Below are 44,859 nucleotides of genomic sequence, written 5' to 3' on the forward strand. Positions count from 1 at the left end.
GGCGAAAATGGGAAGATATTGACGATATGGGCGGATGCGTCTTGCCACTCGATCAGGCCCTCGACCACATCGCTGAAAACAGCATCTTCTGGACTTGGACCTGACCAAAAACGTACAAAGTCGAGCTAAGAGCCCGATCCGAAAGTTGTTGAGCAATACCAGCATGTTGTGATTCACGCCTCTTTGCGAAGAGATGGAGTGAATGATGACATGGACTGGTATTGCCCGTCGGGAGCATAGTCGGGAAGGTTTGCGGTATCCATCGGATATGACGGACACGGAGTGGGCGCTGGCAGCGCCTTTCGTTCCACCGGCGAGGCGAGGTGGCCGACGCCGATCTGCCGACATGCGCGAGGTTCTGAACGCGATGCTGTACATCGCGGCGAGCGGGTGCGCGTGGCGGCTTCTGCCGAAGTGTTTTCCTCCAGTATCGACGGTGCGGCGCTATTTCTATGCCTGGCGCGATGCCGGTCTGTTTGACGCGATAAACATGGTGCTGGTCATGAACCTACGGGAGATCGAAGGGCGTGAAGCTTCACCCAGCGCCGGAGTGATCGACAGCCAATCGGTCAAGACCACCGAAAGTGGCGGAATTTCGGGCTATGACGCGGGCAAAAAGGTGAAAGGCCGGAAGCGACATATCCTGACCGACACCTGTGGCTCATCTTCATCCTCGTACACGCCGCCGATATTCAGGATCGAGATGGCGCCGTCGATGTATTGGCAGCCATTCGCAAGCGGTTTCCGTGGCTGCGGAACATCTTTGCGGACGGCGGCTACGCTGGCGACAAGCTACGATCCGCCTTGGTTGGCATGGGCAAATGGACGATCGAAATCATCAAGCGATTGGACAAGGCGAAAGGCTTTCAGGTGCTGCCCCGCAAATGGGTGGTCGAACGGACTTTTGCCTGGCTCGGGCGTTGTCGTCGGCTCGCGAAAGACTGGGAGCGATCCATCGCCTCGTCAACAGCTTGGGCCCTCATCGCCTCAATCCGCATGCTCACACGCCGAACCGCAAGATATTGTCAGAATTGAGAAACTTCCGAATCATCGTGTAATTGCGGCTGCTTCCCTCGGGCCTTGGTTGAGGCGCACACTTCTGGTTGTCGAATCCTGAAGGAAGGAAGCAGCCATGAAGCACTATGCCGGATTGGACCTGTCGATGGAAAGCACGCAGGTCTGCATCGTTAACGAAAATGGTCGGAAGCTGGTCTCGGAGAAGGTCGAGAGTTCCCCCGAGGCGATCGCCGGGATGCTGGAGCGATATGGACCGATCGAGCGGGCCGTGATCGAATCGGGACGAATGTCACCCGCGATCTGCCTTGGCCTTCGCGAACTCAGCGTTCCAGTCGTATGCATTGATGCCCGCCAAGCTCATCAGAGCCTGAAGGCGATGAAAGCGAACAAGACCGACCCACACGACGCAGCAGGGCTGGCGCAGCTGGCTCGCACGGGCTTTTACAAGGAGGTGCATGTCAAATCTTCGGCGGCGCACGGAGTGCGAAGCGTGATCACCGCGCGCAGCCACCTTGTCAAAGCCCGCGTGGGGCTCGACAACACGATCCGAGGCATTTGTGCCACGTTCGGCTACCGCCCTGGCCCTGGGCAAGGAAAGGCATTCCTCGCGCGGATCATGGAAGCCGCGCACATACCGGGGCTGGGTGACGCTATCTCCTCCCTGCTGTGTGTTCGCGCCGAACTGGTCGAGCAGGTCAAGGAGATGGACCGAAGGCTGCGTATCATCGCCAGCCAGTCGCAGGCCTGCGAAATCCTGATGAGCATACCGGGTGTTGGCGTGCAGACATCGGCGGCCTTCGCTGCTGCGGTCGACGATGCGGGGCGCTTCCGCCAATCCCGGAATGCCGGAGCTTACTTCGGGTTGGTACCTCGACGCCATCAATCCGGCGAGATCGATTGGACCGGTAGGATCACCAAGCAGGGCGACGGTACGGTGCGCAAGCTTCTCTACGAGGCAGCCAACTCGATCCTGTCCCGGTGCCAGCAGACATTCGCCCTGAAAACATGGGCCATGAAGATCGCTAAGCGCCGTGGCTTCAAGAAGGCCCGCGTTGCGCTTGCCCGTCGGCTCGCAGTCATCATGCACGCCATGCTGCGCGATGGCACTTTGTTCCAGGCATGAGATGAGGTAAAAGCAGTTTGCCAGCGGTGAGGCACCAAAGCTGATCCGAGGGCGGTGTCCCGCGAGGGAACGCAGGGGCGAACGATCTGCGAAGTAGTCCGATGGGCCCCATAGCCCGCTTCGAATCAATGCAACGTTCGTTCTTGTGAGACCCGATACAGCACGACCGAACTTGTGTTCGGCCAGTGCGGACAGATCCATGAAACCCTCAAGGGATCACACCGCCAGAGCTCTGCAATTACAGATCCGGCTCTAAGATAAATCGGTTGCGTCGGACCAATGCATTTTCTTGGCGTTCAAAAATCCTATCTGGCGCGTTAAATCCCATAATCAAAGATAGACGCGTGACAACTCATCGGACCAAAACCGGAGGCCGGGAGTTATAGGTTGCGCCTCTGTAACGATCGTGGAGATTTGCGTGACGGCCGATGAGCAACTGACTGCGATGGCTTCTACCGGGATTGCCGGGCTCGATGAAATCCTCAACGGCGGCCTTACGCCCGAACGTATGTATCTGGTCGAAGGGACGCCGGGTACCGGCAAGACTACACTTGGCCTCGGCTTCCTGCTGGCGGGTGTCGCCGTCGGCGACGTCGGTCTCTACATCACGCTCGCCGAAACCGAGGTCGAATTGCGCGCGGTCGGCAGATCGCATGGCTGGTCGCTCGATAAGCTGCAGCTTTTCGAAATGGTCCCGGCCGACGGGTTCACCGAAGATCACGAGCAGACACTGCTCCATCCAAGCGAAGTCGAACTCGGCGAAACGGTCCGCAACATCATGGCCAAGGTCGATGAGCTAAGGCCCTCGCGTGTCGTGCTCGACAGCCTCTCGGAGCTGCGGTTACTTTCGCAAAGCCCGATCCGTTACCGCCGCCAGATCCTCGCGCTCAAGCATTTCTTCTCTACCCGGGCTTGCACCGTACTGGTGCTGGACGACAAAGGCGCGAGTGGGAGTGATCTGCAGCTTCACAGTATTGCGCATGGGGTAATCTCGCTCGATCAGGCACTGGCGGGGTTTGGCGGGCAGCGACGGCGAATGCATGTCGTCAAGATGCGCGGCGTGCGGTTCCGGGGCGGCTATCATGATTTCGAGATCATGCGGGGCGGCCTGTGCGTCTACCCGCGTCTGGTCGCCGGAGATCATGACACCATCGACGGCGGCACGGCGATGACGACCGGCTCGGACGAACTCGACACTTTGCTTGGCGGTGGTCTGGTTCCGGGGACCGCGACCTTGCTGACCGGACCAGCCGGGGTCGGCAAGACGACCGCGTCGGTGCAATGCATGGTCGCTGCGCTCGAGCGTGGTGAGCGCGCTGTCTATTTCCTGTTCGACGAACGCGTACCAACGCTGATGACGCGTAGCGCTGCACTCGGCATGGACCTCAAGCCTTTCCTCGACAACGGTCTGCTGACGCTACGGGCGATCGATCCCGCCGAAATGTCGCCAGGCGAATTCGCGGGCTCGGTCCGGTCGGCTGTCGAAAACGATGGCGCCAGGATCGTCGTGATCGACAGCCTCAACGCTTATCTCCAGTCGATGCCGAACGAGCAGTTCCTCGTCCTGCAGATGCATGAGATGCTGAGCTATCTTGGCCAGAAGGGCGTCGTCAGCCTGCTCATTCTTGGCCTGCACGGCATCACCGGCGACATCCGGTCAGATGTCGATCTGAGCTATCTTTCCGATACCGTCGTCCAGCTGCGCTATTTCGAGGCGCATGGCGAGGTCCGCCAGGCAATTTCCGTCATCAAAACGCGGACCGCGCGGCACGAACGAACGATCCGCGAGTTTCAGATCGGCGGCAGCGGGTTGCAGCTCGGCGAACCGCTCAGGCAATTTCAGGGTGTGCTGACAGGCGTGCCAACCTTTTCGGGCGAGGCGAAGACTTTGATGGCGAGCCAGACGGATCCGGATACGACTCGCGGATAGAATGAACGATCTTGTCCTGATCTTTGCGCCGCGCGGCCGCGATGCCGCAATCGCCGCCGGTTTGCTCGGCCGTCACGCCATCGCAGCGCTAATCTGCACGGATGCGCGCGACCTCACTAAGCGCCTGGATGAAGGCGCCGGTGCGGTCCTTCTCACCGAAGAAGCACTTGTCGGGCCAAACGCCTCGGAGATCGCTGGCTGGGTGGCCGGGCAGGAAAGCTGGTCGGACATTCCATTCGTCGTTCTTGCCAACGGGTCGCGCACGCCGCGTACGGTCGCCGCGACGGAGCGGCTTGCCGAGCTGGGCAATGTGGTTCTACTCGAGCGTCCGCTTCACGCCGAAGCGATGCTCGGCGCGATCCGATCGTCGCTCAAAGCGCGCGCGCGGCAGTTCGAAGTGCGCGACACCGCACGCCTGAGCGCGGCGCAGAATCGCATTCTCGCGCTTGCCGTCGAGGCCGCGCCGCTCACCATCACGCTGGACGCCATCGTGCGCGAGGTCGAAGCCCTGTCGACTTCGGGTATGATCGGGTCGATCCTGCTACTAAGTGAAGACGGCCGACAAATGCGTCAGGGTGCCGGGCCCAGCCTGCCAGCCGCTTACAACGACGCGATCGACGGTATCGAGGTTGGGCCGGCGGTCGGTTCCTGCGGCACGGCGGTGTATCGCAGAGAACCGGTGTTCGTTGCCGACATTAGTACCGATCCGCTTTGGGTCGACTTTCGCGATCTGGCGCTGGCGCATGACCTGCGTGCCTGCTGGTCGCTTCCTATCACTTCGGTCGAAGGTGAGATTCTTGGCACATTCGCCATGTACCACTGCGAGCCGCGCGAGCCCGTCGCGACAGACCTCGCCATCGTCGACTTCGTGGTGCGAACCGCCGGCATCGTCATCGCACGTGCACGGGCCGAGGATAATCTTCGCGCGAGCGAGGCCCGCTATCGCCAGATCGTCGAAGGGGCCGAGGATTTCGCCATCGTGTCGCTCGATCCCGCCGGCACGATCACTGGATGGAGTAGCGGCGCCACACGTCTGCTGGGCTATTCGGCAAGCGAGGCGCTCGGCCAGACTGGTGGCCTGTTCTTCACGCCTGAGGATCGGGCCGCGAATGTGCCGGCGCGGGAGATGGCGCGGGCGACCGCCGAGGGCCGCGCGATCAACGAACGCTGGCATGTGTGCAAGGACGGTCACCGCTTCTGGGGCTCGGGCCTCACCATGCCAATCGCCGAACAGGACGGCGGCTACGTCACCATTTTCCGTGACCGGACCGCCGAGCATGAAGCGGAGGCGGCGCTGCGGGAAAGCGAGGCCCGGCTACGCTTCTTTGGAGCGTTGGAAGAGCGACTGTTCGGCGCTGCCACCGCTGACGATGCGATGCTTTCGGCCGCGGAGATGCTGGGCCGACAGATCGATGCCTCCCGCTGTGCCTATGCGAATGTCGACGCCGACAATGACCGGTTCTGGATCCGCAACGACTATACAGCGCCAAGCATCGCGACTTCTGCCGGGACCTATAGCCTCAATCTCTTCGGGCCGCGCGCTGCAGCCGAGCTGCGGCAGGGGCAAACCCTGATCGTTCGCGAAGTGGCGGGTGAGCTCGGACCCGATGAAGGGCGCGCAATGTTCCAGTCGATCGGCATCGAGGCGATCGTCTGTTGCCCGCTTGTAAAACAAGGGCAGCTCGCCGCGATGATGGCGGTGCATCAGGATGTACCCCGCGACTGGAGTGCGAGCGAGATCACCCTGATTCGCGAGGTTGTCGAGCGCTGCTGGGCGCATGTGGAGCGTGTCGGTGCCGAGGCGCGGCTGCGTGAGAGCGAGGAGCGGCTGCGCCTTGCCGTCGAAAACGCCGAGATTGGCTTTTGGGATGTTGATGTCATCAACGATCGGCTAATCTGGCCAGCCCAAACCAAGGCCATGTTCGGGATCTCGGCCGACGTGCCGGTTACCATGGCGGACTTCTACGTTGGCCTGCATCCCGATGACCGTGATGCAACTAGCGCAGCTTATCTGGCCGCAGCCGACCCCACGCAGCGCGCGCTTTACGATGTCGATTATCGCACCATCGGCAAGGAAGACGGCGTTCTGCGCTGGGTTGCTGCAAAAGGGCGAGGCGTGTTCGATGTCTCGGGACGCTGTCTGCGTGTCGCTGGCACCGCGCTCGATATCACCGCGCGCAAGCAAGCCGAGGAGGCGCTGCGCGATCTCAATGCAACGCTTGAAACGCGGGTGGCAGAGGCAATCGCGGAGCGCGAGGCAGCGCATGAGGCACTTCGCCAAAGTCAGAAAATGGAGGCGATGGGCCAGCTCACCGGTGGCGTTGCGCACGACTTCAACAATCTACTTACCCCGATCGTTGGTTCGTTGGACATGCTCCAGCGTAAGGGGGTTGGAACGGAGCGTGAGCAGCGGCTAATCGCGGGCGCGGCGCAGTCCGCCGAACGTGCTCGAGTGTTGGTGCAGCGTCTGCTCGCGTTCGCGCGGCGCCAGCCATTGCAATCGGTCGCCGTCGATATTGCCCAGCTGGTCGCCGGGATGGGCGATCTCGTCGAAAGCACCACCGGGCCTCAGATCAAAGTCGTAGTCGATGCCGCCAGCGACCTGCCATCGGCCAAGGCTGATCCCAACCAGCTCGAAATGGCGCTGCTGAACCTCTCGGTGAACGCGCGCGACGCCATGCCTGATGGCGGAACGCTACGCATTTCGGCGACAGCTAAGCCAGTAGGCGCGAACCACCGCTCCGGCCTTCCCCCGGGTGAATATGTTCGAATCTCTGTTGCCGACACAGGGTCAGGCATGGATGAGGTGACGCTCGCCCGCGCGATCGAGCCGTTCTTCTCGACCAAGGGGATCGGCAAGGGCACTGGCCTTGGCTTATCGATGGTGCATGGCCTGGCCTCACAGCTAGGCGGCGGTCTAACCATCCAAAGCCGACCGGGCATGGGTACCAACATCGAACTCTGGCTCCCCGTCAGCACAACACGTGTCGAGGAGGCACCGGATCATCAGCGTGCAGCAGCCACCGCCGCGCATCAAGGCGTAGCACTACTTGTCGATGATGAGGAACTGGTTCGCATGAGCACAGCCGATATGCTCATAGAGCTCGGCTACGCCATAATTGAAGCCAGTTCAGCGGAGGAGGCGCTACGGCTGCTGGATAGCGGCACCCCCGTTGACATTGTCGTGACCGACCATCTCATGCCCGGCATGACGGGTACCGATCTCGCCCTACGCGTCCAGTTGGCGCGGCCGCAACTGCCGATCCTGCTCGTATCGGGATATGCCGAGCTCGAAGGCATCGATGCCAAACTCCCGCGGCTGACCAAACCATTTCGAAAGGATGAGCTTGCAGCGACGCTCACTTCGCTACTCCATTAGATGTCCGGTCAAACGGCAATAAAGAGTGTCGCCGACGGGCTGGTTTGCATGAGCCAAATGACGGATTTTGGCACGATACGGTATCACTAGAAAGTCGGGAGTTGCTCGAGAGCCGTTGGAATAGCGGACCGTCCGGACCTGGAGAACGAAAATCGGCTCCTGAATGCGGTAAAGGATCGACATCAGTAGACGGAAGTAGGACAATTTTGCCGTTCCCAATCTATATTCTGGTTGGCAGGACCCGCCGACAGTGGTCAGTCAAGCCGTCAGCATTCGAGTGAGGGGCGCTCAGAGCGGCGGCAGTCAGGGCAATCGAGGTCAACTGCGTGATTTTATCTGAATTGCATCCGCAATCGATGCTGCCGTATGCTGGCAAGCCGTTGATGGCTGCATTGCGAATCAGCAACGGGCGGGAGAGCGCGTGCATCCTTCCGCCGCCGTAGCCCCTGGAACAAGCGGAGCGCTCACCATTTCAAGTTAAACCCCGACGGCATAGGCGCCGCCGGGGCACGACAGATCAGCTATGCCGTGACTAGATTGACGGCGGTCGGTTTAGCCGCCGGCAATCCTGACGTCTTGGCCAGGGTAAGGAGCTCCGTCTTCCGCCCGGCCATTTGATCGCGCAATGCAACTAAATCGACATCGGTCTTGCGACATTGGGCAAACATGCCCTCCGACGGCATTTCCTCTTCATGGACATGATGTTTGATTTCTTCGGAGAGAACCTTGACCTTGGCGTCATAGAAATCGTCGTCGGGCGAGCTTGCCTCGATATCGTTGATCAGGACCTTCGCGCCATCATGCTCGACATACGCTTCGTCGAGCGTGTCATCCTCGATCAGACCGCGGAAGGCAGGATAGAAAATCTCTTCCTCGATCAACGTGTGAACCTTGAGCTCGACGCAGATTTCCTGGGCTAGGGTCTGCTTGCGGTTAGCGGACGTGGCTTGCTCGAATTTTTCGAACAGCTCTTCGACCTTTCGGTGGTCTGCCTTCAGCAAGGCGATCGCATCGGTGAACTGGGGCTCTGCCATCTTCGTCCTCCTTGTATGTGAAGTAGGCGTAAAATCCTTCGGGACACGCGTTGGTTCCCCGCGAACGACTCGCGACATGGGCGGTCGCAATCAATAGTTTCTCGGTGTCGCAGGTTATGCCCAGGCGCAGGTCAAGGCGCACGAGAAGACGCTTGGCACCCTTCGCGCATAAGCCACCGATGGCGACGTGCCGGCCCATAAAAGCTTCGCTGCAAGCCTCGTGCCGATCGTTTCAGGGCACCTCAGCATGGCCAATGGTTTGAAGGGCTGAAGCCCGCTCGGGCCGAACGTCAAGCGTCGCTGGCATGCTACGCTGATAACGCGCCATTAATTCCGACCAACTCTTGGAGGCATTTTGTGACATCGACTGATACGCAAAAGACTGCGGACGTGCCTGACGAGAGGAAGTTCAGGAAACATAGAAAAGGGGGAGGATAAGGATCCCAATCCCCTCGCGCCGCCAACAAACACGCAGGGCGGCAGCTAGTCGATAGCCCGAACCTGGCGGCGGCATGCCGCCGCCAGGACACCGCTCAAGCTGGCCTGGCACCTGACCTTCATTCCCCTGTTTGGCGGTGCGGCGCAGAGACGCCCTTTGATTCCGGGGATTCGCGCTGGCGAAGAAAGATCGATAGAAGCACAAGCACTGCAGTCGACAGAAATTCGCTTTGCCAATTCTGGAATGATTCGAACCACAGTTGAGAATCTGTCAAATAGGCCATAGTGGCTACCGGTTTTTCTCCGTGCGCCAAAGCTTCCTGGGCGGCGACACGCGCGCTTTGCGTCCAGTGAATGATGAAGGACAGGATAAAAAGGAGGCCGAGGGCGAACCCCAGGGATCGCGCATACAAAGCGCGCCAGAATGAACCCCAGTTCAGGATAGCCGGCGCACCCGGCTTGTTCGCCTGGATGTCTAGATCAACGTCGCGAGGCGGGGAGTCAGGATCCTTCGATTCAGCAGATCCCCGTTGGACGAGAACCGCCGTCAGGACCACATAAGCGGCCATCTGAAGAAACTCGCTTTCCCAATTTTCGAACACACTGGATAGGAATTGCGGGCTGAGGGTATATGCCCCGAGCGAAAGGACGGCTTGCCCGTGCCGGCGCGCGTCTTCCATCTCGACATGCCAGCCAGCTATCCACTGGCCTACGATGCTTACGGCAAACAAGCCTATCAGGACGATCGTCAGTCCGTTATCGCGAAATACGCGCATCACCCTCTCCGCTTTTTATATGGGAGGAAACGTCGATCAGCCGCGATAGGTCCGAAGGTGTTTTCCATGGGTCAGGCGATGAAAAGCAAGGTTGGTAGTCGCCTGTGCAGATGAAGCCATTTCTACGCAGACAATGGCTGTCCCAACGTCTGCATCAGGCGAGGAATGAAGGGCAGCAATTCGCGCGCGAGGAAGCCGATTTCGCCGATCTTGGTCGCCGCGAGCTGCCCGGCCGCCCCATGCAGGGCAACACCCCAGCCTAAGGCCACAATCGGTGCAGCTCCGCGGGCGAGCAGGCCGCCGATGATGCCGGCAAGGACATCGCCCGATCCACCGACACCAAGCCCCGGACAGCCTCCCGCAAAGTGGAGGATAGGCGTGCCGGGCCCACCGATCCAGGTTTCAGGCCCCTTGAGCGCTATGTAGGCGCCCGTCTGTTCCACGATTTGGCCGACCATATGTGCAGGATTTGCGGCGACGGCCTGCCGATCGCATCCAATCAATCGGGCCATCTCGCCATGATGCGGTGTCAAAATGAGCGGCAGTTTCCTTGCGGCGGTCGCGAGTTCACCTAGACTTGCGCAGGTCAGCGCCGCGGCATCAAGCAGCATGGCAGGTGGGGGCAACGCCAATAGGCCGTGCACGAACAGGCCCGTCTCCGTGGTTGCACTCATGCCAGGTCCGACAAGCAGAAGATCGCATTGCGGCACCAGATCGGCCAACACAGTAACGCCATCCTGCGCGATCTCTCCGTCCTCCCGCATCGGCAGACCGATCATGGCGGCTTCTGGAACCAGCACGCCCAAAGCCGACGCGACCGCATCGACAGTGGCCATCTGCAATTTGCCGGCGCCCGCGCGCAAAACGGCTTCGCCTGTCAGCGCAAGGGCACCTGGAACGAAGCGCGCACCGCCAACCAGAAGGACACGCCCTCTGCTATTCTTATCGCAACCGCTATCGATCTGCGGGAGGCGGTGGGAAGCGCACCACCCTGCATCAAGGGAAATTATCTGGGTCATCCCCGGGCAACAGCAGGTAAATCCGGGGCGTCTGTCACCGGCACAGCCTCCAACTCTTGCGGTGCTACGACATTATAGCGCTGAAGAACCAGATTGCCGCGCCTCCCCGCTTGCGGGTCGAAACGATATTCTGTGACCGAGCAGTTGGCGACGTCAGCCTCTCGATCGATATCCAGGATCTGGGCTTCATCCATATTCTCAATGATGTAGCGCAGACACAGGACCACTACCTGATGCGCGAAGATGATGACCCTTTGCCCCGAATAGTGAAGAGACACTGTGTCCATCAAAGCCCGGAGGCGAAAGATAACATCGCACCAGCTCTCGCCCCCAGGCGGGCGGTGATAGAATTTCCCTAGCGTCTGTCGGAAGGCGGCTTGCTGCGGCTCAAGCTTTGCGACGCCGCCGGTCGTGAGCCCGTCCAGGATGCCGAACTCCTTCTCGCGCAACCGCTCATCAATGCAAACGGGCTCCTCCATCGCAGCGCCCCCCTCGCCCCTGAACAGCTTGGCCGTCTGCACGGCACGGCGATAGGGTGAGGAGAGGATCACATCGGGTAGCGGACCCATTATACCGCCATGAGCGAACCAACGACCAAGCGCTCTGGCTTGCGCCTCACCCAAAGCACTGAGCGGCACATCGACGTCCCTACCCTCCAGCGCGATGCGATCGAGCGCAGCGTCGTGCGCTGCGTCACGGGCGACATTCCCAGCACTTTGTCCATGACGGACGATCCAGAGTTGCGAAGGCCAAGGTGCATGCTCATTATCCATGACGGGATCAATGCCGCTCAGCACCTTGCGGTTCCTGCGATATCACCAGCGCGACAATCGGAACGCGCTACCGCGCAGTCGCGAATAGGCCTTGCGCGAGTGGCCGGGCAAAGAAGGCCACGATCGACAAGGACGACACCACGGTCATCGACGGCGTCGGCACCAAGGCCGATATAGACGCGCACATTGCGCGGATGCGCCAGCAGATCGAGACGACCACCAGCGAATATGACAGTGAAACGCTCCAAGGGCGGCTCGCCAAGCTGGCCGGTGACGTGACGGTGATCCGCGTCGGCGGCGCGACCCAGGTCTCGGTCGAGGTCAGGGAGAAGAAGGACTGGACGGATGATGCGCTGCATGCCGACGTGCCGCAGTCGAAGAGGGCATCTCCTGCCTGGCGACGGTGTGCCGTTCCTGCGCGCGCTCAAAGCGCAGGATGGCATCAAGGCGGCCAACGACGACCAGCAGTCTGGCTTTGACGTCGTCCGCCGCGCGCTTCGCCCCCCCCCCCCCCGGCAGATCGCCGAGAATGTCGGTGAGGACGGTGCCTGGATCGTCTGCAAGCTGGCCGAAGCCGAGGACCATCATTGAGGCTTCAACGCGCCCACCGGCGGATATCAGGACCTTGTCCAGGCAGGCGTGATCGATCCGGCCAAGTTTGTGCGATCGGCGCTCCAAGATGCGGCCTCGGTCGCATCGCTCCTGATCACCACCGAAGCGCCAGTCGCGGAGGTACCGAAGGAGGATAAACCCACGCCCGGACCGGCCCAGCACTGTTGATCTGGAACGGAGGGCTTTCGATCGGGCTCCCCTACTTTCTGATACTGTCTAGACAATTCAGCATGCTGCCGAGATATCACGCTGCATCACATAGCCTATTGAACGTAGACATAATGGCTCTGTTGTTCGCGATGTGATACCAAGGCTGCCGAAAATGCCGCCCGCCCGCCTTGCTCCTATTCAGATCGGAATGCTCTTGCCTCTCAAGACTATTAACGGATGCGGTGACCTTGATGTGGCGTTTTCGTGAGCGCACCGGATGACAACGCCCTCTGATCAGATGACGAATCCTGCGCAATGCGCTTTGCAGAGGCAACGACTACGCAACGTGTTGATACGGTCAAGCCGCCACTCGCCACTCGCTACTATCGTGACGGATGCGAGAGCCGAAAATGTCATCATCGCTGTCAATGATGCTTTCGAAAGGCTGAGCGGCTATGCTGAGTCCGATATGATCGGCCAAAACTGCCGTTTGCTCTCTGGGGCTGCGACTTGCCCAACATCTCAGGCCATGATGCGCCAGGCTATTGAAGCGGGCCGACCGGCATTTGTCACTCTGGTCAACTACCGCAAAGACGGTCAAGCTTTCCACAATGCAGTGATGATTGCGCCTGTCTATGACGAGGTTGGAGTTCTCGCTTTTTTCATCGGAACCCAATTGAGGGTAGATGGCGAAGTTCAAGATGCCGGAACCGCCAAGGCTAAGTTAGCTGTATTGACCCCCCAGCAGTTGAAGGTCCTCGAGCAAATGGCGCGCGGCATGCGCCACGCCGAGATCGCAAAGAATCTTGGCCTTTCCATCAAGACCATCAAGATGCATCGTGGCGCATTGGTGCATCGCCTGGGTGTTCAGACTTCGACTGAGGCGATCAGGATTGCCATAGAGGCGGGCCTTTAACCTAAAGCAAGGCCGCTCTGAATGGCCTTGCCAACCTGTCGCGATGCGATATGGACTTAAGTCCGGGGTAACAGGTCGGGGGGCTTGGTGAGGATGTCGCTTGACGAATTCTGATACGCCCGACGGAGCCGAAGCAAAGTTCAAGCTGCTCGTCGATGCGGTTCTGGACTACGCCCTTTATATGCTGGATCCAGATGGCGCGATCACAACATGGAACAGCGGTGCCCAGAAAGCCAAGGGCTACACCGCTGACGAAATCGTAGGGCGGCATTTTTCTTGCGTCTTTACTCAAGAAGACCGCGATTCCGGTCTACCAGAGCGTGCTTTGCGCGTCGCTGCGCAAGAGGGGCGTTTCGAAGCGGAGGGCTGGAGGATCAGGAAGGACGGCAGCCGCTTTTTCGCCAATTCAGTTATCGATCCTATCAGGAACGATGCCGGAGAACTGATCGGCTTTGCAAAAATCAGCCGCGACATCACCGAACGCCGTGAAAGAGAACTCGCCCTCTTTCAGGCGGAACAGCGCTTTGGGCTCCTCGTCCAGGGGGTCAAGGATTGCGCGATCTACATGCTGGATACCGACGGTATCATCACCAATTGGAACACCGGCGCCGCAGCGATCAAGGGCTACGGTTCCGACGAGGTAGTGGGCAAACATTTCTCCATTTTTTATACCAGCGATGACCGGGACGCAGGCGCACCCGAACGGGCACTGGCGACAGCCCTCGCAGCCGGGAAGTATGAGACAGAGGCTTGGCGCGTTCGCAAGGACGGCACCCTATTTTGGGCGAATGTGTTGATCGATCCGATTCACGATGAAGTTGGAAAGCATGTTGGTTTCGCCAAGATTACCCGTGACGCCACTGACAAACGCAAGGCACAGGAGGAGTTGAAAGAAACCCGCAGCGCGCTGCTTCAGGCACAGAAGCTGCAGGCGATTGGCGAACTGACTGGCGGGGTGGCCCATGATTTCAATAATCTTTTGACGGTCATCGGCGGGGCGGCCGAGATGCTCAGGAAAGTCGATCTGCCGGAGGAGAAGCGGGCGCGCTATATTAACAACATAGCAACAACCGTTGAGCGGGCATCCACGCTCACCGGTCATCTTCTTGCATTCAGCCGGCGTCGCGCCATCCGTCCCGAGGTTATCGACCTCAATATCCATCTCGATGCCTGGGCTGAAATTCTATCTCGGTCCCTTGGAAGCGGCATCGCCCTGTCGGTGAAAGCATCGGCGAAGAACGCCCGCGTGGAAGTGGACCCTACTGAACTAGAAACAGCCGTCTTAAACGCTGCGGTAAATGCCCGGGACGCGATGCCGGAGGGTGGGGACCTCCTCATAGAAACGCGGGACGCCATCCATGGGGGCCATGTTGCGGTAGCCATCGACATCACAGATACCGGGACTGGCATGTCGGAAGAAACACTAGTCCGCGTTTTCGAACCGTTCTTCACTACCAAACCTATCGGCGAGGGAACGGGCCTGGGATTGTCCCAGATCCATGGCTTCGCGGCTCAAGCTGGCGGCATCGCCCAGATAAATTCCCGCGTCGGAATGGGGACCACCCTTACCATCATCCTTCCCAAGGTCGATAAGACGCCAGCGGCGATCCAGCAGAACGGCAAACTGGCCTCCATACCGCCGGGGATCAGGGTCCTCCTGGTCGAAGATAATATCCAGGTTCTCCATTTCGCCGAGCAATTGCTGGACGATCTGGGTTGCCGGACGGAGTGTGCGGGTGACGCGGCTGAAGCACTTGCCCTTCTCCAGGAGCAATCGTTCGATCTTGTCTTCACCGACATTGTCATGCCAGGATTGAGCGGCATCGAACTTGCGCGACAATTGCACATTCGGGTGCCTGGGCTGCCGGTGCTCCTCGCAACAGGGCATAGTGATCAACTTGTCGGGGAAGGAGAAGCGCATCTGCGTGTTTTGTCAAAACCCTATGGCGCCAAGACGCTGAGCGCAGCGATCGGTGAGCTTATCGCTGCATCCGTTATCTCGTCAGGATCGAATGTTGGAGTCAGCACCTGCGACCAGTGAGGTGAGGGTTTCGCCGCCCGGGGGATACGGTTTTAGGGATCGCAAGTTGGCGCGTCGTACTGCTGAGGCGCAATGCCTCTATTTTCTCAATCTCCGGCAGCGGTGCGGTTTCGGCTTAAGCCGACATTAAATTCCGTTATCGGCAACGGCGTAAGGTGGTCGCCAGCCGCCGGAAGCGGACTGACTGCGCCTGAGGAACGGAAATTGACCACTGAGTGTCCGTCACCGGTCGATATGCGCAGCAGGGCTCCTTTTAGCACAAACTGCTTCAGCTCATCGCCAGCTTTGTAACACATAGGGGCTGTGACTGTATCTGCTGACCACGGTAGTCCCCTTAACGTGCATCCGGGGTTTTAGCGGTGCCTGATGCTCGTATATGGCTTGGGGCCGACTTGCCGACATTGACGCGATCAGGGTTGCGCGTGCCGCCGCAATATCCATGAATGAACCGTCGATTACCAGTATCTTCGGCGTGCCCAGGCGATTTGAGACAAATGCTTATGCCCAGAAGTCGGTCTCTCCTACCTTTGAGCCGACGGGCACGCGCAAATTTAGAGCAGCCCTAAAGACGACCATCAAGCAATCGTCATTATCCGAGCGCGCCCACCATGCTTTATAGGTTTGACGACGACCTGATCGCCTAGGCGATCGAACATAATGTCGACCTTGTCCAGACCGATGCCCAAATCCCTGATCGTGAGGCTCTGGAGAAAATGCGGCAGCGTGGGTTGGTGAAAGGATATCTGTGTCGCCGGGACATCGAACCTTAACCCTAGGCTCGACTGGATGAGGGCGAGCGGCGCCGCCGCCGCCCAGGCCTGCGGACTGCAGGCCACCGGGTAAAAGGTCGGCCCCTGCGACCGGCGGCGCGGGAAGCCGCAGAAAAGTTCCGGAAGGCGCATCATGTCGACATAGGTGGCGGCGGCAAACAGGCCTTCGAATATTTGCGCGGCCTCTCGCTGATATCCGTATCGCGCGAAACCGCCCGCGATCAGCGCATTGTCGTGCGGCCAGATCGAGCCGTTGTGATAGCTCATCGGATTATAGCGCTTTTCAGTCGAGGCGATGGTGCGCACGCCCCAGCCGGAGAAGGAAGCGGGCGCCATCAATGTACGAACAACGGCCTCCACCCGCTCCTCGCGTGCGAGCCCGGTATAGAGGACATGGCCGGCATTGGAGGACCGCACCCGGCAGGGCTGCTTGTCGCCGTCGAGCGCGAGGACATAGGTGCCCAGCGCCGCGTCGAAGAAGGCGGCATCGAACCGATCGCGCAGTCGCGCCGCGCGATCGCGGAAGTCGGTTGCACGCGCATGGTCGCCGATCGCGCCGAACAGCGCCTCAGCTGCCTGCCACGCGCCGTAGACATAGGCCTGTACCTCGGCGAGGGCGATTGGCCCGCGTGCCAGCGTGCCGTCGGCGTGAAAGATGGAATCATGGCTGTCCTTCCATCCCTGATTTTGCAGGCCATGATCGGTCAGGCGACCATATTCGACGAAGCCGTCGCCGTCGCGATCGCCATGGGTGTCGATCCAGGCAAGCGCCGCTTCGATATGCGGCAAGATGGTCGTCAGGAAGGCGGCATCGCCGGTCCGCTCCAGATAAGCGCCCGCCAGCATCACGAACAGGGGCGTGGAATCGATGCTGCCATAATAATGGCGGAATGGCACCTCTCCCAGTTCCGCCATTTCGCCATGGCGCACCTCGTGCAATATCTTGCCTGGTTCGGCGTCGGCCGCCGGATCGAAGCTGGTGGCCTGATGCGCGGCGAGATAGCCCAGCACGCCGCGGCTGATCGCCGGATCCATCCAGAGGGTTTCGAGCGCAGTGATGATCGCGTCGCGGCCGAACACCGTGCTGAACCAGGGAATACCCGCATAAGGATAAGGGCCATATTCGGTATCGGTCGATAGCATGGATATATCAGCGACCGACCGGCGGGCGACCTCGTTGAACAGGTCATTCGACGAGTGCAGTGTCGCGCCGCGCTTGCGCGCCGCCCGGAGTGCCTCCATCGCCTCGCGCAGGGACTTGAGGAACTGCTTGGGGAGCGCGTCTGTGGCCTCTACCTGTTCGCAGGAGATGCGGGTAAACAGCGCGCAGCGGTCGCCGGGCGGCACGGTGATGTGGAACAACGCATGGCTGTCGGTCAACTCGTCCGGCATCGGATCGAAATGCAAGTGCGTTTGCCGCTCGTGCTCGTCACGCCCTAGATAGCCTAGCAGGACATCGGACGGCCCGATCTGCGGTTCGCGCATTATCCCGCGGCGCAGGCGCGTCATGCCGCGTATCTCGAATAGATCCGCGAAGTCCGCCGCGAAACTGAAGTCGATACTGACTTGACGCGGTTCCGTGTCGAAGTTGCGGATGGTGACGCGCTCGTACAAGGCGTCCTTCCACAAAAAACGCGTGCGACGCAGGTGGATGAGGTCATGTTCCACGGCCACTCGGCCATCTTCCCCGATGAAATCGGGATTGGCGAGATCGCAGGTCAACATCGCATTGTCGTCGCGCAGCGCGGAACTGAGCAGGATGGGCCGCATTGCGTTGATTGTGAGATAGAGGTGCGAGAGATGCCGGGTATCGCGATGATAGAGCCCCTCCGGACTGCCGGGGCCGGAAATGGCGTCGCCGCTATGATCGAACACGGCGAAACTGTCGCCATGTTTGAGCGTTCGCGGCCTGCGCTCGTGGAGCGAGGCCGTCGCCGGGATGAAGAACTGGGTCTGCGCCTGGGACAGCGCTTGGCCTCCGGCAATACCCGGCATATCGGGCTGAGGCTGGCTCAGTGTCATGGCGTTTCCTATGCGACGATCTGCAATCCGGCGTCCAAGCCTCGCTGGCGACGCAGCCGCGCCGCGTCGGTACGTGCGCCAGGCAAACCATGATACAGAGCGACATAGTCCCTCGCCATCCGCTGCGCCGTGAAACGTGCGTCGAATGCGCCACGTACCAGCCGCCGGTCGAGATCGGGCAGCGCCGCAACAGCGTCTACCGCTTCGTCTTCGCTCTGGACAATGAAGCCGGACACGCCATGCTCGATCACTTCGGGCACGGATCCGCAGCGGAAGGCGATGACCGGCGTGGCGCACGCCATCGCCTCGATCATCACGAGTCCGAACGGCTCGGGCCAGTCGATCGGAAACAGCAGCGCGGCTGCTTGGCCGAGGAAGTGAACCTTTTGCTGTTCGTTGATTTCGCCGATGAATTCCACATTGGGATAATGGTCCACCAGCGGCGCGATTTCCCGCCCCCAATATCCGCGATCGACGGCATCGATCTTGGCGGCGATCTTGAGTTTAAGGCCAGAGCGCGCCGCAATTCGGATCGCGCGATCCGGCCGCTTTTCCGGCGAGATGCGCCCGAGAAAAGCGAGATATTCCTCGCCCGCACCCAGGCGCGGAGCCAGCAGGTCTGCGGGCAGGCCATGATAGATGGTCCCGCCCCAATTGACCGGGGGCATCGGCAGACGCTGATGGTCGGAGATCGACACCAGGCTGTGGTCGGCAAAGGTGCTGTAGAATGGCGGTAGGTCGGGCAGGTCAAGCCGACCGTGCAGCGTGGTTACCGTGCGCCCAATGAAATCCTGCACCATCGGCAGGTGCAACATGTCGATATGGAAATGCAGGGCGTCGAACTCGTCGGCGCGGCGTCGGACCTGCTCCAGCATCATCATATGATAGGGAATGGTATCGACCACAGCGGGGTTGAGGCGCAACGCCATGTCCGTGATGGGCACCAACCTGGCGCTGGTCTGCGAATCGCCGCTGGCGAACAGAGTGACATCGTGACCTTGGCGAACGAGTTCTTCGGTCAGATAAGATACGATACGCTCGGTGCCACCATAAAACTTGGGGGGCACGCTTTCAGCTAACGGGGCGATTTGCGCAATCTTCATACGGACTTCCTCTCAAACGAGTGGAGCCTCCGTCCCCCCATCTGCGGCAGGCTGTACCGCTACAAGCATTTAAATGAGCGGGAGTTTCATGAACGGAAATATTCCGTCTCAATTTTTCGTCACCCATCTGGGGATAATTATAAATGGCCGAGCAAGCCGCCATTTTTTGCTGCCGTTGGAACGCGAAGCGGCTGGTCTGCACTTGAGAAACTTAAATCAGCTGCCGAACGGCCAATAAGGGTCGATAGTGTTGAAAATCCGGCCTTGCGTCGATTGCGCAGTCCGGACTCCCTGGCCCTGTCGTTAGGAGACAAGCTTATGATGGGCGATCGGGCGGTGATGCAGGAGACGCTGTTTTAGGGCTTCAGCTTGGAAGACCATGTTCCCCAGAGCCATCTGTTGCGGGCGATAGACAGGATTGTCGATCTCGACGGCATCCGGAAAAAGCTGCGGCCATTCTGCAACGAGACAGGCCGCCCCTGGATCGATCCGAAACTAATGATCTAGATTTTGCTCTTCGGCTATTGCATTGGGATCCGGTCGGACCGGCGGTTGTGCGAGGAAGTGCATGTCAACCTGGGCCTATCGCTGGTTCTGCCGCCTCGGTCTCGACGGAGGCGTGCTTGGTCTCTCCGCATTCGCAGAACCGGCACGGCGGCTTTCGGGATAGCGATCTGTTGCCGGAGTTGTTCGAGATGACCGTCTCGCGCTGCATCCAGGAAAGTCTGGTCGGTGGCGATGACTTTGCCGTTGATGCCAGCCTGATCAAGGCCGGGCCGACCACGCAAGCGGCATTCGCCACCTCCCGAGACGGACGAATTTCTCTACCCTTGGGTCGCCTGGAGATCAGTCAGCTCTGAGGGCCGCAGCTCATATTGAAGCTGCTCCATGCCACATTGCCTCGGCACCTTGTCCGGCCGCCATCTCATGAGCGCGATACCATGTCGAAACCGCTCACCGGTGACCTGGTCGTATCGGACCTCGACCACCAGTTCGGGGGCGAGTGGATGCCAGAGGCTCTCTTTGCCATCGGTCCAGCGGCTCGAGCCGCCTGGCGCCCTACCGGTAAAGCCGGGTTCCGCAATCAGCGCCTCAAGCCTTTTGGTCAGTGGTGCCTTGTCCTCGTCAGCCAGCGCGGAGGTGAAGCCGACGTGATTGAGGAGCCCTATATCGTCGTAGAGGCCAAGCAGCAACGAGGCGACCTCGGAACCATTTTTGCTTCGCCGGAACCCACCCACGACGCAATCAGCCGTGCGATGTTGCTTTATCTTGCGCATCGCGCGCTCGCCCGGCCCGTACGGTACGCCCAATGGCTTGGCGATAACGCCGTCGAGCGCGCCGCCACTGTTTTCAAGCCACAACATTGCCTGGCGCTCATCCGTTGTCGCAGGCGAGAGCAGCAAGGTCGAATTGACCTCGGCAGCGTGGAAGCGCTCGATCGCCGTACGCCGCTCCTCGACGGGTGCATCGACTATGTCTCTGCCGCCCAGCGCCAGGCAGTCGAACAACATCAACTTGGCGGGCGTCTCGACGGACAGTCGAGCGATGCGGCTTTGTGCTGGATGAAGGCGGGCCTGCAGCGCATCAAATGACAATATCTCGCCGATTGGGAGGATCAGTTCGCCATCGACGACGAAGTCGCGTTCATGCGTAGCCGCCAGCACGGCCACGATCTCGGGGAAGTAGCGGGCGAGGCTCTTACCCGATTTCGACATGATCTCGATTGCGTCGCCCCAGCGTGAAGCAATAGCGCGGAAGCCATCCCATTTCGGCTCATATTGCCACCCTGGGCCTGCTGGCAACGCGCCCACGAGCTTCGCTTCCATGGGCGGCGTGGCGGCGAGGGGATGGGACTTGGACATCAACTTCCCCTCGCCGGATCGTCAGCTTTTCAGATGAGCTTCGACGGCGGAAGCGCTGTTGCCGACTGCGTCGACCGCCTTTTGCAAGGCCTCGCGGTCGACCCCGAACTTGTCGGTCCAGCAAGCGACCTCATAATCCTCGCCCATCGCAATCCGCGAACTGTCCGCTGGTGAGCGCAGTGTCTTGTCGTCGGCCATCCTGTCCTCCTCTTCGATTGCAGCTTCCCAATGCGTTGTGTTGTCGTCCGTTGCACCAATCCCGAGACTATTTGCAGGGGAGGGCTGAACGTTGGAACGGGCATAGCGGCCGAGGGTTGAGGCACGCAATGACATAGGAGACGATCATGGCTGCACGACCCTATTGGCGAGGCCAGATCCGGCTCGCGCTTGTTTCGATCCCGGTCGAGATTTACTCGGCTACCAAGAGCGGCGCGACGATCGCCTTCAACCAGATCCACGAGCCCTCGGGCAAGCGCATAAAGTATGAAAAGGTCGTGCCCGGCATCGGCCCGGTCGATGTGGAGGACATCGTCAAAGGCTTTGAATATGCCAAGGGCGAATATGTCCTTCTCGACGAGAAGGAGATTGAAGGCGTGAAGCTTGAGAGCAAGAAGACGCTCGAACTGACCCAGTTCGTCGATAGCCATGAGATTGACGCCATCTATTTCGAGAAACCATACTATGTCGTGCCCGCCGACGATCTGGCCGAAGAAGCCTTCATCGTCCTGCGTGAAGCGCTTCGCCGCAGTCACAAGATTGGCCTTGGGCAACTGGCCATGCGCGGCCGAGAATATGTCGTCAGCATAAAGGCCTGTGGCCGCGGCCTGGTCATGGAAACGCTGCGCTATGCCGATGAAGTCAACAAGGCCGCGAGCTATTTCCGCGAGATTGGCGACGCGGATCCCGATGAGGAACTGCTAGATCTCGCCACCACATTGATCGACAAGAAGACAGGCAAGTTCGATGCCAGCGAGTTTCACGATCGCTATGTCGATGCGCTCAAGGATCTCATCGAACGCAAGAAGAAGGGCAAGACGCTCAACATCGATGACGACAGCGAGGCCGGCTCCGATCCGCGCGGGAGCAACGTGGTCGACCTGATGGCGGCCCTCAAGAAATCGATTGGTCCGGCAAACGGTGCTGGCGGAGCCAAGGCACCGGTCAAGAAGCCGGCAGCCAAAGCTGCTGCGAAGTCTGAGAAGAAGCCAACGGAAAAAGCGCCTGCCAAGGTGCCCGCAAAAAAGCGGGCCTGAGACATGGCCGATCCGGTGCGCGCGTCGGGCAACGACGATGATGGTGATGCCGCCTTTGCAGAAGGCGCCATAACACTGTGGAGCAATCTGCTTGCCCTGATGGGCACGGATGTCCTGGAGGTGGGTACGCCGCACCAGGAAGTGCTCGACATGCTGAGGATGCTGCATGAGACCAATGAGGAAACGATCCGCTCGCCTCGCGCACGCGCGAATGCCCGGCGCAATCTTATGTCGGTCTATCAGGTACTCGGCGACGCCTGACCTCGGTCAGGCGTTTGGCCCGAATCGCCGTCGTTCCGGATCGCGGCGGCACTGAAAACGTCCCTTGATCTGCTCATTAAAGAAGGCGCCTGCAGAGGTCGCCTTGCAGAGCGCCTCGAAGACGGCGGCTGGCACGTCATAATAGACATATTTGCCTGTCTGTCGGAACGACACGCTCAAGACGCCCGCATCATCATCGAAGGCGACACGTTCGATCATTGAGGAGGTTTTGATACGGCAGGCGCGCATGTCGGCCCAGCGTCTGGCGGACTCTGCCGTTCCATCTCCTGCGCTCAGGCGATTCCGCCGCACGCCAAAGTGAGTCCTGCAATGCTTGCAGCCTCACCCACCTTTTTTGAACCGTCGTTTCGATTGCGGGTTATGGGGGAATGTCCGAGGAGCCCATCGATCAGAAACTGCGTCAGATGGCGGAGCACCGCGGCTTCAAGCTCGTCAAATCCCGGAAGCGCAAGCCTGGGACGGGAGACTTTGGCAAATTCGGGCTGACGCAGGGGGACGGCAAGCCGTTGCTGGGAATGGGCAAGGACGGGCTGACGGCCTCGGCCGACGATATCGAAGCCTATCTGCGCAAGGGGTCTGTAAGCACCTGGAAAGCTTCGGCCGAAAGCGCGCCGACCCGCGTCGTGCCTGCGGGGAAGCCAAAAAGGGATGTCAGGACAAATGACGATACCGAAGGTCCGTCGGTCATACGGCCCCGCAGCCGGCACCCCGGTGCCCGAAACGCCGGCGTTAGGCAGGCGGCGCCCGAAAGTCGAAAGGCCCAACCAGCGGACGAGCCTAAGCCCAGCGCCAAGCGGGTCAGCGGAACGTCAACCGGTCGCAAGTCCGCGCCGCCAGAAGCTAAGCCCCACGCGCGCCTGACTGCCCAGCCTGCGCCCGCGCTTGTACCAGCTCCGCAGTTGCACATTCGCGCCGCGAAGCCTGCCGATGCTGCAGCGTTGGCAAAGCTTCTTGCGCAACTGGCTCATGTCGAGATCGACGAACTTGGCATAGCGCGCAGTCTCGAGGCGGCGCGCAAGTCCAAGGCCGGCATGGTGGTTGCCGAATGGGGCACTCTGGTCGGCTGCTGCGCTTGGGCCCTGATCCCCACGATCCAATATGGGCTGATCGGCCGGATCACCCTGATCATGATCGACGAAGATCACCGCCGCCGCGGCATTGGGACGAATTTGATCGAGGTTGCTTCTGCCGTGATTGGCAAGGCGGGTTGCACGCGGATGGAGGCGATCAGCGATATCGAGATCAGAAACGCCCATGGTTTCTTCCGGGCCCTGAAGTTCGAGCAGACCAGCTATCGTTTTGCAAAACCGCTCGACAGGGACAGCTGAAGGGACTGGAACGAGTCCGCGGTCCTACGAATTGAGGCGCAGAGGGAAGGGACGCATCAGCATGACCAGGACACAGAGCAAGTCGGCAGACGAGAGCCTTGCCACCTATCGGGCCAAGCGAGACTTTGGGCGGACCGCCGAGCCTTCAGGTGCGAAGCTTCCCAGCACCGGCAACGGTTTCGTCGTCCAGAAACATGCGGCGACACGTCTTCATTATGATTTTCGGCTTGAGCTCGATGGCGTGCTCGTCAGCTGGGCCATCACACGAGGTCCAAGCGTCAATCCGGACGATAAGCGCCTTGCCGTGCGGACCGAGGACCATCCGCTCGATTACGCCCGCTTCGAAGGCACGATCCCCAAAGGCGAATATGGCGGCGGGACCGTCATGCTCTGGGACAATGGCACCTGGGAATCGATACCGGGCAAGGATCCCCGAGAGACGCTGCCCGAAGGTCACTTGCATTTCATCCTGCACGGCCGCCGCATGCAGGGCGAATGGATCCTGTTCCGCCTCAAGCCTTGGGGAAAGGAGAAGAGGGAAAATTGGATCCTGCGCAAGGTGAATGATGTTTTCGCCGGCGGCTCGGACGATCTGGTCGGCATCCATTTGACCAGCGTCGACACCGGGCGCACCATGGACGAGATCGCCACCGGCAAAGCCGTGCCGAAGCGGAAGGGCGCGAAGCCTGCCGCCTCACCGTCGGCCGCTTCGGCCGAGTCCTCCGGGAAGCGCAAAAAGGCGGGCACGCCGCCTCCGTTTCAGCCGGTGCAGCTCGCGGCGCTGGTCGATCATGTGCCTTTGGGCGACCAGTGGATCCATGAACTCAAATATGATGGCTATCGCACTCTGCTGGCGATCGGCGGCTGGGAGGGGAGGGCCTATACCCGTTCGGGTCTCGACTGGTCGGATCGTTTCGCTGGACTGATCGGGGACGCTGTCACCCTGGACGCGGCAAGCGCGCTGATCGATGGCGAGGCCGTGGTGATCCTGCCCGATGGGCGCACCAGCTTTCAGGCCCTGCAGGCGGCGCTCAAGGGTGATCCGGGCAAAATTGACTATGTCGCGTTCGACCTACTCGAGCTTGACGGCGAGGATCTGACGCAACGACCGCTTCTTGAACGCAAGGAGATGTTGGCAGCGTTGATCGGTGAGGGCAGGGGCCATCTGCGCTACTCTGATCATATCGTCGGACGCGGCGAGGAGCTGTTCAAAAGCTTCTGCGGCGCAGGGCTGGAGGGCGTCATTTCCAAGCGCGTCGATGCGTGCTATTCCGGCTCGCGGTCCGGATCCTGGGTGAAGACCAAATGCATCCGGCGACAGGAGTTCGTGATCGTCGGCTGGACGCCTTCGGACAAGCAGCGCGGCTTTCGCGCGTTGCTGTTGGGGGTCAACGAGAAGGGCAAGCTGCGCTTTACCGGTAAGGTCGGCACGGGCTTTACCGGCGATGAGATCGAACGGCTGATGGAGTTGATGGCCCCGCTCGAGCAAAAGACAGCGACCGTAGAGGCGCCGCGCGCCGCCGTGCGTGGGGCTCATTGGATCAAGCCGAAGCTGGTCGCCGAGGTCGCCTATATCGAGTTCACGGACGAAGGTGTGTTGCGACACTCGAGTTATCTGGGTTTGCGCGAAGACAAGAAACCTGAAGCGGTGTTGCTCGAGGTGGAAGCGCCCGTCGCTACGGCGGAGAAGCCAGCCGTGACCAGCGGCGTCAAGATCAGCAACAGGGATCGCGTGATCTTTCCCGAGGGCAAGCTCACCAAAGGCGAGCTCGCCGAATATTATGAGGCGGTTGCGCAGATCATGCTGCCATGGGCAGGAAGCCGGCCGATCAGCCTGGTGCGCTGCCCGCAGGGTCGCGACAAGAAATGCTTCTTCCAGAAGCATGACGCCGGCAGCTTCGGCGATGCCGTCAAGCAGGTCGGAATATCGGAGAAGGACGGGCATCAGGAGCCCTATCTTTTCGTCGATACACCGGCGGGGCTCCTCACTTGCGTACAGATGGGCACGATAGAATTCCATGGCTGGGGCGCTCGTATCGAGGATGTTGAGAAGGCCGATCGCCTAGTGTTCGACCTCGATCCCGATGAAGGCCTCGATTTCAAGGATGTCGTCTCCGCCGCCTTCCATCTTCAGGATGTGTTGGGCCAGATGGGGCTCGTCACCTTTCCGATGGTCACGGGAGGCAAGGGCGTGCACGTGATCGCACCGCTGACGCCGACGGCGGAATGGCCGCAGGTCAGGGATTTCGCGCATCGCTTTGCGATGGCGCTCTCGCAGGCCGATCCCGAAAGATTCACCGCCGCGCTTGCGAAGGCCAAGCGCACGGGCAAGATCTTCATCGATTATCTGCGCAATCAGCGCGGCGCGACGGCCGTCATGCCCTACAGCGCGCGCTCCCGCCCTTTTGCGCCGATCGCAGTGCCGCTGACATGGGAAGACCTGCGCGATCTCGACAGCCCCAACCATTGGCATATCGGCGACGCGCCTGAGATGCTGAAGCGCGCGGCATCGAAGAATCTGGCGCATTGGGGTCGGGCCGACCAGATCCTGCCGGACCTGTGACGGCGTGAGCATGAAGATCGCCACCTACAATGTGAATGGGGTCCACGGCCGCTTGCCCGTCCTGTTGCGGTGACTTGAAAAAGCCGCGCCGGACATTGTCGTTCTCCAGGAACTGAAGGCGCCGCAGGGAAAAATTCCCGCAAAGCGCTATCCGGGGTCTGGGCTACCAGTCGATCTGGCATGGTCAGAAGAGCTGGAACGGCGTCGCTATCCTGAGCCGCGTCGGCGAAATTCACGAAACCCCGCGCGGCCTGCCCGGCGATCCGGATCCTGTGCAGAGCCGCTATATCGAAGCGGCGGTCAACGGCATCCTTATAGGCTGTCTCTATCTTCCCAATGGTAACCCGCGGCCTGGGCCCAAATTCGAGTATAAGCTCGCCTGGTTCGATCGATTGATCGAGCATGCAGCAGGACTGCTCTAGTCCGGCCTGCCCATGCTGCTGGCCGGCGACTTCAACGTCATGCCGACCGAACGCGACGTTTACAAACCCGAGCGCTGGCTGGATGATGCATTGTTCGCCCCCGAGGTGCGTGACGCTTTTTTCCGGCTGACGGGGCAAGGCTGGACCGACGCCCTACGGACGATCCATCCCGACGAGACGATCTATATCTTCTGGGATTATTTTCGGAACGCCTATGGCCGTAACGCAGGTTTGCGCATCGACCACCTCCTACTTAGCCCCGCTCTCGCCTCCAGGCTTGTTGACGCGCAGGTCGATGCGCATGTGCGCGGGTGGGATAAGACCAGTGATCATGCGCCAGTCTGGATCTCTCTAGCTGATGGCACCGTGCATAAACGCCGTCAGACCAAGGTCGCGAACCAGCCCGCATAGGGCGTGTCGTGCACCATGTGCCCATTTTAGGCAGGTGCGTCATTGCCCCACCAGACCGGACCGCGCTCGCCAAGCGCTCGCCTGGCAGGAAATAGCGCGATCGCAGTAGCGCAACATCAGGGAAATGCGCTTATGAAGGCGCATCTGGCTAACAGTGCTATCAAACTGAGAAGCTGATGTGGGATACCGTAATGCTCTTCACTAGTCGGCCACCGACTTACTCCATCGCCTCGTCAGTGATAGCGAGGCCCGATAGCCCGGTCCTGATGTCGCCGGCTTTCAGGCGAGATACCAAAGCCTGCCCATCTTTCAGCCCGGCCGGCCATCTACGCTGGACCGATTCCGACGAGAAATCCATGGCCTTTCCTGCCACCTCCGCGCCTTGGTCAGTATAGCTCAGTCGCACAAGCGTCACCGGAGGGAGCCTTCCGTCCTTCTGACTATCTGCCTCATATCGGCGCTTCCAATGCTCCATGGTTCGCCGCGACTGGGCGGCAAATACGAGATCCTGCATGCGTCCGGCGACGTCGCCCAGTGTCTTGGGGCGCCCGCTTGTGAGTGGCAGAAGATCGACGGCGATGCAGAGCAGAGGCGCACGGCTGTCTTCCCCCAGAACCGGATCGAGCGGCAGGTTGGAGGACAGGCCGCCATCGACAAAGGGACGGCCATCGATTTCGATCGTGGGAAAAGCGGTCAGCAGCACGGCGCTGGCGCGAATATGATCGGGCTCTACGCGCTAATGCCGTGTATCGAATATGACTTCTTCGCCGGTTTCGATGTCAACGGCGAGCGCTGCATAGCGAACGCTTCCAGACTGGAGCAGATCGAAGTCGATCAGCCGTTCCAGCGTCTTTCCCAGCGGAGCACTTTCATAAAGCGATGGAGATCCCGCGCAGACATGAGGCCACCACCAGGATCCAAGTGGGCCGAGCGGCGCAAATATGCCCGGGCGGCCGACCGCCATCGTCCACATGACGGACATGGTGCGATGCACGGTTTCGGGCATCCAGCCCAGCGAGGCCGGGCTCGACCCTGTCCCAGCGGGCTGCCAAAGCGCGCGAAGCCGATCCAGTCTGTCTTCGCGGCGATTGCCGGCAATGATGGCCCCGGTGATCGCGCCGATCGAAGCACCGACAACCCAGTCAGGCTCGATCCCGCTCTCATGCAGCGCCTCATAGACCCCGGCATGATAGGCACTCAGTGCGTTGCCACCGCTGAGGACGAGCGCAATCTGATAGTCCGGCATGACGCTTGGCTTTCTCAACTTCCAGCTGCGCGGGCCGTCTTTGGCCGAGATCGCCGGACAGGGCCTGTGCTGTTAAAGGGAGATCGATCCAGGCGGTATGTCTGCTTCTTCCCCTGCAGCTTCCGTACCCTGGCGATCGGGCTCATGCTCCTGGTTCGCCAGTGCGCCTGTCGGTGGCAATCGACCACCGCCCGCATCGTCGTCGTCATAATCTTCATTGCCGCCGCTGGTTCCCCCGGCACCCGCGCCACTGCCAACGACAGCGCTCGTGCCTGGCTGGGCCCGTCTGCCACGATCGTGATCGGACTGCGTCGTGAAGGGCGTTTTCGCGACATCCGCGTCCCTGATCGCTTCGTCGCCATGATAGACAGGGGGCGTGAATGGCTTGCTCTCGTCCTTGGCCATAATCATTTCCATTCGATGGGTGGGTGAGGGTCTTCAGACAATCATGCCTGTTTCCGATCATTATCAGGATACAACCGCCGGGGCGTTGCGGCAGACCCATTGCCTGCAAAAGATAATCCCTGGCCGAACATCGGCGCAGACAGATGAAGAGGTGCGTTTACGTTCCGCCACCTCTGACTGCGGTCCTTCCGCGTCCTGCGGACATTTTAGTCAGGGATATCCTCCCCAAAATATCGGTTGCCGATCTGCCCAATGTAAACCGGCACTAGTTTCTCTCTCCGCTACGATTAGTTTCCGTTGATAACCTTCTGCCGCTCGGCTGGGGTCAGCGCGTCCGCATTGACATCTGACCTGTCGATCGCGTCTTCCTTGGCGTCACCGGCTTGGCGAGTGGCGTCGGCGTTGGCCTGCATCAAATCCTCTGCCGTGCCGCTCATATTGTCGGCCACCGCGTCCATCTTATCCGCCTTGTTTTCCGCAGCTTCCTGCGCCTGCTCGCCCAGCTTGTCATCGCCCTTTCCGCCGCACGCGGCCAGAGCCATGCTGAGGCCTATAATCGCTAATATGCATGTGCGCTTCATGACCTTCCCCTTGTGAGGAATGGAAACCGTGCAGTGCTGATTTAGCTCCGTCACGTGTCGGAAGCGGGTTCCTCGCAGCCGCGCGCGCAGACGGTGTCGGATGCCCGTGAAGGTCGGCTGACGCCATAGACAGCCAAATATAAGGGATGGCGAGATAGCGCTGTTCCGATGCCTGGAGCAAATGTGACGCTCGGGAGTCATGCCTCTACGAGCAAGAAAATGAGGGGTACGACATGGCGTCTTTGTTCGAAGAAGTCGGAGAGGTGAGGGGGCAGGGGGACGGATCGGCTTTCGCCTTGTCGATGCGAATGTTTTTCAAACATCCAGCTATGGTGGGCTCGGGCTTTCCGGCCAGCCGCTGGATGGTCCGCACCATGCTTGCTCCACTCGACTGGAGGGCTATCCGTAGCTTCGTAGAATATGGACCGGGTGCCGGCGCGTTCACTCATGCTATTCTCGACCGTCTTGCGCCGGATGCCAAGTTGGTCGCGATCGACACAAGCCCAGACTTTGTCGCCCATCTCAAGGCCTCGATCACGGATCGGCGCCTATATGTAGTCGCCGGTTCGGCTACCAGCGTCGAGGCGATCTTATCGAAACTAGGACTGCAGCAAGCAGACTGCATTCTTTCCGGGTTGCCGTTTTCGACGATTTCCCGCGAAGAGGCTGGAAAGATCATGCTTGCGACCCGCGCCGCGCTTCGTCCAGCTGGCCAGTTCTGCGCCTATCAGATGCGGCGAGCTGTCGAGCCGCTCTTACGGAGTCACTTTTCTACTGTCTGGCGCTCTTACGAATGGCGTAACATACCTCCCTGTCATTTATATTGGGCCAAGCGCGAGAATGTGGCGGACAGCCGTGAGCCAAAGCCAAGACTGCCGGAAAGGCCAGCCGGCGAGCCAAACATCTTGCATTGCCAAAACTGATATAGGCAAAAATCGGCATAGCGAGCCCGCAAGGCCTGCGAGATCGGATCAAGCCATGGCGACGGGAAAGATATGCTGAACTTATCTGAGCGACAGGCTCGCCCGTTCCCACTGCGGGGGCATTATCAAGCCTCTCATCGGGGATGGGATATGCTCGCGCCTTGGGCTGCCATTCCGGCTAGCGGCTGCGAATGACGGCTGTTGCCATAAACGGTCATACGATAACTTATCTAATTTCGCGGTCGCGTGCTACGGAAACGGTGCTGCCTTGAAGCTGAGGCTGCTAAAACCCGTATTGATAATGAAGCGTTTGGGTAACCGCCAGCTGCGTTGCGACAATCCAAACAATCCCGTCTGACGCATCGCCGCCTCCTGTCATACCGAGTGAATCAAACCAGGCCGATATTGTCGAGGGTTATTGGAGGTGCCCACCTTATCTTGGTGCCCACCAAACCGGCAGCGGGGCAGGTTGCCGCAGGCATTTCGAACGCATTACGCCGTTAGGCGAACGTCCCTAACCGATGAATGGCCATTAAAAGCTCATCTACTCGAAACGGTTTACGAAGAATTTTCGCTCGGTTTCCAACAGCTTGTTTGACAGCGTCTGTATCTGCAAACCCGCTGGCGAAAAGGATAGGTAAGCCTGGCCAGCGCGCCTCGATGCACTTTGCCAATTCAGCGCCGTTCATTCCAGGCATCGCAAAGTCAATGATCGCGATGTCTGGGACATTTTCTTGCAATGCGACCAATGCCGCATTGCCATTTTCGGCTTGCGTCACGTAGTGCCCCTGGCATTCGAGCGCGCTTGCGATCATGCTTCTTACATCCTGGTCGTCGTCGACCAACAATATTTTAATGGAGCCCGTTCCCGCGATATCAACGGGTGTGACTGCTTGAACTGGGTCGTTTGGCTCTTCATCGGTGCAAGGCATGAGCACGCGCACCGTCGTGCCCTGCCCAAGGGTGCTATCGATGTGAACCGTTCCGCCCGCTTGCCGGGCGCTGCCATATATTTGGGCCAACCCTAACCCTGTTCCCTTGCCGACCGGCTTGGTGGTGAAGAACGGTTCCATGGCCCGGCGAAGTGTGGTCTCGTCCATGCCCGCGCCAGTGTCGCCTACCGCTATCTCGACATATTCGCCATCATCGACCTCTGGATGTCCCGAAATATAACGTACTGTGGTCGAGACCGTGAGGGTGCCGCCATCTGGCATCGCGTCGCGCGTTAATCGCCAAATTGAGCACCATCATCTCGACCTGTGTAGCATCTGCGAGGACCGGAACTGGATGGGGATTGAGTGCGAAATCGAGTCTGATCATCGGGCCCAACGTGCGAGCCAGCAGGTTATGTAACGGCCTAATAATGTCGCAGACGATGAGTGGGATGAGCTGGATGCGCTGAGCACGCGCGAAAGCGAGCAACTGGGCGGTTAGCTTAGCGCCGCGCTCAGCCGCCTCTAGTCCCGCCTCTGCATAACGCCGGACCCGCTCGGGTTCATCGGGACGCCGCCGGACTAAGTCGAAAGCGCCCACAATGGCCGCCAGTACGTTGTTGAAATCATGTGCCATGCCCGACACCAACTGGCCCACGGCCTCAAGCTTCTGACTATGGAGCAGAGCCTCTTGCGCTTCCCGGAGCTCACGCGTGCGTATCTCGACGCGCTCCTCAAGGGTAGCATTCAATTCGCGCAGCTTTTCTTCGACAGTGGCGCGTTCGATTACCAGCCGGGTCCGCTCGGCAATCTCTTCCATGAAGGCAATGTCCTGTCGCTGCCAAGCGCGGTGATCGCGATCATTGAGATAAACGATCGTGCTCAGGCGGCCGTCGCGGACAAACGGCACAACCAGGATCGCGCGCGTATCAACCGATTGAGCAGTTTCTCGCGTTTTTGCTTCATCGCTCAGTTCGGCATCAAGAAGATCATCGATGACGACAGTTTGCCCAGCGCTGAGTGCGGCGACGATTTTGACCCCAAACGCTTCTGCCGGATAGCGCCCGAGTAGGGGCGGCACGGTGCCGTCCGTCCAGCATACGTCATACTCGAAAATATCCTCAATCGGGTCGAGCTGGCCATAGCCGGTCCGGGTCACGTTGAAATGCGTGCCCATCAGCGCCGCGACTTCCTGGAGCGCCTCTTGCGTGTCGCGTCCGCGCAGAGCGTCCGCGATCCGTAACCTTAGCGCAATGCGCGCCTCGCGGCGCACGAATCCCTGGAACAGCCTCTCCACCGCTGCAGAACTCAAGGCCATCACGAGGATCAACACGGTAATGGCGCTGATGAGGATCGCAAGATAAGTCTGTCCCAGGCTTGCTCCGCCCGTCGTCATGTCCACCGATGACGTGGAAGTGAATATCGCGGCGCGCATGCCTGCATAGTGCATGCCCGCGATCGCCAGCCCCATGACTGCTGAGGCGACAAGCCTGTGGGACAATTTCTGATCGCGTGCGGTCAGCCACATCGCCGCCGTGGCGGCGCCGATCGCAATGAATATAGATATACCAAGCCACCCATGATCGTAGCTGAGGTCTGCGGCTATGCGCATCGCAGCCATGCCTAAATAGTGCATCGCCACAACGCCCGATCCCATTAGCAGCCCGGCGGCGGCCACGCGCCCTGCTGCCATCGTTCGCCAGTCCATTACCGCGAAGCCCGCGCCGGTGAATGCGAGTGCGATGGCGAAGGAAATCAACGTGAGAGCCAGATCGAAGCCCATCTCCATTCCCGGCATGCTGTACGCCAACATGGCGACGAAATGCATCGACCAGATGCCGCCCCCCAGCGCAACCGCCGCAGCGCCGAGCCACAGGCGGCGCATCCAGCCGGTTGAGGCACGCATCCGCATGGCCAGGCTGAGCCCTGAGAATGACGCGAACATGGCGATAAGAATCGACAGGATAACCAGATTGCTGTCGTGCGTGCCGGTCATGATCATGACCCACTGCTCCCATAGTCAGTGCCATAGTGCAACATATCCTCAACTCCTTGGCGTCATAAGAAAACGACCTCAGCAAAGATCAAGAACATCTTGAATTTATCGTGGTATCGCCACCGTGTCAGCGTGGATCATCTTCCGGCTTGAGGGTCAGCGTCGTCTCGCGAGATCGCGGTGGCAGCAACCAGCATACGGCCGCGCTTGAAATCATAGGAACTCCGCGAAACGACTGAACCAGTCCACATGGCGACTAGCTCGCAGGCCGATCTTTCCAGCATTTCTGAAATCTTGCTGGTCGTGAAGAATGGATCGGAAATGCGTTTAGCGATGTCCTTCGGGATGCCGGCTCCATTGTTGGTGGCGCAGACCCAGGGATAATGGCCCGTCGGTATGGCCAGCTGCTGTTCATGAGGCACGCCCTGTTTACCGCTATGCTCGCAATGGCGACGTCAAACCGGTTTCGCCTGACCCCGGCGCTCGAGGTCGGCTTCGACAGCGGGGCTAATCAAGTGGCTGTCGCTAGGCTTCGAAGACGCCTTTGGGCCGACGCGGCAGCAGGAGTGGTCATACTCGGATTAGTCGGGTGGCTTGGCAGCTTGAGCCGCCTGGCGGCAGCTGACGAGTGGAGACGGACGCGAGCACACCGCCACCAAATTTAGTCCTTGACCCTGACATGGTGTCAAGGACTAGATCCCTATGCGTCGAACAGGAGAAGGCAATGACCAACCCGAAATCAACGGCGCATGCAGGCCATGGCTGCTGCGGAGGTGGCGGCAAGAAAGCCAACGACCAAGCGGTCGGTCAGGTGAAAGATCCTGTTTGCGGCATGAGTGTGGACCCGTCGGCCACGCCGCACCATGCTCACGACCAGGATCAGGAATATCACTTCTGCAGCGCAGGCTGCCGGTCGAAATTCGTCGCCGATCCAGCAGCCTATCTCAGTCCCGCCAACCCGCCATCTCCCGCAGGCTCCCATTCCTGCTGTGGCGGCGCGAAGCCCAAAGGCACGGTGAAGGATCCGGTCTGCGGAATGGATGTCGATTCGCAAACGACGGCGCATCATGCCAACCACGCCGGCCATGAACATCACTTCTGTAGCGCAGGCTGCCGCACGAAGTTCGTGGCCAATCCCGAGGCTTATCTGAATTACGCGCCTCGGCCCGAACTTGAAGCGACATCAGGCGCGATCTGGACGTGTCCGATGCACCCAGAGGTCCGGCAGGAGGGCCCGGGAACCTGCCCGATCTGCGGTATGGCACTTGAGCCGGAGGAGCCGTCGCTCGATGACGCGCCGAACCCAGAACTTGCAGACTTCACCTACAGGACGTGGGTGGCAGGCATTCTTACGATCCCGCTGCTGCTCGTCTCGATGGTTTCCGAATTGCTCGGCTTCCAGTTCGTGCCTGGCGCGTGGAACCACTGGGTGCAGTTCGCGCTCACCGTGCCGATCGTGCTTTGGGCCGGCTGGCCTTTCTTCGAACGTGGGTGGGCGTCGATCCGCACGCGCAACCTCAACATGTTCACGCTGGTCGCGATCGGAGTCGGCGCGGCGTTCCTCTACAGTCTCGTCGCCACGGTCGCACCGCGGCTTTTCCCACCAGCGTTCCGAATGCATGGGATGGTGCCAGTCTACTACGAGGCCGCAGGCGTGGTAGTCACGCTGGTGCTGCTTGGCCAGGTCCTGGAGCTTCGTGCTCGTGCCGCGACCGGCCGCGCGATCCGTGCACTCATGAACCTGGCTCCGAAGACGGCTCGCCGCATCGCTGCTGATGGCTCGGAGGAGGAGCTTCAACTTTCGGAGGTCATGCAGGGCGACCGCATCCGGGTGCGCCCGGGCGAAGCCATTCCCGTGGACGGTGTGGTCGTCGATGGGCGTTCTTCGGTCGATGAGTCCATGCTCACAGGCGAGCCCGCGCCAGTGGCCAAGACGCCCGGATCAAAGCTTACGGGCGGAACCGTCAACTCCACAGGCAGCCTGGTCATGGAGGCTCAGGCGGTCGGTTCCGATACGATGCTCGCGCGGATCGTGAAGATGGTCGCCGAGGCGCAGCGCAGCCGCGCGCCCATTCAGGCGGTCGCCGATCAGATATCTGGCTGGTTCGTGCCACTGGTGGTGGCGATCGCAGTCGCGACCTTCGTGATCTGGAACCTGGTCGGCCCCGAACCGCGCTTCGGCCACGCGCTCCTGAACGCCATCGCGGTGCTCATCATCGCCTGCCCGTGCGCCCTGGGGCTTGCGACCCCGATGTCGATCATGGTCGGCACCGGCCGGGGGGCCCACGCGGGAGTTCTGGTGAAGAACGCCGAAGCGCTGCAGGCGCTTGAGAAGGTCGACACGCTGGTGATCGACAAGACCGGCACGCTGACCGAGGGCAAGCCAAAGCTGATCGCTATCGAGACGGTCGGCGGCTTCGACGAAGATGAACTGCTGGCCCTCGCGGCAGCGGTGGAGCAGCGCTCCGAACATCCGCTCGCACATGCGATCGTGGTCGCGGCGGAGGAACGCCGGATTGAAGTGCCGACAGCGGAGGCGTTCAACTCGACGACTGGCGCTGGTGTGGTGGCCAAGGTAGCCGGTCGGTCGGTCGCCATCGGCAACGCAGCGATGATGCGGGCGGTTGGCGCTGCACCAGAGGTTATCGAGGAGGCGGCCAAGGTGCGGCGATCCGAAGGGGCTGGCGTCATGCTCATCGCGGTGGACGGGCATCTGGCCGGCATGCTCGTGGTCACTGATCCCGTGAAGGCGTCTGCGCACGGAGCGATTAGCGATCTTCATGCCGAAGGGCTGCGCATCGTGATGTTGACGGGCGATGGCCGCGGCACCGCGGAGGCGGTGGCCATGATGATTGGCGGTATCGACGAGGTGCATGCCGACCTAAAGCCAGAAGACAAGGCAAGAATCATAGGTGAACTCAAGGCGAAAGGTGCCGTGGTGGCCATGGCCGGTGATGGCATCAACGACGCACCGGCGCTCGCTGCGGCAGACGTGGGTGTAGCCATGGGCACGGGCACGGACGTTGCTATCGAAAGCGCGGGCATGACGCTGACGAACGGGGATCTAGCGGCCATGGTCCGAGCGCGCCGACTAGCAAAGGCCACGATGCGGAACATTCGCCAGAACCTGTGGTTCTCGTTCGTCTTCAATGGGGTCGGTGTGCCAGTCGCGGCCGGGGTGCTGTACCCGGTGGCTGGCATTCTGCTCTCGCCCATGTTGGCAGGCGCCGCGATGGCTCTCTCGTCATTTGCTGTGGTGACGAATGCATTAAGGCTCAATAGGGTGCGGCTGTGAACATCGGCCAGGTTTCAAATGCGAGCGGCGTCTCGCAGCGAATGATCCGCCACTACGAGAAGATCGCGCTGATCCCCGCGCCCCCGCGCCGGGACAGCGGCTATCGCGACTACTCTGACGCCGATGTCGCGAGGCTGCGGTTCGTCGCCCACGCCCGCGACCTCGGCTTCCCTATCGAGGAGATCCGGGCGCTGCTAGGCCTATGGCTAGACAAGTCGCGATCAAGCGCAGACGTGAAGGCGCTCGCCGCCGCGCGCGCCGAGGAACTGGGCCGCAAGGCCAAGGCACTGGAGCAAATGCGCGCGACGCTGCTTGACCTTGCAGCGAAGTGCCATGGGGATGAGCGGCCTGACTGCCCGATTATCGAGCAGCTTGCCGGCTGAAGCGTATCACTCCAGAGAGGGCCACCTTGCGGTGATTGGTTGATATTTCGAGATGGCTCCGGTGCAAGCGCTGGTCATTAATCGCGGCCTTGATGTCAATAGCAAACGGCACGGGCACAGATTGCTTGTTGAGAACCCTACGCGCACTGCTGTTCGTTCTGCTCAGCAATCGCTACGAGCGCACCAGCGTCAGCATCACCACCAACCTCAGCTTCAGTGAATGGGCCATCGTTTTCGGCGATGCGAAGATGGCCACCGCGCTCCTCGATCGGCTTACCCATAACTGCCATATCCATGAAACCAGCAACAACAGCTTCAGGTTCAAGAACAGCTCGGCCCAGCAGCCCATAACCGGAACGAGAAATCCCCTTCTTGACCCACCCCGGACATCTGAAACATAAACGCAAGGTGGGTCACTTCTCAGCAGTAATCAACACCGACGGGACTATCGGGAACTTGTCATGAGTCTCAACTATGATCATGTCTACTCCCCACAGCCTGTTTAAATGTGCAGTCGGTCAATTCCTGAAATGGTGAATAGTATGGCCTCGGAGGTAATTTTCGCTCCTCGATTGAAATTTTCTGGTCAGATTGATTCTTAACTGTTCGCTAAGGACGAAATATATGGATCGGTTGCGGACCCGCTTCGTTTCGGGTGGGGAGGGCCAGCAGTGACAAAGCCAATATCCGTTCGAATCGCGAAACGTATTAAACTTTTCGAGCCCGCGCTGGTTCGTTATCAGCATGCTGTCGAACGGATACATCTGTTGGACCTGTCTTGCACAGGTGCGCTGGCGCATGGTGCGAACCCGCCCACTGTCGGCACTATCATACGTATCGAATGCAAGACGCTCTCCATCGCCGCTCGGACCGCTTGGGTCCGTGGTCCTAAATATGGAGTGGCATTTCTAACTCCCCTATGCTCCGACGATTTGAATAATTTGATAGCGATCGCAGCAGCCGTTGTCCCCGCTGCTACCCCAGGAAGGTATCGAACCGGTCTCGCCTATGAGTGATGAATGAAGTGAAGGCGCTCGATAAAGAGATACGGGCAACGACGACGCGGCTTATCAATGCGCGTTGTCGCCGTCCCCTTTTCGGCATCGAATCCGCGAAAGTCATATCCAGCCCGCGCACGCTCCCATGCTAGCCCGCCGCAGCGACCAAGCAGTTGATAGCGTTGACCATCATGCAGCCTTATGAAGGATGATCGGGTATATCGCGCTGCGTTCCCATAAGATACGCGCCTGGAGAGCGTCAACAATCTTCCGGAAAGCTGCTTTAAAACCTGCTGGTTCATCCCATACGCGTTCCGGCGGCCAATCTGTATTGCAGGCGATCAGGCCATAGCGCCAGGCCAGCAGCTCGTCGTGATAGCGTCGCATGATTTCTGGCTTTATCTGTTCGCTGCACTGTTCCAACAGCGCCGCTTCTGCTTTGCAATGCGCAGTCACGGTACGTGACAACGCCAGGCGTGCGCGGTTTAGTTTGTCAGAGCTGTGCGCTGGGAAGTCCTCAACCACCTCCAGAATGGCTCGCGCCAAATCGAGCATTTCACGATGTTGCACGTCTAAATACTCTGTCATCCTTGGCTCCCCCGGTTGGCGAACGCATTTTGTCGCAAAGCCGAACTTAAGAACGGGTTAAACGGTCAAGAATTTAGGCCCAGTTTCAAAAACCTATCACTTGGACGGAGGTTGGTGCTGGACATGGGGAACCGGTTCAATCCAATCCAGACTCATACCGGCTGTCAGTCCATGGTCTCCAACCGATCCCTTGCACGATCGAACCGAGGCGAAAGGCGGGCTGTCACCACCTAGGAATGATAATTGGCGGTTAAGCAGTCGAGTTTGCCTCGATCGGAATTACCTTCCGTTTACTCATGCTGAGTATGGTCTGGCTATGCCGCTGTTTTCTCGAACAACAAACCGAATGCGCCCAATTTCGCACGACGATGCGGAGTACGCCTCCGGTAGCGGCCGCATTGTCGGTCGGATGTAGCCGGCGCATTGCGCGGGCATGGATGAGATAATCAGCGATGTGTTTCCGGGCGTTCGTCGCCTGGATGTATTGGAGACGGGCCGGCGTAGGCGTTGGACCGATGACGCAAAGCAACGGATCGTAGAGGAGGCGTTTCAGCGCGGCGTTTCAGTTTTGACGGTAGCGCGGCGCCATGATGTTGATCCATCCCAGATCTATGATTGGCGCAGACGGCTATTTCCGCAGATTTCCAGAGGGATATCCGGCTTTGCGCCGGTGGTTGTGACCCCTGATTGCCCAGTTCCGTCGTCACGCGGCCAGATGGAGATTGTTTGCGGCAATGGCCGCCGGATCATCGTCGACCGCGACGTCGATGTCGCCGCGCTGCTTCGGGTGCTGGCGGGGCTTGAAGGATGATCCCCGTGCCGAGCGATGCGAAGATCTGGATCGCGCTGGGTCACACAGACATGCGACGTGGCATGCGCGGTCTGGCGCTGCAGGTTCAGGAAAGTCTGAAGCGTGATCCTCATCAAGGGGATCTGTACATTTTCCGGGGGCGCAGCGGATCATTGATCAAGATTTTGTGGCACGACGATTTCGGCATGTCGTTATATGCAAAACGGCTCGAGAAGGGGCGTTTTGTTTGGCCTTCTGCGAAGGACGGTACGGTGCCGATTTCGGCCTCGGCACTGGCCTGCCTGCTAGAGGGCATTGACTGGCGCAACCCGCAGAAAGCCTGGCGTCCGAGCAAAGTTGGGTAGCATTTTTCTGGCGATTTTCCTTCGGGCTCAGGGCCGATTCTGCTAGGGATTCCGGCGATGGAGACGCTCTCGGCCCGCGATATGCAAGACCTGCGCGAGGCCGTTGCCCGCGCGGATCTGCGCGCCGTCGAGGCAGAGGCCAATGCCGCCCGCGTCCTGGCAATCAACGCTGATCTGATCGCCCGCAACGCCCATCTTGAGCTGCAAAACGAGAAGATGCGTCGCGCGCTGCACGGACCATCTTCGGAGCGTTCGCGCCGCCTGATCGACCAGATGGAACTCGAGTTCGAAGAGCTAGAGGCCACTGCAACCGAAGATGAGATCGCTGCGCAGCAGGCAGCTGCAAAAACGACCACTGTCGAAGCCTTCACACGCAAGCGTCAAACGCGCCGGGAGTTTCCGCCAGGTCTTCCCGTCGAGCGGGTCGTTATTCCCGCCGAGAAGAACTGTCCTTGCTGCGGTTCGGATAACCTGAGCAAGCTTGGCGAGAGCGTCATTCGTGCGCTTGAGACTGTGCCTGCCCAGCACAAGATCATCGAGACCGTGCGCGAGCGCTTTTCCTGCAGATCGTGCCAGACCATCACGCAGCCGCCAGCGCCGTTTCACGTCACGCCGCGCGCCATGTTTGGCCCGCATTTCCTCGCATGCCTTGCGTTCAACAAGTTCGGGCTGCACCAGCCACTCAATAGCCAGCGCGATCGCCTCGAGAGCCAGGGCATCCCGCTCAGCCTTTCGACGCTTGCCGATCAGATCGGTGCGATCGCTGCCGCTGTGAAGCCGGTTTTTCTGCTGCTCGAAGCGCACACGCTCGGTGCCGGGCGCCTCCACGGCGACGACACCACCGTGCCGCGCCTGGCAAAGTACAAGACCGACATCGCCCGGATGTGGACTTATGTCTGCGATGATGCGCCGTTTGCAGGTGGGCGGGCACCGGCGGCACTGTTCTACTATTCTAGGGACCGCAAGGGCGAGCACAGCCGGGGGCATCTCACTGGCTATCGGGGCATCCTTCAAGCCGACAATTATGCCGGCTATAACGCGCTTTATGACCCCGGTCGGGCCGAAGGGACGATTACCCACGCTGCCTGTTGGGCCCATGCGAGGCGATACTTCTTCGAACTTGCCGACATCGCCACCCAGCTGAAGCGTAAACCTGGCAAGCGTGTCGTCATCTCGCCACTTGCGATTGAGGCCGTACAGCGCATCGACCGCATCTTCGCTATCGAGCGCGATATCAACGGCAGTCCTGCCGCCGAACGGCTTGCCGTGCGCCAAATCCTGTCAGCCCCGCTGGTCGCGGAGCTGGGTGACTGGATGCGTGAACAGCGCGGGCTGCTCTCCTCTAAGGACGCAGTCGGCAAAAAGATGGATTACATGCTCAACGCATGGCCCGCTTTTACCGCATTCCTCGAAGATGGCCGGATATGTCTCACGAACAACGCCGCCGAACGCGCCCTGAGAGCCATTGCAAGAGGAAGAAAAGCTTGGTTGTTCGTCGGTTCTGACCGTGGCGGTGAGCGCGCCGCAATGATGTACACCCTCATCGCCACTTGCAAACTCAACGATGTCGATCCCCTCGTCTGGCTAACCGACGTGCTCACGCGGATCGCCGACATATCCCAGAACCGCCTCCATGAGTTGCTGCCATGGACCTGGAAACACCTGCGCGAAAAGATCGATACCGCTCAGGCGGCCTGATTTGCCAGCAGCGTAAACCCGATCTCACAGGAATATCGGTAGCGATACTCCTATGAGGTCTTACCTCAAAAATGCTGCGCGCCTGCGGTCCACACCGGATGCGTACGATGCGGAGGGCGAGAACTCGGTAGTTTCTCACACAAGACCTTTAGGTCCAGTGCACGATCGAGAACGCGCGAGGCGGCGGTTATATGATGATGTCGGTGAGTTTCTGTTGGCTCACGATCTCTCCATAACTCCTTTGAATTTTGGGCTTGCCCATGACTATCTTGCGCGCACTAATCGCGCAGTCGAACTCGAAATTGATGCGATAACAAAATCTGACGATCCGCTGTCGGACGCGGTTATGCTAGAAATATCGCAGAGAACGAACCTCGTGCCAACAGCAGAAGCCCTTCTTGATATGCTTAAAAAAGCACAAGAGGGTGTCAATGTGCTGGATGGATTAGCGACTGCCTCTCGTATATCTGTGCATATGTATGGCGATGCATTACGCGCAGATATCAATCAGGCCGAACGGGGCAAAGAAGTTAAGCCCTTAGTTTCTAAATTGCTGGAACTCACTTCTTCCATGGTGTCGCGCACGGACAAACTGCAGAACGAAATGGATCAGAATCAATCTGAAATATCTCGACTTAAGTCTAAGCTGGATGCGGCCCAACGTGCTGCGAACAAGGACGCTTTGACAAACCTCCCGAACCGACGCGCCTTCGATGCTCAGCTTGAGCATGAAGCCAGCAAAGCATTCGCAGACGGTGGTCAGCTTGTGCTGGCGATCTGCGACATTGATCATTTCAAGTCGATTAATGATACGCACGGTCATGATACAGGAGACCGAGTTCTCCAGTTCGTTGCAAACCAGCTTAAGCAAAACTGCCGGCGCTGTTTTGTTGCCCGGATTGGCGGGGAAGAGTTCGGGATATTGCTGCCGGGCCATTCCGTCCCAGATGCAATGGTCAAACTGGACGCTGCACGTCAAAACCTTAGCGAACGAAACATTGTCAATCGTCGCACTGAGCGCGCTATTGGGCGCGTGACATTTTCAGCAGGTTTGGCCGACCGGTTGAACTATGTCGACGGGAGCACTGCGCTAAAGGCGGCTGACGAGGCTCTTTACCTCGCCAAGCGCACTGGTCGGGATCGAGTGTGTGCCGCTTCTTTCGTTCCTCGATCTTCAATAGCCGAGTGATTTCATCCAAGCAGGATGGAAGTTTAGTATTTCCTTGATAAACGACGTCACAGTGGCGTGCACATAGGTTCCGTACCGATTAAATTGCTTGGGGAGATGGTGCTCTGGGCTATGGGCTGGCGGGATCGTCAGGATCTCCGTCGGCTATTCGCCATTGCGGTCCCCATCGGTGATCTTTGGTAGTTTCTCACAAAATGTTCGAAACAACGGCAGGCAATGCGGTCGAGCTAACCTACTGATACTAATCAGTTTAATTTCGGATCAAACACTCACTGCTGCAGCATCCAGCCAAAGTAGATTTGTTGCTATGTTGGAACAAACGGTTTCCGCGATAGTTACCACATCCACAAATCGTGGAGGATTAGTGCTATGGTCGACGTTCGTGATGATCGTGTCATTGTGAAAAAGAGCAATACTGGACGGACGATTGCAATTTTTGCGATACTCGCACTTGCAATAGTGGGTCTTTTGTTCGCCACCGGCTTCTGGAGCGCAGATGTTAAAGGTGGCGACTTGCCTGAAGTCAGCGTCGATGGTGGCGCGCTGCCGAAGGTCGATGTCGATAGCAAGGAAGTCGTTGTCGGCACCAAGAAGGAAGAAATTGAAGTTCCGACTGTCGGCGTCAAGGACAATGGCGGCGAATAAGGTTTCGCTCCCATAGCGAGTGAAAGGCTCTCCATATCACTATGGAGAGCCTTTTTCATTTACGAAGCAGCAACCACTGGTGACTTGCTCCCAGAGATTTCCCCCATTCTAATATAAGATCTGCCCACAAAGGCGCAGACGTATGAGGAAGAGCCGTCTTACCGAGGCGCGGATTATCGGGATGATCAAGGGACAGGAGGCCGGGCTACCGACGGTTGACCCTGCAAAGTCGGTGGTAGATATTGCCATTCATCGGCCAAAACCCGCATGTCGTTTTTTTCGAGACCAGACGATTACCGGTCGCTTCTTTAGCTATTCGCGCAAATGGCGGATTTCGGCGATGTGCGCATCGACGTTAGTCTAAACAACCGGAAATGGCGCATTGGTGCCCAACGCCCCGGTCATGCGTTCCCCCTATATGACCGACACGATCGAAACCCTCCAAGCAAGAATGGACGCTGCGGCTCGCGCCTTGGACTTTGAGGAGGCGAAACGATGCCGCGACATGATAAGTCTGATGCGGAGGGGTGCCACGGCCACCGAAGCAGAGCGGGCAGACCTGTCAGGCATTGAGCGTCAGCAGCCGGGGGCCATGGGCTTGGGAACAAGCCGCCAGCGTGTCACTCCTCCCCCGGGCTGGAAGCCGCCTGCTAAGCCAGACCTGATGACTACCGGCGAAACCACTCGCCGAGGACGGCGGAAATAATGACAGCCAGCGCGCGGGACGCGGCGCTGGCGTTGCTCGCCGCGCGGACACCGGGTGCGACTGTATGCCCGAGCGAGGTGGCCCGAGCCATTGCTCCCGGCGAAGCATGGCGTGCCGCGATGCCAAACGTTCATGCCGCAGCGGACCGTCTAAATGCTGACGGCCTTGTTCGACTGAGCTGGAAGGGGAAAGCCCTGACGCAACGGAGCGGGCCATATCGTATCGGACGCGTGGATAGCTACGGGAAGATACCGAGCATGTAGTTCAGGCCGCTTGCGGCACCGCATCGGGCAGCGTCGCTGTAGCCCGCCGCTCCGGCATACTGCCCAGCATCCGGCCAAGCGTAGGTAGCCGATGATCTTGCAGCAATGAGCGTTTCCACCGAATGCGCCAGTTCAACCAGGAGCTTCATGTCACCGGGATCGACATCGCGTGGCTTGTCATCGATCACGCACAGCGTTCCCAAGGGAAGCCGCCTTGACGATGTGTTTCGCATTTCAGCACGTATCGGGACGCCCGCGTAAAAACGTATATTGGGCGCGCCAGTGACGAGGGGATTGCTGGAAAATCGATCGTCTCTGGTGGCATCCGGAACGATCAGAATGTCATCGGCAGCGAGGGCATGCGCGCAAAATGCAAACTCGCGCGGTGTCTGATCGACCTCGAGGCCAATCTTGGCCTTGAACCACTGGCGATCCTTGTCGATCAGAGAAACAAGGGCGATCTTATAGCCCGTAATACCAAGTCCCAGTGAGGATGACTCACGCGGGGGATTGAACTAACCCGCTGACGCGGGAGCGAGGTGGGTATTGGCCGGAATGGCCTCCTGATGAGAAGGTTTGGTTGCTGGACCAACCCTCAACCAGGAGACCATCCCATGACAGATGCCACGACA

39 protein-coding genes and 6 pseudogenes are annotated in these 44,859 nt (G+C 59.6%); 28 read left to right on the top strand and 17 right to left on the bottom strand.

Annotated features, from left to right (window positions below; translation table 11 throughout):
* Positions 1-202: 202 nt before the first annotated feature.
* From KRZ98_RS11750 to KRZ98_RS11765, 4 genes and pseudogenes are all read left to right on the top strand, one after another.
* A pseudogene (locus KRZ98_RS11750) lies at positions 203-1,035 on the top strand (IS5 family transposase).
* 97 nt (positions 1,036-1,132) lie between these two features.
* The gene (locus KRZ98_RS11755; RefSeq protein ID WP_217673724.1) at positions 1,133-2,140 is read left to right on the top strand and encodes an IS110 family transposase; all 1,008 of its coding nucleotides are present in this window, start codon (positions 1,133-1,135) and stop codon (positions 2,138-2,140) included.
* Positions 2,141-2,585: 445 nt separating this feature from the next.
* Positions 2,586-4,070: an ATPase domain-containing protein gene (locus KRZ98_RS11760; RefSeq protein WP_217673754.1), complete on the top strand. Its 1,485-nt coding sequence runs from the start codon at positions 2,586-2,588 to the stop codon at positions 4,068-4,070.
* A 1-nt stretch (position 4,071) separates the two neighbouring features.
* Complete coding sequence (locus KRZ98_RS11765; protein ID WP_217673725.1) at positions 4,072-7,449, top strand: PAS domain S-box protein; 3,378 nt, start codon at positions 4,072-4,074, stop codon at positions 7,447-7,449.
* Between the two features lie 521 nt (positions 7,450-7,970).
* Here the strand turns inward: KRZ98_RS11765 and KRZ98_RS11770 are convergent.
* The 4 genes from KRZ98_RS11770 to KRZ98_RS11785 form a co-directional block, all read right to left on the bottom strand.
* Positions 7,971-8,483 carry a hemerythrin domain-containing protein gene (locus tag KRZ98_RS11770; protein WP_217673726.1) on the bottom strand — a complete coding sequence of 171 codons (513 nt, stop codon included), beginning with the start codon at positions 8,481-8,483 and terminating at the stop codon, positions 7,971-7,973.
* A gap of 557 nt (positions 8,484-9,040) precedes the next feature.
* On the bottom strand, positions 9,041-9,697 hold the full coding sequence (locus KRZ98_RS11775) for a DUF6766 family protein (protein WP_217673727.1): 657 nt from the start codon (positions 9,695-9,697) through the stop codon (positions 9,041-9,043).
* 122 nt (positions 9,698-9,819) lie between these two features.
* Entirely contained in the window at positions 9,820-10,716 is an 897-nt protein-coding gene (locus KRZ98_RS11780) for an NAD(P)H-hydrate dehydratase (RefSeq protein ID WP_254798281.1), read from the bottom strand.
* Positions 10,713-11,513: a histidine phosphatase family protein gene (locus KRZ98_RS11785; RefSeq protein ID WP_368389812.1), complete on the bottom strand. Its 801-nt coding sequence runs from the start codon at positions 11,511-11,513 to the stop codon at positions 10,713-10,715. The genes KRZ98_RS11780 and KRZ98_RS11785 overlap by 4 nt, the downstream gene beginning before the upstream one ends.
* Before the next feature lie 77 nt (positions 11,514-11,590).
* On the opposite strand from KRZ98_RS11785, the pseudogene KRZ98_RS11790 reads away from it, so the two are divergent.
* The 3 genes and pseudogenes from KRZ98_RS11790 to KRZ98_RS11800 all read left to right on the top strand — a co-directional run.
* Positions 11,591-12,269, top strand: a pseudogene (locus tag KRZ98_RS11790) (TCP-1/cpn60 chaperonin family protein); the annotation flags it as partial.
* Positions 12,270-12,549: 280 nt separating this feature from the next.
* Positions 12,550-13,167, top strand: coding sequence for a PAS domain-containing protein (locus KRZ98_RS11795; protein WP_254798282.1), 618 nt, complete (start codon positions 12,550-12,552; stop codon positions 13,165-13,167).
* Positions 13,168-13,267: 100 nt separating this feature from the next.
* The gene (locus KRZ98_RS11800) at positions 13,268-15,208 is read left to right on the top strand and encodes a PAS domain-containing sensor histidine kinase (protein ID WP_217673729.1); all 1,941 of its coding nucleotides are present in this window, start codon (positions 13,268-13,270) and stop codon (positions 15,206-15,208) included.
* A gap of 575 nt (positions 15,209-15,783) precedes the next feature.
* Here the strand turns inward: KRZ98_RS11800 and KRZ98_RS11805 are convergent.
* Together KRZ98_RS11805 and KRZ98_RS11810 are read right to left on the bottom strand one after the other, a co-directional pair.
* Positions 15,784-18,000, bottom strand: coding sequence for an amylo-alpha-1,6-glucosidase (locus KRZ98_RS11805; protein WP_217673730.1), 2,217 nt, complete (start codon positions 17,998-18,000; stop codon positions 15,784-15,786).
* Between the two features lie 8 nt (positions 18,001-18,008).
* Positions 18,009-19,103 (bottom strand): glycosyltransferase family 4 protein, encoded by a 1,095-nt coding sequence (locus KRZ98_RS11810; RefSeq protein WP_217673731.1) that lies wholly within the window; start codon positions 19,101-19,103, stop codon positions 18,009-18,011.
* On the opposite strand from KRZ98_RS11810, the gene KRZ98_RS24085 reads away from it, so the two are divergent.
* Together KRZ98_RS24085 and KRZ98_RS11815 are read left to right on the top strand one after the other, a co-directional pair.
* Positions 19,089-19,463, top strand: a complete 375-nt coding sequence (locus tag KRZ98_RS24085) for a hypothetical protein (RefSeq protein WP_254798291.1) — start codon at positions 19,089-19,091, stop codon at positions 19,461-19,463. The two genes, KRZ98_RS11810 and KRZ98_RS24085, sit on opposite strands and share 15 nt — an antisense overlap.
* A 9-nt stretch (positions 19,464-19,472) precedes the next feature.
* A pseudogene (locus tag KRZ98_RS11815) lies at positions 19,473-19,876 on the top strand (transposase); the annotation flags it as partial.
* Between the two features lie 51 nt (positions 19,877-19,927).
* Here KRZ98_RS11815 and KRZ98_RS11820 read toward each other — a convergent pair.
* On the bottom strand, positions 19,928-20,929 hold the full coding sequence (locus tag KRZ98_RS11820; RefSeq protein ID WP_254798283.1) for an ATP-dependent DNA ligase: 1,002 nt from the start codon (positions 20,927-20,929) through the stop codon (positions 19,928-19,930).
* A 57-nt stretch (positions 20,930-20,986) separates the two neighbouring features.
* The gene (locus tag KRZ98_RS11825; RefSeq protein WP_217673733.1) at positions 20,987-21,163 is read right to left on the bottom strand and encodes a DUF3606 domain-containing protein; all 177 of its coding nucleotides are present in this window, start codon (positions 21,161-21,163) and stop codon (positions 20,987-20,989) included.
* 146 nt (positions 21,164-21,309) lie between these two features.
* Between KRZ98_RS11825 and KRZ98_RS11830 the strand changes: the two genes are divergently transcribed.
* Both KRZ98_RS11830 and KRZ98_RS11835 read left to right on the top strand, forming a co-directional pair.
* Positions 21,310-22,218, top strand: a complete 909-nt coding sequence (locus KRZ98_RS11830; RefSeq protein WP_217673734.1) for a Ku protein — start codon at positions 21,310-21,312, stop codon at positions 22,216-22,218.
* A 3-nt stretch (positions 22,219-22,221) separates the two neighbouring features.
* Positions 22,222-22,479: a hypothetical protein gene (locus KRZ98_RS11835; protein WP_217673735.1), complete on the top strand. Its 258-nt coding sequence runs from the start codon at positions 22,222-22,224 to the stop codon at positions 22,477-22,479.
* A 6-nt stretch (positions 22,480-22,485) separates the two neighbouring features.
* Here KRZ98_RS11835 and KRZ98_RS11840 read toward each other — a convergent pair whose 3' ends face one another.
* Complete coding sequence (locus tag KRZ98_RS11840) at positions 22,486-22,728, bottom strand: KTSC domain-containing protein (protein ID WP_254798284.1); 243 nt, start codon at positions 22,726-22,728, stop codon at positions 22,486-22,488.
* Positions 22,729-23,015: 287 nt separating this feature from the next.
* Here KRZ98_RS11840 and KRZ98_RS11845 point away from each other — a divergent pair, with 287 nt between their 5' ends.
* The 3 genes and pseudogenes from KRZ98_RS11845 (at position 23,016) to xth (ending at position 27,224) form a co-directional block, all read left to right on the top strand.
* Positions 23,016-23,828 carry a GNAT family N-acetyltransferase gene (locus tag KRZ98_RS11845; RefSeq protein ID WP_217673736.1) on the top strand — a complete coding sequence of 271 codons (813 nt, stop codon included), beginning with the start codon at positions 23,016-23,018 and terminating at the stop codon, positions 23,826-23,828.
* Between the two features lie 61 nt (positions 23,829-23,889).
* On the top strand, positions 23,890-26,391 hold the full coding sequence (gene ligD, locus KRZ98_RS11850) for a DNA ligase D (RefSeq protein WP_217673737.1): 2,502 nt from the start codon (positions 23,890-23,892) through the stop codon (positions 26,389-26,391).
* 10 nt (positions 26,392-26,401) lie between these two features.
* Positions 26,402-27,224, top strand: a pseudogene (gene xth / locus KRZ98_RS11855) (exodeoxyribonuclease III).
* 217 nt (positions 27,225-27,441) lie between these two features.
* Here the strand turns inward: xth and KRZ98_RS24555 are convergent.
* Positions 27,442-27,738 (bottom strand): DUF3734 domain-containing protein, encoded by a 297-nt coding sequence (locus KRZ98_RS24555; RefSeq protein WP_368389813.1) that lies wholly within the window; start codon positions 27,736-27,738, stop codon positions 27,442-27,444.
* Positions 27,739-27,849: 111 nt separating this feature from the next.
* Positions 27,850-28,470: pseudogene (locus KRZ98_RS11865) on the bottom strand (patatin-like phospholipase family protein); the annotation flags it as partial.
* A 144-nt stretch (positions 28,471-28,614) separates the two neighbouring features.
* Between KRZ98_RS11865 and KRZ98_RS11870 the strand changes: the two are divergent.
* Positions 28,615-28,902: a hypothetical protein gene (locus tag KRZ98_RS11870; RefSeq protein ID WP_217673740.1), complete on the top strand. Its 288-nt coding sequence runs from the start codon at positions 28,615-28,617 to the stop codon at positions 28,900-28,902.
* A 260-nt stretch (positions 28,903-29,162) separates the two neighbouring features.
* Here the strand turns inward: KRZ98_RS11870 and KRZ98_RS11875 are convergent, their stop codons facing one another.
* Entirely contained in the window at positions 29,163-29,417 is a 255-nt protein-coding gene (locus tag KRZ98_RS11875) for a hypothetical protein (protein ID WP_254798285.1), read from the bottom strand.
* A gap of 272 nt (positions 29,418-29,689) precedes the next feature.
* Between KRZ98_RS11875 and KRZ98_RS11880 the strand changes: the two genes are divergently transcribed.
* Positions 29,690-30,379, top strand: a complete 690-nt coding sequence (locus tag KRZ98_RS11880; protein WP_217673742.1) for a class I SAM-dependent methyltransferase — start codon at positions 29,690-29,692, stop codon at positions 30,377-30,379.
* Positions 30,380-30,879: 500 nt separating this feature from the next.
* Here KRZ98_RS11880 and KRZ98_RS11885 read toward each other — a convergent pair whose 3' ends face one another.
* From KRZ98_RS11885 to KRZ98_RS11895, 3 genes are all read right to left on the bottom strand, one after another.
* Positions 30,880-31,593 carry a response regulator gene (locus KRZ98_RS11885; protein ID WP_217673743.1) on the bottom strand — a complete coding sequence of 238 codons (714 nt, stop codon included), beginning with the start codon at positions 31,591-31,593 and terminating at the stop codon, positions 30,880-30,882.
* On the bottom strand, positions 31,523-33,313 hold the full coding sequence (locus KRZ98_RS11890) for an MHYT domain-containing protein (protein ID WP_217673744.1): 1,791 nt from the start codon (positions 33,311-33,313) through the stop codon (positions 31,523-31,525). The genes KRZ98_RS11885 and KRZ98_RS11890 overlap by 71 nt, the downstream gene beginning before the upstream one ends.
* Before the next feature lie 131 nt (positions 33,314-33,444).
* Positions 33,445-33,729 carry a hypothetical protein gene (locus tag KRZ98_RS11895; RefSeq protein WP_217673759.1) on the bottom strand — a complete coding sequence of 95 codons (285 nt, stop codon included), beginning with the start codon at positions 33,727-33,729 and terminating at the stop codon, positions 33,445-33,447.
* On the opposite strand from KRZ98_RS11895, the gene KRZ98_RS11900 reads away from it, so the two are divergent.
* The 4 genes from KRZ98_RS11900 to KRZ98_RS11915 all read left to right on the top strand — a co-directional run bounded on the left by KRZ98_RS11900 (position 33,721) and on the right by KRZ98_RS11915 (position 37,386).
* Complete coding sequence (locus KRZ98_RS11900; protein ID WP_254798286.1) at positions 33,721-33,972, top strand: CopD family protein; 252 nt, start codon at positions 33,721-33,723, stop codon at positions 33,970-33,972. The genes KRZ98_RS11895 and KRZ98_RS11900 overlap by 9 nt on opposite strands.
* A 59-nt stretch (positions 33,973-34,031) precedes the next feature.
* Positions 34,032-36,602 (top strand): heavy metal translocating P-type ATPase, encoded by a 2,571-nt coding sequence (locus KRZ98_RS11905; protein ID WP_302849107.1) that lies wholly within the window; start codon positions 34,032-34,034, stop codon positions 36,600-36,602.
* A complete protein-coding gene (cueR, locus tag KRZ98_RS11910) occupies positions 36,599-36,985 on the top strand; it encodes a Cu(I)-responsive transcriptional regulator (protein WP_217673746.1) in 387 nt (128 codons plus the stop codon). Before KRZ98_RS11905 ends, cueR begins: the two co-directional genes overlap by 4 nt.
* Positions 36,986-37,077: 92 nt before the next feature.
* Positions 37,078-37,386 (top strand): ATP-binding protein, encoded by a 309-nt coding sequence (locus KRZ98_RS11915; RefSeq protein WP_302849108.1) that lies wholly within the window; start codon positions 37,078-37,080, stop codon positions 37,384-37,386.
* A 786-nt stretch (positions 37,387-38,172) separates the two neighbouring features.
* On the opposite strand, the gene KRZ98_RS11920 is transcribed toward KRZ98_RS11915, so the two are convergent.
* Positions 38,173-38,571 carry a hemerythrin domain-containing protein gene (locus tag KRZ98_RS11920; protein WP_217673747.1) on the bottom strand — a complete coding sequence of 133 codons (399 nt, stop codon included), beginning with the start codon at positions 38,569-38,571 and terminating at the stop codon, positions 38,173-38,175.
* 433 nt (positions 38,572-39,004) lie between these two features.
* Between KRZ98_RS11920 and KRZ98_RS24560 the strand changes: the two are divergent.
* The 8 genes and pseudogenes from KRZ98_RS24560 to KRZ98_RS11960 form a co-directional block, all read left to right on the top strand.
* Positions 39,005-39,187, top strand: a pseudogene (locus KRZ98_RS24560) (transposase); the annotation flags it as partial.
* A gap of 191 nt (positions 39,188-39,378) precedes the next feature.
* A complete protein-coding gene (gene tnpB / locus KRZ98_RS11930; protein WP_217673748.1) occupies positions 39,379-39,726 on the top strand; it encodes an IS66 family insertion sequence element accessory protein TnpB in 348 nt (115 codons plus the stop codon).
* A 57-nt stretch (positions 39,727-39,783) separates the two neighbouring features.
* On the top strand, positions 39,784-41,424 hold the full coding sequence (locus tag KRZ98_RS11935) for an IS66 family transposase (protein ID WP_217673749.1): 1,641 nt from the start codon (positions 39,784-39,786) through the stop codon (positions 41,422-41,424).
* 214 nt (positions 41,425-41,638) lie between these two features.
* Positions 41,639-42,613, top strand: coding sequence for a GGDEF domain-containing protein (locus tag KRZ98_RS11940; protein WP_217673750.1), 975 nt, complete (start codon positions 41,639-41,641; stop codon positions 42,611-42,613).
* Between the two features lie 369 nt (positions 42,614-42,982).
* On the top strand, positions 42,983-43,258 hold the full coding sequence (locus tag KRZ98_RS11945; RefSeq protein ID WP_217673751.1) for a hypothetical protein: 276 nt from the start codon (positions 42,983-42,985) through the stop codon (positions 43,256-43,258).
* Positions 43,259-43,400: 142 nt separating this feature from the next.
* Entirely contained in the window at positions 43,401-43,622 is a 222-nt protein-coding gene (locus tag KRZ98_RS11950; RefSeq protein WP_217673760.1) for a hypothetical protein, read from the top strand.
* A gap of 54 nt (positions 43,623-43,676) precedes the next feature.
* Positions 43,677-43,964: a UvrB/UvrC motif-containing protein gene (locus KRZ98_RS11955; protein ID WP_217673752.1), complete on the top strand. Its 288-nt coding sequence runs from the start codon at positions 43,677-43,679 to the stop codon at positions 43,962-43,964.
* Positions 43,964-44,227: a DUF3253 domain-containing protein gene (locus tag KRZ98_RS11960; protein WP_217673753.1), complete on the top strand. Its 264-nt coding sequence runs from the start codon at positions 43,964-43,966 to the stop codon at positions 44,225-44,227. Before KRZ98_RS11955 ends, KRZ98_RS11960 begins: the two co-directional genes overlap by 1 nt.
* Here the strand turns inward: KRZ98_RS11960 and KRZ98_RS24405 are convergent.
* On the bottom strand, positions 44,203-44,715 hold the full coding sequence (locus KRZ98_RS24405) for a GAF domain-containing protein (RefSeq protein WP_368389814.1): 513 nt from the start codon (positions 44,713-44,715) through the stop codon (positions 44,203-44,205). The genes KRZ98_RS11960 and KRZ98_RS24405 overlap by 25 nt on opposite strands.
* Positions 44,716-44,859: the final 144 nt, after the last annotated feature.

It is taken from the genome of Sphingobium sp. AS12, from assembly GCF_019097845.1.
Taxonomy (GTDB): domain Bacteria; phylum Pseudomonadota; class Alphaproteobacteria; order Sphingomonadales; family Sphingomonadaceae; genus Sphingobium.

Coding starts and splice junctions, on each gene's coding strand:
- KRZ98_RS11805 (WP_217673730.1), bottom strand. CDS start 18,000: ATGACACTGAGCCAGCCTCAGCCCGATATGCCGGGTATTGCCGGAGGC.
- KRZ98_RS11830 (WP_217673734.1), top strand. CDS start 21,310: ATGGCTGCACGACCCTATTGGCGAGGCCAGATCCGGCTCGCGCTTGTT.
- KRZ98_RS11765 (WP_217673725.1), top strand. CDS start 4,072: ATGAACGATCTTGTCCTGATCTTTGCGCCGCGCGGCCGCGATGCCGCA.
- KRZ98_RS11915 (WP_302849108.1), top strand. CDS start 37,078: ATGTCAATAGCAAACGGCACGGGCACAGATTGCTTGTTGAGAACCCTA.
- KRZ98_RS11760 (WP_217673754.1), top strand. CDS start 2,586: ATGGCTTCTACCGGGATTGCCGGGCTCGATGAAATCCTCAACGGCGGC.
- KRZ98_RS11955 (WP_217673752.1), top strand. CDS start 43,677: ATGACCGACACGATCGAAACCCTCCAAGCAAGAATGGACGCTGCGGCT.
- KRZ98_RS11770 (WP_217673726.1), bottom strand. CDS start 8,483: ATGGCAGAGCCCCAGTTCACCGATGCGATCGCCTTGCTGAAGGCAGAC.
- KRZ98_RS11755 (WP_217673724.1), top strand. CDS start 1,133: ATGAAGCACTATGCCGGATTGGACCTGTCGATGGAAAGCACGCAGGTC.
- KRZ98_RS11945 (WP_217673751.1), top strand. CDS start 42,983: ATGGTCGACGTTCGTGATGATCGTGTCATTGTGAAAAAGAGCAATACT.
- KRZ98_RS11810 (WP_217673731.1), bottom strand. CDS start 19,103: ATGAAGATTGCGCAAATCGCCCCGTTAGCTGAAAGCGTGCCCCCCAAG.
- KRZ98_RS11840 (WP_254798284.1), bottom strand. CDS start 22,728: ATGCGCGCCTGCCGTATCAAAACCTCCTCAATGATCGAACGTGTCGCC.
- KRZ98_RS11960 (WP_217673753.1), top strand. CDS start 43,964: ATGACAGCCAGCGCGCGGGACGCGGCGCTGGCGTTGCTCGCCGCGCGG.
- KRZ98_RS11905 (WP_302849107.1), top strand. CDS start 34,032: ATGACCAACCCGAAATCAACGGCGCATGCAGGCCATGGCTGCTGCGGA.
- KRZ98_RS11885 (WP_217673743.1), bottom strand. CDS start 31,593: ATGCCAGATGGCGGCACCCTCACGGTCTCGACCACAGTACGTTATATT.
- KRZ98_RS11890 (WP_217673744.1), bottom strand. CDS start 33,313: ATGATCATGACCGGCACGCACGACAGCAATCTGGTTATCCTGTCGATT.
- KRZ98_RS11880 (WP_217673742.1), top strand. CDS start 29,690: ATGGCGTCTTTGTTCGAAGAAGTCGGAGAGGTGAGGGGGCAGGGGGAC.
- KRZ98_RS11950 (WP_217673760.1), top strand. CDS start 43,401: ATGAGGAAGAGCCGTCTTACCGAGGCGCGGATTATCGGGATGATCAAG.
- ligD (WP_217673737.1), top strand. CDS start 23,890: ATGACCAGGACACAGAGCAAGTCGGCAGACGAGAGCCTTGCCACCTAT.
- KRZ98_RS11820 (WP_254798283.1), bottom strand. CDS start 20,929: ATGGAAGCGAAGCTCGTGGGCGCGTTGCCAGCAGGCCCAGGGTGGCAA.
- KRZ98_RS11870 (WP_217673740.1), top strand. CDS start 28,615: ATGCTCCTGGTTCGCCAGTGCGCCTGTCGGTGGCAATCGACCACCGCC.
- KRZ98_RS11900 (WP_254798286.1), top strand. CDS start 33,721: ATGAGGCACGCCCTGTTTACCGCTATGCTCGCAATGGCGACGTCAAAC.
- KRZ98_RS11825 (WP_217673733.1), bottom strand. CDS start 21,163: ATGGCCGACGACAAGACACTGCGCTCACCAGCGGACAGTTCGCGGATT.
- KRZ98_RS11875 (WP_254798285.1), bottom strand. CDS start 29,417: ATGGCTCTGGCCGCGTGCGGCGGAAAGGGCGATGACAAGCTGGGCGAG.
- KRZ98_RS11775 (WP_217673727.1), bottom strand. CDS start 9,697: ATGCGCGTATTTCGCGATAACGGACTGACGATCGTCCTGATAGGCTTG.
- KRZ98_RS11935 (WP_217673749.1), top strand. CDS start 39,784: ATGGAGACGCTCTCGGCCCGCGATATGCAAGACCTGCGCGAGGCCGTT.
- KRZ98_RS11920 (WP_217673747.1), bottom strand. CDS start 38,571: ATGACAGAGTATTTAGACGTGCAACATCGTGAAATGCTCGATTTGGCG.
- KRZ98_RS11845 (WP_217673736.1), top strand. CDS start 23,016: ATGGGCAAGGACGGGCTGACGGCCTCGGCCGACGATATCGAAGCCTAT.
- KRZ98_RS24555 (WP_368389813.1), bottom strand. CDS start 27,738: ATGCAGGATCTCGTATTTGCCGCCCAGTCGCGGCGAACCATGGAGCAT.
- KRZ98_RS11795 (WP_254798282.1), top strand. CDS start 12,550: ATGACGAATCCTGCGCAATGCGCTTTGCAGAGGCAACGACTACGCAAC.
- KRZ98_RS11780 (WP_254798281.1), bottom strand. CDS start 10,716: ATGACCCAGATAATTTCCCTTGATGCAGGGTGGTGCGCTTCCCACCGC.
- KRZ98_RS11835 (WP_217673735.1), top strand. CDS start 22,222: ATGGCCGATCCGGTGCGCGCGTCGGGCAACGACGATGATGGTGATGCC.
- tnpB (WP_217673748.1), top strand. CDS start 39,379: ATGATCCCCGTGCCGAGCGATGCGAAGATCTGGATCGCGCTGGGTCAC.